The 57,200-nt window shown below is 33.7% G+C and carries 55 protein-coding genes (1 of these 55 only partly in view); 33 read left to right on the forward strand and 22 right to left on the reverse strand.

Annotated elements, in window-relative coordinates:
* From ACKI42_RS03615 to ACKI42_RS03625, 3 genes are all read left to right on the forward strand, one after another.
* Positions 1-465, forward strand: partial view of a chorismate mutase gene (locus ACKI42_RS03615; RefSeq protein ID WP_407402540.1) — the 3' end only. The gene continues 615 nt to the left of window position 1, outside the view; only the last 465 of its 1,080 coding nucleotides appear in the window; the start codon falls outside the window, past its left edge; its stop codon occupies positions 463-465.
* Positions 466-540: 75 nt separating this feature from the next.
* A complete protein-coding gene (gene rsgA, locus ACKI42_RS03620; protein ID WP_407402542.1) occupies positions 541-1,467 on the forward strand; it encodes a ribosome small subunit-dependent GTPase A in 927 nt (308 codons plus the stop codon).
* Positions 1,468-1,795: 328 nt separating this feature from the next.
* The gene (locus ACKI42_RS03625) at positions 1,796-2,212 is read left to right on the forward strand and encodes a nucleoside-diphosphate kinase (protein ID WP_102981000.1); all 417 of its coding nucleotides are present in this window, start codon (positions 1,796-1,798) and stop codon (positions 2,210-2,212) included.
* Between the two features lie 358 nt (positions 2,213-2,570).
* On the opposite strand, the gene rpe is transcribed toward ACKI42_RS03625, so the two are convergent.
* Complete coding sequence (gene rpe / locus ACKI42_RS03630; RefSeq protein ID WP_407402545.1) at positions 2,571-3,221, reverse strand: ribulose-phosphate 3-epimerase; 651 nt, start codon at positions 3,219-3,221, stop codon at positions 2,571-2,573.
* 325 nt (positions 3,222-3,546) lie between these two features.
* Positions 3,547-4,623, reverse strand: coding sequence for a M28 family peptidase (locus ACKI42_RS03635; RefSeq protein WP_407402547.1), 1,077 nt, complete (start codon positions 4,621-4,623; stop codon positions 3,547-3,549).
* Positions 4,624-4,676: 53 nt separating this feature from the next.
* Here ACKI42_RS03635 and ACKI42_RS03640 point away from each other — a divergent pair, with 53 nt between their 5' ends.
* Entirely contained in the window at positions 4,677-5,384 is a 708-nt protein-coding gene (locus ACKI42_RS03640; RefSeq protein ID WP_407402549.1) for a DUF4294 domain-containing protein, read from the forward strand.
* A gap of 20 nt (positions 5,385-5,404) precedes the next feature.
* Here the strand turns inward: ACKI42_RS03640 and ACKI42_RS03645 are convergent, their stop codons facing one another.
* Together ACKI42_RS03645 and mnmD are read right to left on the reverse strand one after the other, a co-directional pair.
* Positions 5,405-5,821, reverse strand: coding sequence for an NUDIX hydrolase (locus tag ACKI42_RS03645; protein ID WP_407402551.1), 417 nt, complete (start codon positions 5,819-5,821; stop codon positions 5,405-5,407).
* A gap of 50 nt (positions 5,822-5,871) precedes the next feature.
* Positions 5,872-6,546: a tRNA (5-methylaminomethyl-2-thiouridine)(34)-methyltransferase MnmD gene (gene mnmD / locus ACKI42_RS03650; protein WP_407402553.1), complete on the reverse strand. Its 675-nt coding sequence runs from the start codon at positions 6,544-6,546 to the stop codon at positions 5,872-5,874.
* A gap of 84 nt (positions 6,547-6,630) precedes the next feature.
* Here mnmD and ACKI42_RS03655 point away from each other — a divergent pair, with 84 nt between their 5' ends.
* The 8 genes from ACKI42_RS03655 to ACKI42_RS03690 all read left to right on the forward strand — a co-directional run bounded on the left by ACKI42_RS03655 (position 6,631) and on the right by ACKI42_RS03690 (position 16,130).
* Positions 6,631-7,695: a branched-chain amino acid aminotransferase gene (locus tag ACKI42_RS03655; protein ID WP_407402555.1), complete on the forward strand. Its 1,065-nt coding sequence runs from the start codon at positions 6,631-6,633 to the stop codon at positions 7,693-7,695.
* A 101-nt stretch (positions 7,696-7,796) separates the two neighbouring features.
* Positions 7,797-8,306: an FKBP-type peptidyl-prolyl cis-trans isomerase gene (locus ACKI42_RS03660; RefSeq protein WP_407402557.1), complete on the forward strand. Its 510-nt coding sequence runs from the start codon at positions 7,797-7,799 to the stop codon at positions 8,304-8,306.
* 82 nt (positions 8,307-8,388) lie between these two features.
* A complete protein-coding gene (locus ACKI42_RS03665) occupies positions 8,389-9,396 on the forward strand; it encodes a peptidylprolyl isomerase (protein WP_407402653.1) in 1,008 nt (335 codons plus the stop codon).
* 619 nt (positions 9,397-10,015) lie between these two features.
* Positions 10,016-10,702 carry a hypothetical protein gene (locus ACKI42_RS03670; RefSeq protein WP_407402559.1) on the forward strand — a complete coding sequence of 229 codons (687 nt, stop codon included), beginning with the start codon at positions 10,016-10,018 and terminating at the stop codon, positions 10,700-10,702.
* Between the two features lie 26 nt (positions 10,703-10,728).
* Positions 10,729-14,118, forward strand: a complete 3,390-nt coding sequence (locus ACKI42_RS03675) for a hypothetical protein (RefSeq protein WP_407402561.1) — start codon at positions 10,729-10,731, stop codon at positions 14,116-14,118.
* 122 nt (positions 14,119-14,240) lie between these two features.
* Positions 14,241-14,732 carry a tetratricopeptide repeat protein gene (locus tag ACKI42_RS03680; protein ID WP_407402563.1) on the forward strand — a complete coding sequence of 164 codons (492 nt, stop codon included), beginning with the start codon at positions 14,241-14,243 and terminating at the stop codon, positions 14,730-14,732.
* 15 nt (positions 14,733-14,747) lie between these two features.
* Positions 14,748-15,278 (forward strand): hypothetical protein, encoded by a 531-nt coding sequence (locus tag ACKI42_RS03685; RefSeq protein ID WP_407402565.1) that lies wholly within the window; start codon positions 14,748-14,750, stop codon positions 15,276-15,278.
* Between the two features lie 375 nt (positions 15,279-15,653).
* Entirely contained in the window at positions 15,654-16,130 is a 477-nt protein-coding gene (locus tag ACKI42_RS03690; RefSeq protein WP_407402567.1) for a M23 family metallopeptidase, read from the forward strand.
* Between the two features lie 48 nt (positions 16,131-16,178).
* Here ACKI42_RS03690 and ACKI42_RS03695 read toward each other — a convergent pair whose 3' ends face one another.
* The 5 genes from ACKI42_RS03695 to ACKI42_RS03715 form a co-directional block, all read right to left on the reverse strand.
* On the reverse strand, positions 16,179-17,576 hold the full coding sequence (locus tag ACKI42_RS03695) for a M28 family peptidase (RefSeq protein WP_407402569.1): 1,398 nt from the start codon (positions 17,574-17,576) through the stop codon (positions 16,179-16,181).
* A gap of 48 nt (positions 17,577-17,624) precedes the next feature.
* Positions 17,625-18,869, reverse strand: a complete 1,245-nt coding sequence (locus ACKI42_RS03700) for a DUF1015 domain-containing protein (RefSeq protein WP_407402571.1) — start codon at positions 18,867-18,869, stop codon at positions 17,625-17,627.
* Positions 18,870-18,876: 7 nt separating this feature from the next.
* A complete protein-coding gene (locus ACKI42_RS03705; RefSeq protein WP_407402573.1) occupies positions 18,877-19,836 on the reverse strand; it encodes a D-2-hydroxyacid dehydrogenase in 960 nt (319 codons plus the stop codon).
* Between the two features lie 105 nt (positions 19,837-19,941).
* Positions 19,942-21,006: a 3-phosphoserine/phosphohydroxythreonine transaminase gene (gene serC, locus ACKI42_RS03710; protein ID WP_407402575.1), complete on the reverse strand. Its 1,065-nt coding sequence runs from the start codon at positions 21,004-21,006 to the stop codon at positions 19,942-19,944.
* A gap of 110 nt (positions 21,007-21,116) precedes the next feature.
* Positions 21,117-21,467: a 4Fe-4S binding protein gene (locus ACKI42_RS03715; protein ID WP_407402577.1), complete on the reverse strand. Its 351-nt coding sequence runs from the start codon at positions 21,465-21,467 to the stop codon at positions 21,117-21,119.
* A 59-nt stretch (positions 21,468-21,526) separates the two neighbouring features.
* Between ACKI42_RS03715 and ACKI42_RS03720 the strand changes: the two genes are divergently transcribed.
* From ACKI42_RS03720 to ACKI42_RS03730, 3 genes are read left to right on the forward strand one after another with little or no spacing between them, the layout of a single operon-like run.
* Positions 21,527-22,561, forward strand: a complete 1,035-nt coding sequence (locus ACKI42_RS03720; RefSeq protein WP_407402579.1) for an acyl-CoA reductase — start codon at positions 21,527-21,529, stop codon at positions 22,559-22,561.
* 42 nt (positions 22,562-22,603) lie between these two features.
* A complete protein-coding gene (locus tag ACKI42_RS03725) occupies positions 22,604-23,047 on the forward strand; it encodes a hypothetical protein (protein ID WP_407402581.1) in 444 nt (147 codons plus the stop codon).
* Positions 23,048-23,067: 20 nt separating this feature from the next.
* Positions 23,068-23,757, forward strand: a complete 690-nt coding sequence (locus tag ACKI42_RS03730) for a Bax inhibitor-1 family protein (protein WP_407402583.1) — start codon at positions 23,068-23,070, stop codon at positions 23,755-23,757.
* An 84-nt stretch (positions 23,758-23,841) separates the two neighbouring features.
* Here ACKI42_RS03730 and ACKI42_RS03735 read toward each other — a convergent pair whose 3' ends face one another.
* The 4 genes from ACKI42_RS03735 to ACKI42_RS03750 all read right to left on the reverse strand — a co-directional run bounded on the left by ACKI42_RS03735 (position 23,842) and on the right by ACKI42_RS03750 (position 26,499).
* Positions 23,842-24,090 carry a DUF6952 family protein gene (locus ACKI42_RS03735; RefSeq protein WP_407402585.1) on the reverse strand — a complete coding sequence of 83 codons (249 nt, stop codon included), beginning with the start codon at positions 24,088-24,090 and terminating at the stop codon, positions 23,842-23,844.
* Positions 24,090-24,398 carry a thioredoxin family protein gene (locus tag ACKI42_RS03740; protein ID WP_407402587.1) on the reverse strand — a complete coding sequence of 103 codons (309 nt, stop codon included), beginning with the start codon at positions 24,396-24,398 and terminating at the stop codon, positions 24,090-24,092. Before ACKI42_RS03740 ends, ACKI42_RS03735 begins: the two co-directional genes overlap by 1 nt.
* A gap of 117 nt (positions 24,399-24,515) precedes the next feature.
* Entirely contained in the window at positions 24,516-25,148 is a 633-nt protein-coding gene (locus ACKI42_RS03745) for a peroxiredoxin (protein WP_407402589.1), read from the reverse strand.
* Positions 25,149-25,302: 154 nt separating this feature from the next.
* Positions 25,303-26,499: a pyridoxal phosphate-dependent aminotransferase gene (locus tag ACKI42_RS03750; RefSeq protein WP_407402591.1), complete on the reverse strand. Its 1,197-nt coding sequence runs from the start codon at positions 26,497-26,499 to the stop codon at positions 25,303-25,305.
* 274 nt (positions 26,500-26,773) lie between these two features.
* Between ACKI42_RS03750 and ACKI42_RS03755 the strand changes: the two genes are divergently transcribed.
* Positions 26,774-28,963: an ATP-binding protein gene (locus tag ACKI42_RS03755; protein ID WP_407402593.1), complete on the forward strand. Its 2,190-nt coding sequence runs from the start codon at positions 26,774-26,776 to the stop codon at positions 28,961-28,963.
* Between the two features lie 3 nt (positions 28,964-28,966).
* Positions 28,967-29,524: a biliverdin-producing heme oxygenase gene (locus tag ACKI42_RS03760; RefSeq protein ID WP_407402595.1), complete on the forward strand. Its 558-nt coding sequence runs from the start codon at positions 28,967-28,969 to the stop codon at positions 29,522-29,524.
* A 67-nt stretch (positions 29,525-29,591) separates the two neighbouring features.
* On the opposite strand, the gene ACKI42_RS03765 is transcribed toward ACKI42_RS03760, so the two are convergent.
* Positions 29,592-30,023 carry a hypothetical protein gene (locus tag ACKI42_RS03765; RefSeq protein WP_407402597.1) on the reverse strand — a complete coding sequence of 144 codons (432 nt, stop codon included), beginning with the start codon at positions 30,021-30,023 and terminating at the stop codon, positions 29,592-29,594.
* Positions 30,024-30,402: 379 nt separating this feature from the next.
* On the opposite strand from ACKI42_RS03765, the gene rsmG reads away from it, so the two are divergent.
* The 3 genes from rsmG (at position 30,403) to ACKI42_RS03780 (ending at position 34,323) form a co-directional block, all read left to right on the forward strand.
* Positions 30,403-31,038, forward strand: coding sequence for a 16S rRNA (guanine(527)-N(7))-methyltransferase RsmG (gene rsmG, locus ACKI42_RS03770; protein WP_407402599.1), 636 nt, complete (start codon positions 30,403-30,405; stop codon positions 31,036-31,038).
* A 59-nt stretch (positions 31,039-31,097) separates the two neighbouring features.
* The gene (locus ACKI42_RS03775) at positions 31,098-31,505 is read left to right on the forward strand and encodes a hypothetical protein (protein WP_407402601.1); all 408 of its coding nucleotides are present in this window, start codon (positions 31,098-31,100) and stop codon (positions 31,503-31,505) included.
* Between the two features lie 118 nt (positions 31,506-31,623).
* On the forward strand, positions 31,624-34,323 hold the full coding sequence (locus ACKI42_RS03780; protein ID WP_407402603.1) for a PD-(D/E)XK nuclease family protein: 2,700 nt from the start codon (positions 31,624-31,626) through the stop codon (positions 34,321-34,323).
* A gap of 568 nt (positions 34,324-34,891) precedes the next feature.
* Here the strand turns inward: ACKI42_RS03780 and ACKI42_RS03785 are convergent.
* From ACKI42_RS03785 to ACKI42_RS03795, 3 genes are all read right to left on the reverse strand, one after another.
* On the reverse strand, positions 34,892-36,070 hold the full coding sequence (locus ACKI42_RS03785; RefSeq protein ID WP_407402605.1) for an acyl-CoA dehydrogenase family protein: 1,179 nt from the start codon (positions 36,068-36,070) through the stop codon (positions 34,892-34,894).
* A 64-nt stretch (positions 36,071-36,134) separates the two neighbouring features.
* A complete protein-coding gene (locus ACKI42_RS03790; RefSeq protein ID WP_407402607.1) occupies positions 36,135-36,881 on the reverse strand; it encodes an NUDIX hydrolase in 747 nt (248 codons plus the stop codon).
* A gap of 16 nt (positions 36,882-36,897) precedes the next feature.
* Positions 36,898-38,091: an MFS transporter gene (locus ACKI42_RS03795; protein ID WP_407402609.1), complete on the reverse strand. Its 1,194-nt coding sequence runs from the start codon at positions 38,089-38,091 to the stop codon at positions 36,898-36,900.
* 167 nt (positions 38,092-38,258) lie between these two features.
* Between ACKI42_RS03795 and ACKI42_RS03800 the strand changes: the two genes are divergently transcribed.
* Genes ACKI42_RS03800 through ACKI42_RS03820 form a run of 5 tightly spaced genes read left to right on the forward strand, consistent with a single transcriptional unit; the run spans position 38,259 to position 46,537 of the window.
* A complete protein-coding gene (locus tag ACKI42_RS03800; RefSeq protein ID WP_407402611.1) occupies positions 38,259-41,159 on the forward strand; it encodes a SusC/RagA family TonB-linked outer membrane protein in 2,901 nt (966 codons plus the stop codon).
* Between the two features lie 10 nt (positions 41,160-41,169).
* Positions 41,170-42,714, forward strand: a complete 1,545-nt coding sequence (locus tag ACKI42_RS03805; RefSeq protein ID WP_407402613.1) for a RagB/SusD family nutrient uptake outer membrane protein — start codon at positions 41,170-41,172, stop codon at positions 42,712-42,714.
* A gap of 23 nt (positions 42,715-42,737) precedes the next feature.
* Entirely contained in the window at positions 42,738-43,586 is an 849-nt protein-coding gene (locus tag ACKI42_RS03810) for a hypothetical protein (RefSeq protein WP_407402615.1), read from the forward strand.
* 11 nt (positions 43,587-43,597) lie between these two features.
* Positions 43,598-45,049 carry a glycoside hydrolase family 30 protein gene (locus tag ACKI42_RS03815; RefSeq protein ID WP_407402617.1) on the forward strand — a complete coding sequence of 484 codons (1,452 nt, stop codon included), beginning with the start codon at positions 43,598-43,600 and terminating at the stop codon, positions 45,047-45,049.
* A 48-nt stretch (positions 45,050-45,097) separates the two neighbouring features.
* Positions 45,098-46,537 (forward strand): glycoside hydrolase family 30 protein, encoded by a 1,440-nt coding sequence (locus ACKI42_RS03820; RefSeq protein WP_407402619.1) that lies wholly within the window; start codon positions 45,098-45,100, stop codon positions 46,535-46,537.
* A 222-nt stretch (positions 46,538-46,759) separates the two neighbouring features.
* Here the strand turns inward: ACKI42_RS03820 and ACKI42_RS03825 are convergent, their stop codons facing one another.
* Positions 46,760-47,059 (reverse strand): hypothetical protein, encoded by a 300-nt coding sequence (locus ACKI42_RS03825; protein ID WP_407402621.1) that lies wholly within the window; start codon positions 47,057-47,059, stop codon positions 46,760-46,762.
* A gap of 126 nt (positions 47,060-47,185) precedes the next feature.
* Here ACKI42_RS03825 and ACKI42_RS03830 point away from each other — a divergent pair, with 126 nt between their 5' ends.
* Complete coding sequence (locus ACKI42_RS03830; RefSeq protein WP_407402623.1) at positions 47,186-47,752, forward strand: DNA-3-methyladenine glycosylase I; 567 nt, start codon at positions 47,186-47,188, stop codon at positions 47,750-47,752.
* A gap of 59 nt (positions 47,753-47,811) precedes the next feature.
* On the opposite strand, the gene ACKI42_RS03835 is transcribed toward ACKI42_RS03830, so the two are convergent.
* Positions 47,812-48,666: a nucleoside phosphorylase gene (locus ACKI42_RS03835; RefSeq protein WP_407402625.1), complete on the reverse strand. Its 855-nt coding sequence runs from the start codon at positions 48,664-48,666 to the stop codon at positions 47,812-47,814.
* Between the two features lie 181 nt (positions 48,667-48,847).
* Complete coding sequence (locus ACKI42_RS03840) at positions 48,848-49,171, reverse strand: translation initiation factor (protein ID WP_407402627.1); 324 nt, start codon at positions 49,169-49,171, stop codon at positions 48,848-48,850.
* A 173-nt stretch (positions 49,172-49,344) separates the two neighbouring features.
* Between ACKI42_RS03840 and gpmI the strand changes: the two genes are divergently transcribed.
* The 5 genes from gpmI (at position 49,345) to ACKI42_RS03865 (ending at position 54,254) form a co-directional block, all read left to right on the forward strand.
* A complete protein-coding gene (gene gpmI / locus ACKI42_RS03845; protein ID WP_407402629.1) occupies positions 49,345-50,886 on the forward strand; it encodes a 2,3-bisphosphoglycerate-independent phosphoglycerate mutase in 1,542 nt (513 codons plus the stop codon).
* A gap of 192 nt (positions 50,887-51,078) precedes the next feature.
* Positions 51,079-52,056: an acyl-ACP desaturase gene (locus ACKI42_RS03850; protein WP_407402631.1), complete on the forward strand. Its 978-nt coding sequence runs from the start codon at positions 51,079-51,081 to the stop codon at positions 52,054-52,056.
* Between the two features lie 98 nt (positions 52,057-52,154).
* Positions 52,155-52,586, forward strand: a complete 432-nt coding sequence (locus ACKI42_RS03855) for a BT0820 family HAD-type phosphatase (protein ID WP_407402633.1) — start codon at positions 52,155-52,157, stop codon at positions 52,584-52,586.
* Between the two features lie 84 nt (positions 52,587-52,670).
* Positions 52,671-53,480: a type I methionyl aminopeptidase gene (gene map, locus ACKI42_RS03860; RefSeq protein WP_407402635.1), complete on the forward strand. Its 810-nt coding sequence runs from the start codon at positions 52,671-52,673 to the stop codon at positions 53,478-53,480.
* A gap of 63 nt (positions 53,481-53,543) precedes the next feature.
* Positions 53,544-54,254, forward strand: coding sequence for a class I SAM-dependent methyltransferase (locus tag ACKI42_RS03865; protein ID WP_407402637.1), 711 nt, complete (start codon positions 53,544-53,546; stop codon positions 54,252-54,254).
* A 111-nt stretch (positions 54,255-54,365) separates the two neighbouring features.
* Here ACKI42_RS03865 and ACKI42_RS03870 read toward each other — a convergent pair whose 3' ends face one another.
* The gene (locus ACKI42_RS03870; RefSeq protein ID WP_407402639.1) at positions 54,366-54,692 is read right to left on the reverse strand and encodes a DMT family transporter; all 327 of its coding nucleotides are present in this window, start codon (positions 54,690-54,692) and stop codon (positions 54,366-54,368) included.
* Positions 54,693-54,776: 84 nt separating this feature from the next.
* Positions 54,777-55,340: a Crp/Fnr family transcriptional regulator gene (locus tag ACKI42_RS03875; protein WP_407402641.1), complete on the reverse strand. Its 564-nt coding sequence runs from the start codon at positions 55,338-55,340 to the stop codon at positions 54,777-54,779.
* 135 nt (positions 55,341-55,475) lie between these two features.
* On the opposite strand from ACKI42_RS03875, the gene era reads away from it, so the two are divergent.
* Entirely contained in the window at positions 55,476-56,351 is an 876-nt protein-coding gene (gene era / locus ACKI42_RS03880; protein WP_407402643.1) for a GTPase Era, read from the forward strand.
* A 67-nt stretch (positions 56,352-56,418) separates the two neighbouring features.
* Positions 56,419-56,847, forward strand: a complete 429-nt coding sequence (locus ACKI42_RS03885) for a DoxX family protein (protein ID WP_407402645.1) — start codon at positions 56,419-56,421, stop codon at positions 56,845-56,847.
* The last annotated feature ends 353 nt before the right edge of the window (positions 56,848-57,200 follow it).

Below are 57,200 nucleotides of genomic sequence, written 5' to 3' on the forward strand. Positions count from 1 at the left end.
GGCAATAGAACAGGATTGGCTTCTATTACACAAGAAGCATTGAATGTTGGATACCAAGGTGCCATCATAGAGTCGCATTGCAATCCTGACGAAGCATGGAGTGATGCATCTCAACAAATTACCCCTGAAGTTCTGGCAGAACTTATTTTCAATTTGAAGATGAGAAGTCCAGAGTTGGGAAGTTTTGATGGTGAAATGGGAAGACATAGAACGCTTATTTCTGACCTCGATTTTCAATTGATCGAACTATTATCACAAAGAATGAAAATATCCGAAAAAATTGGACAACTGAAAAAGGAAAATGATATTGCGATCTTTCAGCCAGATCGTTGGAAAATTATTTCCGAATATGCGGTGCAGAAAGCCAATGAAACAGGCATGTCTCAATCCTTTATTGAAAAGGTTTTCAAGGCAATACATGAAGAATCTATTGATGTACAAAATAATATTATGATCGACCGTTAGAATAAAATAGGATAGATTTGAAAATTGAGTAAATTCCTAAATAGCAAATCCATATCTTTGTTGCGGAAAATAAGTATGAAAGGTAAAATAATAAAATCTACAGGAAGTTGGTATCAAGTTTTGGAAGCAGAAACGAGTACCATATATGAAGCTAGAATTCGTGGTAAATTTAAATTGATTAAAACGAGGCTTACTAATCCACTTGCTGTAGGAGATTTTGTAGAATTTCAGTTGGAGCAGGATGATGTAGCATGGATCACGAAGATTGAACCAAGAAAAAATTACCTAATTAGAAAATCAGTAAATCTTTCTAAAGAAGCTCATATTATCGCTTCCAATATAGATATTGCATGTTTTATATATACTCTGAAGCATCCAGAAACTTCTCTTGGTTTTCTAGATCGATTTTTGTCTTGTTGTGAAGCCTACAATATAAGGCCTTTAATTCTCTTCAACAAAATGGATGTTCTATCCGATGAAGAGCAGGAAATTGTGAAGGATATTGAATTTATGTATCAAGAGATTGGCTATGATAGTTTAGAGATTTCATCGTATTCCAAATTGAATTTGGAAGTTTTGCAAGAATTATTGCAAAACTCAACGTCTGTCTTTTTTGGGCACTCAGGTTGTGGGAAATCTACTCTTGTTAATGCTTTGCAACCCGATTTGAATCTTAGAACATCAGAAATATCAGATTCTCACCTCAAAGGAAAACATACCACTACTTTCGCACAGATGCACTTTTGGCATTTTGGTGGTAATGTAATTGACACACCTGGTGTAAGGGAATTTGCAATGATTGATATCGAGAAAGTAGAAGTTCAACATTACTTCCCAGAGATTTTCAGAAAAAGAAAAGAGTGCAAATTCCACAATTGTATGCATATTAACGAACCTAAATGTGCGGTTTTGGATTCTGTAGAAAGTGGCGAAATACAATATTCTAGATATTCTACGTATATAAAATTAATGGAAGAAGCGGATGAAGCAATGAAAATGTAAAGTTATTTTAGTCAGAATATGCAGCAGCGATTATTTTATTTATTAGACTAATTGCTTTTCCTTTGTATTGATTGAAATTTGCCACATATTATATTATTAATTCAATAACATAATTAGGTTTTTTTTGTAAATAAAAACCCAGCCGAAGCTGGGTAAAAACTAATAACCATGAAAACTCAAATTAAACATGAGAATCGAATTATTAGAAGCAAATGCTGTGCCAAATAAACCTAAGTATTGCCTTTTTTTATTTTTCTTAATGTTTAAACATATTCGGGATATCTACCGAAATTTTTTGTAATTTTGTGGACTTAAATAATATACATATATGTCTAATATTACATTCACTATGATTAAGCCTGATGCTGTTGCGGATGGGCATATCGGTGCTATTCTAGGTAAAATCTCTGAAGGAGGATTTAAAATCAAAGCTTTAAAATTAACTCAACTTACTATTGCTGATGCTAAGAAATTCTATGAAGTACATGCTGAGAGACCTTTTTATGGAGAGCTAGTTGACTTTATGAGTTCAGGCCCAATCGTTGCAGCTGTTTTAGAAAAGGACAATGCTGTTGAAGATTTCAGAATTTTAATTGGAGCTACTAATCCAGCTGAAGCTGCTGAAGGAACTATCAGAAAGATGTTTGCTAGAAGCATCGGTGAGAATGCAGTTCACGGTTCAGACTCAAACGAGAATGCACTTATAGAAGCACAATTTCATTTTTCTGGGAGAGAGATTTTCTAGATAATTTTTTTCATGTCAAAATATAAATAAGTCCGAAATATTTTTATTTCGGACTTATTTATAAATATACTCTTCCTATTACATCCTAGTTCGACCAATATTTTTATTTATATTAAATAAAATGTATTATTGTAATAATTATAATAATGTAATATAAATCTGGTTGTCTGAATTTATAAATATTTATGTTAATTTGTAAAATTCCGTAAAATCCCTGATCCATTTTTTTTAAAAAATACTCACCTTTACACCATACAAATAATGATTAGATAGTAATTGAAGTAAAACTAATAACCAATTATATTTCTCAACTTGTATGAGATCAAAGGCAGTGTAAGCAACTGCCTTTTTTGTATGGTTACATTTTTAGCAACTCTATTGTTTTTTCTGGATTTTCGCTAGCAAATACAGCATTACCTGCAACCAATACATCAGCTCCTGCATCGAATAACTTTGATGCGTTATCTAAATTTACACCACCATCAATTTGAATGAGAGCTGTAGAGTTATTACTCATAATTAAATCTTTAGTTTGAGCAATCTTCTTGTATGTATTATCAATAAACTTTTGTCCCCCAAATCCTGGATTTACACTCATCAATAACACCAAATCTACATCGGAAATAATATCTTCTAATAAGAAAACTGGAGTAGAGGGATTGAGTACCACTCCCGCTTTTATTCCTTTGCTTTGGATATGATGTATAGTTCTATGCAGATGGGCACAGGCTTCATAATGTACAGATATTAGATCTGCACCATAAGCAATAAATTCGTCTACGTAGTTGTCTGGTTCTACAATCATTAGATGTACATCTAGAAATTTTTTAGAATTTTGCTGGACGGTTTTCATCACTGGAAACCCGAATGAAATGTTGGGTACAAATCTTCCATCCATAATATCAATGTGGAGCCAATCTGCTTGAGAATTGTTCAGCATTTCTATGTCTTTTTGAAGATTTCCAAAATCTGCAGCTAATAAAGAAGGCGCTATTAGTTTAGTTTTCATGTATACTTTTTAAAAATTTACTTTTATTTTGAAATAGGTAAGCAAACTTACAGTTATCATCAGAATGCTTCCGATCAAAACTGCTATTTCGATTGCTAACTTTATTATATGAAATTTTATATATAACTAGTTTATCAATTATAAATAATCCGAATGAACATAATTAAAATATTCAGCTTTTAAGAATATGAGTTGATTCTAAGTCAATCTATTGAGCGAACACATCTTATCATTCAATAAATATTATATGGAGATAAAATAGTTTCCAATACCTAACAAAAGGAAGGTATATCCTCAAAGAAAATATTATTTACACATTCTTAATTTAATGGTATTTAAGTTTCATTTCTGGAGTAATTTTCAAGAGTGTTTCATAGATCAATTTGATTACGTTTCCTACATCCTCTTTAGAAACCATTTCAACCGTAGTGTGCATATATCGAAGGGGCAAAGAAATCAATGCGCTTGGTACACCACCATTGGAGTGTGCAAAGGCATCTGTGTCAGTTCCTGTAGCTCTGCTAGCTGCTGCTCTTTGGTATGGAATCTTCTTTGTTTTTGCGGTATCAATAATTAATTCTCTGATGATATGGTGAACACTTGGAGCGAAAAATACAACCGGGCCATTACCACACTTTTGGTCACCCTCTTTTTTCTTTTCAATCATTGGAGTTGTGGTGTCGTGGGTAACATCAGTTACTATGGCAATATTGGGCTTTATGGTATCAGCAATCATATCTGCCCCATATAATCCAACCTCTTCTTGTACAGAATTGGTGATGTATAAACTATAGGGAAGCTTCTTTTTATTTTGTTTTAAAAGTCTAGCAACTTCAGCAATCATAAAACCACCGATTCTGTTGTCTAAAGCTCTACAAACGAAATAGCGATTATTCATTTCAAAAAACTCATCTGGATAGGTAATCATGCACCCTACAAAAATTCCCATTCCCTCAACTTCTTCTTTGGTGGTAGCACCACAATCAATGAAAATATTTTCAATTTTTGGAATTGGTTCATTAGCATTAGCGCCTCTGGTATGTATCGCTGGCCATCCAAATACTCCTTTTACGATACCTTTCTCACCGTGGATGTTCACAACTTTGGATGGGGCTATTGTTTGGTCAGATCCTCCATTTCTAATGACATAGATAAGACCATCATCTGTGATATAATTTACATACCATGAGATTTCGTCTGCATGTGCCTCTATCACTACTTTAAACTCTGCTCCTGGATTAATTATTCCATAGCAAGTACCGTAATGATCTACTTCTATTTTATCTACAAATGGAGTAATGTAATCCATCCAAACTTTCTGTCCTAGGTGTTCAAATCCTGTTGGAGATGAAGTATTTAGGTAATTCTCTAGGAATTTTAGAGAGGTATTTTCAAATTTCATATAAAAAGGGAATGATTTTTGTTATTAAATTATGTTAAATATGTGTAAAAATAATGAAATTTCATAAAATTACCCTTTTTTTTCTCTTCTTTTTTGGGTGTATCGTATTAGGTCAAACAAGAGATTCGGTGATTGCAAAACCTTTAAGCCAGTATCCTCAGCAAGAACTAAATACTGATGAGTTTGGTAATAGGTATTATTATGATGTGCGTCAGAAGGCTAGAATCTATGAGATTAATGGAGAAACTGTAGTGGTAATGGATGAGTTGGTACTTCTAAATAAGCCAAAATTCAATAACCAACTTGATAAAAATTACTACTATTTCCTTAATAAGAAGTTGTATAGAGTTTATCCACTTTTTGTAACAGCTTTACAGCAATATAAGGATATACATAATGAAATGACGGATCTCAATACTAGTGCTAAAAGGAAATATATTAAAGATAGACAAAATATATTAGCGGATCAATACGAAATGCAACTTAGAGACCTCACTACTACAGAAGGTCAAATATTTGCAAAATTAATGAATAGAGGAACAGGAAAAAATGTTTTCGAAATTATTAAAGAGTTAAGAGGAGGGTGGAGTGCATTTTGGTGGAATCTAAAAGGAAAAATGGCTGAGATTGATTTAAAAGATGAATACAATCCCTATAAAAACAGAACCGATGAATTTCTAGAATCATTATTACAATCAAACTGGAATTCTGGTTACCTCGAACCTTATCCGGGCGCAAACGATTTTAAAGCTTCAAGATAAACAAATTCCTGTAAATATTTTTACAGGAATTTTTCTTTTAATAAATTAAAAACTATTCGATCTATCGGGAGTGTAAACGGATTTTCTTTGCTTTCCAAAGAGCTCCAATCCACCTTATAGATTCCATCGTCCATAATGCAAATTTTTTCTCCCTCTACAATTTTTGCTAGATAATATATCGTAAGCAACTGCTCATTATTCTTAAATTTGGATACCAAAAAATCCTCTTGGGTATAAAAATGAGATCCAACCTCTATCTTTACATTAAGTTCTTCTAGCAACTCACGACGTAGGCAGTCTTTCAAACTTTCACCGAATTCTAGTCCGCCACCAGGAAGTTTCAGCAAAGCATTTCCTGCATAATTTTCGTACAATGTGAGCACTTTGTTATCTTGTACCACGCAGGCATATACTCTTATATTAAAGGTGTCTATCATACTTTGAATAAGATTAAAATATAAATTGTTTAAATAATAAAGAAGCGAATTTATTGTTTCACTGCGTTTATCATTTCTCGCTTCCCTGGTGGGCCGTCCACCTTTACTACATTAAATGCCAAATCGTGCAATATTCTTCTCACGCTACCTTTTGATGAATAAGTTGTGAGAAGACCTCCTATAGACATCTTATCGCAGACCATTTCAAATAAAGGGTATTCCCACAAATCAGGTTGTACTCTGGCTCCAAAACAATCGAAATAAACAAGATTTATCTTTGGGATCGTTAGATTTTTAAGCTCAAAAAAATCGCACTTGATTTTTCTTAGTGTAAATCCTGGTATTATTTCTATATCAGAATCCCACTCACATTGATGAATTTTTTGATAAATATTTTTTAAATCTTCGTTCTCAAATAGAGATTCGTATCCCAATTCTTCCATTTCAGATTCAATTATCGGATACTTTTCCAATGTGATGTAATGTACCTTTTTATTATTGTTATTTTTTAAATATTCATCAATTGTAACTAAAACATTTAAACCTGTTCCAAAACCTAGTTCTAATATATTAACATCATAATCATAAATCAAATTGTATCCATTTTTAATAAACACATGTTGTGCTTCTTGTAGGGCTCCGTGATGAGAATGATAATTTTCATTTAAATCGTTAATATATAATGTTTTACTCCCGTCTTTCGTGGTTTGTACTTCTCTTTTCACACTATTTTTTTTCAAATTTAATCTAAAATTTTTATATTTAAAAAATTATGTTAAATTTGTAGAACATCATAAAAATTTTAAGAAATGATAATTCAAAAAACTGAAAACGCAAGAATTTCTACTTTCGATCCTACTAATTTTTCTTTTGGAAATACGTTTATCGATCATATGATTATTTGTGAATATGAGGATGGTAAATGGGGAGATGTAAAGTTGGTTCCATATGGTCCTTTGTTGTTTACTCCAGCAATGATGGGAGTGAACTACGGACAAGCTTGTTTTGAAGGCATGAAAGCCTACAAAGACAAAGATGGAGAGGTTTTTCTTTTCAGGCCAGAAAAGAATTTTGAGCGTATCAATAAATCTGCGAAGCGTTTGGCAATGCCAGAAGTAACGGAGGAGATATTTTTGGATGGTCTTAAGGCTTTGGTTAATCTAGACAGAGCATGGATACCTCAAGGAGAAGGAATGTCATTATATATTAGACCTTTGATATTCGCTACTGAAGAGGCATTGAAAGCTAGAGTTTCAGAAAAATATATGTTTGCAATTGTTGCAACACCTGCTAAAAGCTACTATGCAGAGCCTGTTTCTGTGAAAATTTCAGATCATTATTCTAGATCTGCGAGTGGTGGTGTAGGATCTGCAAAAGCAGCAGGTAACTATGCGGCTTCTTTTTATCCAACTCAATTGGCAATGGATGAAGGATATGACCAGATAATATGGACAGATGATGCTACTCACGAGTATTTCGAGGAAAGTGGTACTATGAACGTGTTTGTGAGGATAAATGATACAATATACACGCCACCTACTTCTGAGAAAATTTTAGATGGTATCACAAGAGATAGTTTTATACAATTGGCTAACAAAAGAGGTTTTGATATGAGAGTAGCGCCTATCGCGGTAAAAGATGTTGTAGAAGCTCACAAAAACGGAACTTTGAAAGAAGTTTGGGGAGTTGGTACAGCTGTGGTTACCACGGTTTTCAAGGCATTGGGTCACAATGGTGAAAAATTAGCTCTTCCTGCATTAGCAGATGAAGATAGCTATGCAGTAATCCTGAAAAATGATTTGGTAAATCTTCAAAACAATCTTTCTGAAGATACATTTGGGTGGAGAGTTTTGGTGGAAAATAAAGAAATATAATGCAATTATTCCTATTCGGATTCAATAATGGTGGCCAAGATTTATTCTTGGCTTTTTTGTTTTTTTATATCCTCTGAAATGTGTATTTTCGCATAAGTTTTATGAAAAAAGTACTTTTTATATCTGCATTAGCTTTAGTGAGTTGTAATAGGAATAATCCTGTAAGACCGCCCGTGGGAGGAGTTTTGAATAAGAAAGATTTGGATGTTTCCAGAGATCGCTCGAAGAATTTGAATTTATTAGAAAGAAAACAAATTCATGATTGGATAAACAATCAGAAAATTTCTTACTATCCTACGCAGGGTAATTACTGGACTGATGTGGAAGGTTTTGACAAAAGGGAAAGAAAGCAAAATGATGAAGTAGTATCATATTCTTATGATCTATATGATTTTGATCAAACTAAAATTTACGAACAGCCCATTATTAGAGAAAATGTAAAATTTGGACATTTTGATGAAATCATTGCTGTAGAAAATGCATTGAGACTGATGAAAAGTGGGGAAGAGATTACATTGTTAGTGCCCTCGTCACTAGCATTTGGTACTTATGGTGATCAAAATAAAATTGATAATGATATTCCTTTAATTATTAAATTAAAAGTTCTGTAAAAAAATGAAATTGTTTAACAAAAATATCATCTTAGCGGCAGCAAGTGTTTCGCTGCTAAGTTGTACTCCAATTTATAAGAAAATGAACGTAGACAAAGAAACTTACGAAGGGCTTAGAGACGGACTTTATGCCAATCTTCAAACCACTAAAGGAAACATGATCGTGCAGTTTGAAGAAAAAAAATCACCGGTGACTGTGGCTAATTTTATTGGTCTTGCAGAGGGGAAAATTGATAACAAAGCGAAAGCTAAAGGAGTTCCTTACTATGATGGAACAATTTTTCATAGAGTGATAAAGGACTTTATGATCCAAGGAGGTGACCCTCAAGGTACAGGAATGGGAGATCCTGGATATAAATTTGCGGATGAGAAAAACGACCTTAAACATACAGGAAAAGGCATGTTGTCTATGGCAAACTCTGGACCTAATACCAATGGTTCTCAGTTTTTTATTACAGAGATTGCTACCCCTTGGCTAGATGGTAAACATACCATCTTTGGAAAGGTTGTAAAAGGAATTGAAGTGATAGATACGATTGCTAATGTAGAGAAAGGACCTCAAGATAAGCCAAAAACTGATATTGTATTAGAAAAAGTTTCTATTTTCAGCAAAGGTGATGAGTACAAAGGGTACGATGCTGCAAAAACCTTTACGGAGGGTAAAGCAAAAATAGAGGCAAATAATAAAGCAATGGCTGAAAAAGCTGAAGCGGCAAAAAAACAAGCTCTAGAAGATCTAAAAGCTGGAATGGAAGTTACTCCGTCTGGGTTATATTACAAAATTACAAAAGCATTACCTGCGGGAAAATCTCCTAAAGTAGGAGATGAGATTGCAGTACATTATGCTGGTAAATTGGTAGACGGAACAGAGTTTGATTCTTCATTCAAAAGAAATGAGCCTATTGAAATTCCTATCGGAATGGGTAGAGTAATCAAAGGATGGGATGAAGGAATTTTATTATTAAAAGAAGGTGAAACTGCTACTTTATTGATACCTCCAGCTATGGGTTATGGAGAAAGAGGAGCAGGAGGAGTTATACCGCCAAATGCTTGGTTAGTCTTCGATGTGGAATTGGTAAAAGTACCTTAATTGCACATTGTTATAAATTGAAAAGCCAGCTCTATTGAGCTGGCTTTTGCGTTGACTTATTATTTTTTTGGTTGTTAATATCAACAAGTAATATTAATTTAGGATACCACTATTCTTCTAATTTTGATTTTTGATTATCAAATGAGAATATTTTCCACTTAGGCCACTTGTAAACCACTTTAAATCTAAATTTAAATAAAAGAGCATTAGAACTTATATGCAAGTCTAGAGATTATTTACAATAGTAAAAAAGATTGTAATACAGGTTCTAATTGAAATCTTACACTTTATTTATTAAAATATGTTAAAAAATTAATTGAAAGATAATACCAGTAGCATTATATAATTAATATTTCTATTATCATTTATTTTTTTTGCCTTTAAAATAATATATTACAAAAATTTTTATTAAAGATTAATTTGTCATAAAATTTTGAATTTTATAATTAATCACTACTATTAGTGATATTTTAGGTAAATATATTATAATAAAACACTCTATATTTTTAAATTTTTACATTTAAAAATTATTTAATATGAAATAATATTTACTTTATATTGCCAATAGTAATTAATATAAATCATATATTTGAGTAAAATAAAATATAATTTATTTATTATGAAAAAAACTATACTAATTATATCTTTGCTTCTGTCAGGGATTAAAGTTTTTTCTCAAGTAGGGATAAATACTGAAAATCCTAAAGCAACTTTAGACATCAGAGCTAAATTATCGACATCAGGTAACGAAAATATTGCAGAAGGGCTTCTTATTCCTAGAATAGACAAAGAGAAAGCGCTAAATATGACCAATGTAGAAAATTCTACATTAATCTATGTAGATAATGTGAGCACTGGTGCAGGTACCGCTAGTAATTCTGCAGAATATATTAAATCTACAGGATTTTATATGTACGATGCTGAAAATGACAAGTGGCAGCATATCACCTATAAATCCAATTTCTTCTATTCGCCTTCTATCTTATTACCTACTAATGCTACTGACTCAAGGCTTACAATGGCTAATAGTGGTTTTACCGTAACAGTTGATGGATTGTATACAGTAGATTTATATTCCTTGTTTAGTGCACAATTTAAAACTCCAATGTACACAAGTACTGCAGGAACCAATTTAGCAGAATTTGTGAAACCAGCAACCAATTACCATTATTTTATAACCTCAGCAGATACAAATGTCTTTTCAGATATTACGCTATCCACTGATGGAAAACTGAGTTATAAAGTAATAAGCAATAGTATCATCCGTAATGGTTCTTTTATGAATATTGTTTTGAAAGAAAAATAATTCTTTTTAACATTTAAAATTACATTATGAATATACTCAACAAAAAATTGTGTAGAACTGCCTTATTGATAAGTAGCGTATTGTCTTCTCACCTTATGAATGCAGAATATTCTGCTCCTGACTACTTTAAAAAATATAATACTGAAAATAATGAAAGTAATTCCTTTTTAGGAATTCAAGCTAATGGAGATGCTTCGCTGTTTAATGCCAATGGGATGGAGTTGGATATTGTAGCAAATGACAGGATCAATGTGACAGAGCATGTGATTGTGGGAGGACCCAATGCCAACGCTACTATAGAAAAAGTGGGTGTTTGGCCTACAGGGATCTACTTGTCTCAAACCGGACAAGTGATCGTAGTGGCAGGTACAATTATGCCACGAAAACCGCTTCAGTATAGAATCAAAAATGCCATTTCTAATGAAACTTCCACGGCACAAATTATTCTATTTGATGCCTCTAATAATTTAACAAACAGTTCAAATAACGCAAGTTTTTACCTATGGAATGACGTTGATGCTGCATGTTATGAAAATAATTCTAATGAAAGAACATTTACTCTCCATATCGTAAATATAGGTTCGGTTCCACAAAATATTGTTGGAAATGATAATGCAGGATATAAGTTTAGAATTAACGCTACTTCTGTAAACTATTTATCTGATAATGACCCAAACTGGTCATATACAGGAGGTTTAACTCAATATTATAAAAGTTTAATTGCTAGTACCGAAATTGTACCTTTTGGAGAAATTACTTTTTCATATAAAAAATCTTCATCTACTGGTTCTAATACTTCTGTTGGATTAACATCTATCAGATATGGTAATATGAGCGCTAATGAAACAAGTGCCACGCCAGGAAACGTTATTACTTTTACTAATTTAGACGAAATAAAAGTTGATAAAATACCAGCACCAGGAAACAAAAGTAAAGAAGCCTATATAGGACATAATTGGACTGCACAAAGCGTATCTGGGATTACGGATACCAATATTTCGAAGTATAAGTTTTATAAACTAGAAAATTCTATTTATACAGAAATTTTACCCAATACACCATTTCCGAACGCAAGTACTGGTAGTACTACTTATCACTATTCTCAGATTAGCTCTCGAGGATGTGAAGGTCCAAAGTCTTCCCTCACCGTAATAGTAAATTCAACTACAGTAAAAGGGGGTACTGTATCTGCAACAAGCAACAATATCTTTTGCCCGGGCGCCAATATTTTACAGATTAATAATGTAATTCATGGTGATGCAGATAATGTGACCAATTTAGACCTTGTAAGTTATTCGTGGGAAATATCTACAGATAATGGTATTAATTGGCAACCCTTGAATGATAGTTCAACTGACGCTACTTATTCGTATTTGGGGACAGCTCCGTTAAGAGAAGGAATTATTATTAATAATATTACCAATAGTATCTTAATAAGAAGGAAAACTACTAGTTATTATTCTGGTACAAATAATCAATATGCCTATTCTAATATCATCAATGCGCATGTTCAAATTAACTCAATAAGCTTTTCGAATAACGTAAAAAGCTTTTCTGCAAGTAAAGGCTCAACGTTCACTTTACCCACAGTTACGACGACAGTACCTAATTCTACAATAGAATATTACGATCACTTAGGAGCTGTGATTACAGGTACTACAGAAGTATTGAATACAAAAGGCAGTTTCGATTACACTGTAAAAGCTATTTCTCCACTTGGATGCGAAGTCACAGAAAACTTTCAAGTGAATGTGTATGATGTTGCAGATTGCACCTCTACTAAAGTAAGAACCTACGCCAATAAGGCTATCACATGGACTTCTGGGGCTAGTAAAACCTTCTACGGAGATCATGCAGTAAATAATAATAATGCTGGATATGCAACTTTATCTGGAGGCGTTGTATTATTAGGAATAGGAACTGTTGGTATTGATTTATATTTTGTAAAGCCTGATGGTGTTACATTATACACTCCGGCAGAATTAGCAGGAAAGAGGGTTACCTTAAAACTTGGTGAGCAATATTCTGGATTAAAGCTAGCGGGTGGTATATCCGTCATCGCAAGAAGTACAACGGCTACTAATAGTAATAATATTTCAATACTCAATTCTAGTAACAAAGGTAAAACCTATGGTGTAAAAGGAGGTGTATTGGATCTATTGAAAGGGGATAATACATTTATGTATTCATTCATTCCAAAAAAGTTAAATGGAGAGAATGCAGAGTTTAATGGAGTTAGAATTCAGTTAGGTTCATTATTAGGAGTAGCAGATTTAGGAAGTGTATTTTACGCTTACATTGAGGAAGAAGCAACTGCAGTGATAGGAAGTTGTTCTCAGCCAAATAAAACCGTAACGCCATTATTATACAGCATCACTAATGATACTGCAAATAGCACCTTACTATATCCAACATCACAAAAGGATATTAATGGAAATGTTAACACGGTGGTGAATGAAAATATTACACTCAATAATTTTACTGAAGATGTAACTTGGGGAAATAGATCTGAGGTACTTAACGTAGCTTCTGCACTTTCATCTATTGTATATCCTTATTACGCTGTAGATAACGATTATAATAGTTATGCGTTATTTAATTCTACAGTGGGCGTACTGAATCAGCAATTCCTGCAAGTACAGTTGAAACAAAAAGCTCAACCTGGTGATCAAATAAGATTGGTACTTAACTATCCTAATATAAACCTAATCAATCTTAGCCTTCTTCAATTGGGGAACTTTAAACTAGTGTATTACTTGGGTGATGCACAAGTTGGAGAAGACAATCTAGAGCAATTTAGAGTGATGGATATTGGATTATTTAATTTTGGAAACAATAAAAAAGCGGTTCTTACAAAACCCATTACAGTTCCTTTTGACAGAGTTGAACTAAGACAATTTCAGACGATCAATGTGAATATTGGTGATGGATTAAGAATCTATGATATCAGAATTCAGCCACAGATGATGTTTGATGGTCAGTCTGACCCGAAACAAGTAACAAAGATTTGCGCTGCTGAACCTATTGGAGTACAGAAACCAGATTACTGTACAACGTATGTGGTATCATTAGCGAAAGTGCTTACATGGGGAGACGATTTAACGGATGAAAGCGGGATGCCACTTTATGAAATTGGCACTACAACGCCAATTAAAAGTATCTTGGCAGCTGCAGATATCCCCAATTCTACATTGGTATTATCCAGTCATCACGCAAATCCCAATCAAACTTTTACAGATTATTACGATTTCTCGAGATTATATACAAGTGACGAGAAGGATGGTATTCTTCTGCTTAAAATACAATCTATTAGACAAGGATGTAATTATGGTGAACCAGAATATCTTAGAATTAGATTGCAAAATTGTAGCGATGGAATAATAAATCCTAGTATATCAGTTTCTGGAGCAAAATAATTAATATGATCAAATTATTATTTCTCGGACAATCACTGCAAAGTGGTTGTCCTTTTTTTTTTTTGATTATAATTATTGCTAGATTTGGTTTTTATAGTATATTGGCTCACAAAACTAAACCTATGAAAAAAATCTCATTAGCCCTTATCTTTATATCTACACTATCGTTTGCTCAAGATAAAAAAAAAGCCTACGAAAAGGTAGAGGAAGGGATTACTCTGCATGACGCTGGCAACTATACAGAGGCAATTGCTAAATATGATGAAGCATTATCGTTGGATAGAAATAACCTATTGGCACTGACCGAAAAAGCACTCACTTTGGAGGCTTCAAAAAAATACAATGAGGCAATAGAAATTTGTGAAATCATACTCAAACATTTTCAGGATAAGGATTCCAAATCCATCTATGTAACGTATGGAAATTGTCTAGATCATCTCGGTAAAATAGATAAAGCAATAAAAATATACGAGGAAGGAATTAAATTATATCCTACTTATTACCAATTGTATTACAATATGGCAATTGCATTATACAACGCCAAAGAATATGATAAAGCCAACAAGGCATTTCAAAATTCAATTAAGCTCAATCCAAATCATACCAGTTCTTAAAACGCTTTAGCGATAATGGAAAAACCCAATCGCATCGCTTCAATTTTGTTATCGAGTAGGTATCTTTCTATTGATAACAAATCTGCTAGAGCCAAGAGTAATTTAGATTCAGTTTTGACTTTGATGATGCAAGGCGTAAACAAAAATAGCGATCAATCTATCAATATAGGGATTGATATGCCTGATGAGAATAAAAGCAAAAAAGGGGTTGAAAACGATTTTGCTACTGCCAATTTGGTGCTTTCTATGTCTGCAGCATTAGATTTTGATGAAAAGAATAAAAATAAAACGGATGTTGAAAAATTTACAGAAAAATTTACAACAATGGTTAGCGCCCTCAAAGAAAGTAGAAAAAATCAAAAAGGATATTATTGGGAAAATATAGTTCCTTATTTCATAGAGATGAAAGATAAGAATATGATTGAACCTTATGCTAACTCTATTTTCTTATCTCAGAAAGACGAAAATGCAACTCTCTTTACAGAGAAAAACAAAGATAAAATGGCAGAATTCTACGATTGGTCTAAAAATTTTAAACTAAAATAATTGCGAATAATTATGCTAAATGATGTAGTAAAACATCACAAAAGAAAATTCATATATAGATTAAAAAATTGTTTAATCGTTGTCCTATCGTATTTTTTATGCAGTTGTAAAACCAAACAGGAGGTAAGAAATTCAGCAAAAATTCAAGGAAATTTTATCTTAGAAAATGGAAATCTGAATTTTGCATTTAAAAATACCTTACAATGTCCCATTTGGATTACTCTTAAATCTGAAGACAATGATTTGGTTAGGAAATTTGATACCTTAACATTACAACCTTTACAAGATTCTCTTTTCAGCTTTACACCAATTAAAGAAAAACAACCTTCCATAAAATTTGTAATAAATTATGGTGATTTTAACCGAAAAATTAAAATGTATAATCTCGTATTACCTTTCAAAAAAGAATATACAGTGATGCAAGGTTTTGATGGTGATTTTTCACATTCTACAATTGATAGTAGATATGCGATAGATTTTAATTTAAAGAAAAATGATACAGTCTATAGTGCAGATGATGGTTTTGTAGTAGGAATCATAGATCATAACACCAAATTTGGAGAAGATAAATCTTATACTCCGTTTTCAAATTTTATCACAACTTATAATCCAGATTCAGGGCTTTTTTGTGAATATGTACATCTTAAAAAAAATGGTTCGCTCGTAAAAATAGGCGATCGAGTAAATAGAGGACAAGTGATAGCTCAAACCGGAATGTCAGGTTATATGGATGGTGAGCACCTTCATTTTAATTGTAAGATACCCACTAACAAAGGACTCGTTTCTACTCCAATACAGTTTGAAAATTATGAAGCTTCAACTCTTAAAAAAGGCGACAAAGTAAAACCTTAATTTTTAGTAAAAACAATAAAACCTTCCAAATTCGGAAGGTTTTATTGTTTACCAATTTTTATCTATCATAAAAATCATTTGTGTCATCACAGCTGCTCCTAGGTGAAGTTCTCTTTTATTCACTTTATCAAAGGTGTCTTCGGTAGAATGATGATAATCGAAATAACGGTGCGTATCTACTACCAATTCCATTAGCGGAATATCTAGCTTTTTCAGCGGTGCAATATCTTGTATGGCGGTAGTTTGTTCGAAATCATAAACTCCATAAGGTAGAAAATAGCTTTTCCAAGGATTGAAAAGTTGTCTTCGTTGAGGCGACATATCTAGAGAAAAACCTTTTGGCGTATAGCCACCAGAGTCTGTGCCGAATGCCAGGAGATGCTTTTCTTCTTTCTTTTTTACATACGCTGCGTATGCTTCTCTTCCTTGTCCACCATTTTCGCTATTGGCATACAATACAACTCTTATGGTATGATTGTTTTCTATCCCTAATGCCTTAAACGCTCGGAGGACTTCAATGCATTGTACAACACCCGAGCCATCGTCATTAGCTCCTTCTGCAAAATCCCAAGAATCCAATTGTGCTCCCAAAACAATCACTTTTGCATCTTTTTTTCCAGGAATTTCTCCGATAACATTATGATTAATAGTTTCACCTTTCGATTCGGCGGTCATATTAATTTTAGCCTTTACCGTTTGTTTTTTAAGCAAATTTTCAAGCTCATTGGCAGATTTTACACCAATTGTCATTGCTGGTATCCTTACTTTATCATCTGGTTCATAATATACCTGCTTGGCATGAGGAACGTCATCATGCGAGGTAGTAAGAGATCTAATGATTAATGCTTTGGCGCCTTTTTTGCCAATTACAGAGGCAGAAAGTAGTTTGGATTTTGCAGCAATGAGATAAGCATCTACTGTATTTATGATTTTAGGATCGATAGGATAATTAACAAATATTATTTTGTCTTTTACTTGTGCATTGGTCAGGTTTACCAATTCTTGTACGTCATTTACCAAAAGAATGTCGCCAACAAGATCTTTACCTTTTGTTCCTTCAGAATTACCAAAAGAAAGCATTCTAATATTTTTCCAATCTCCATTATCTGTCTTTATTTGTAGAGATTCTCTACCACGCATCCAAATTGGGACTTTCACTTCTTGCTTCCAAATATTTTCTGCACCAGCCTCTTTCAGCTTTTTTTCTGCCCACTCCGTAGCCTTAGCGTAGCCAGAAGTCCCACTAAATCTTATCCCGACCCCTTTAGTCAGTTCACCAAGATTATTGTAAGCTACGCCATTGACGAGAATTTCATCTGATATTTTTTTAAATTCTTCTATATAATTAAATTTCGCAATTGGTTTTGGTTTTTTAATAGGCTTTTTTTGAGAAAATAAAAATCCACTCATGAAGAGTGGAAGTAGGATGTATACTAGTTTTTTCATTGTCAAACCATTTCTTTTTGGGTGTTAAAAATAATGAAAAAACATGAATTATTGTTTCATATCGTAGATTAATAATGCGGTTACCAATTTAGGCTCTATAAAGGTACACTTTGGTGGCATCCTAAGCTTTAGATCAGATATTTTTATCATATCATTAAAGCTCACTGGATAAATACTGAATCCTACTTTGCCTTCCCCTTTGTCTACTTTCTCTTTCAAAAGTTTTACGCCTTCAATATTAGATGTGCCTTTAATATAAGAGATTTTGTCGGAGCTATCAGAATTTTCAATCTTCAAAATATCTTTTATAATATACTTATCAAAAAGATGATGATCTAGGTTATCTAATGACATTTCTGGAGATCTTAGATCATGTTTCATGTGAAGAGAATAAAATTTGTTATCCAAATACATTGAAATATGAAATTTTTGAGAAGGATAATAAGGAGTTTCTTCTTTTTTATGAATTAAGAAATACTTTTCTAATTTTTGCAAAAATTCTTCTGTCGATAGATTTCCTATGTTATCTACTATTCTATTATAATCGTGTATCTTGATAGATTGGTTGGATACTATGAAGCTGTATACAAAATTGTAAGCTTCTGTACCATTGTGTTTTTTATTTTTTTCTTTCTGTCGTGCCGCATGCATTGCAGTAGAACCTATCCTATGGTGTCCATCTGCTATATAAAAAGATTCTATTTGGTCTATTACCTCCTTAAACTGTTGAAGCTTCAGACGATTATCTATTCTCCAAATTTTATGTCTAATGCCTTTGGTGTCTACATGGTTGAAAATGGGTACGTTTTTCTCCTCATGATTCATCAACAGTTCTATTTTAGAATTGGACGGATAAGTTAACAAAACAGGTTCTGCCTGTATATTTACTTTTTCAAGATAATGGGCAAGCTTCTCTTTCTTTTGCGGAATTGTACTTTCGTGCCTTTTTATTTTACCATTTACGAAATCTTCAATGCTTGCTAGACCAAGCAATCCTCTGAAGATTTGTTTATTAGGGTATATTTGCTCGTATAGGTAATAAGATGAATTATCTTGTACCAAAGTATTTTCCTTTACAAGCTCCTCAAAAGTAGATCTTATTTTTCTTAAATTCCTATCTACATCTTTAGATTTACTTACTACGTAAGGTTTTATCATGTTGATGTACGTTTTCTCAACCTGAGCCTTTTCGGTAATTTCGGCTTGTGTAAAATTGTCTAGGGGATGTGTAGGAAAGGTTGCTTCATATTCTTTATGAGGCCTAATTCCGCGAAATGGTTTAAAAACAGGCATAGGTAATTTATAATTTCTTTTTAATCTCAATAATTTGTTGTGCGAGCTCTAGTCCTATTTTTTCTTGTGCATCTATGGTATTGCCACCAAGGTGTGGAGTAAGAGAAAGGGAAGGATTCATAAGTAATATCAATTCTGGAGTTGGCTCTGTCTCGAAAACATCTAATGCTGCACCTGCTACTTTTCCAGATTCAATAAAATCTAGCAAGGTAACTTCATTGATCACGCCACCTCTTGCAGTATTTACAATATAAACACCATCTTTCATTTTTTCAAACTCACAAGTGTCTATAATATATTTTTCGGTTTTGGGAGTGTTTATACTAATGAATTCGGTGTCTTTCAAGAAAGCATCCATATCATTTGTAGAAGTAATTTCGAAATGTACAGTTTGTCCGTCAAAAAAATCCAAACTTATGGTTTCGGTTTTGGGATTTCTGGTAAGAACTTTTATTTTCATACCTAAAGAAATTCCCATTTTAACTACTTCTTTTCCTATTCCGCCAAAGCCAATTACTCCAAGAGTTTTACCTGAAAGTTCATAAGCATTGCTAAAGGATTTTTTCATTGCGTTGAACTGTGTTTCTCCTTCCAAAGGCATTAGTCTGTTAGATTCGTGTAAGAATCTCGCTAATGAAAAAAAGTGAGCAAATACCAATTCGGCTACTGATCTAGATGATGCATTGGGTGTATTGATGACGTATAGGCCATTATCTATGGCATATTCAACATCGATATTATCCATTCCAATTCCGCCTCGTCCCACTATCTTTAGACTGGGACAAGCATCGATAAGCTCTTGGCGTATTTTGGTTGCACTTCTTACTAATAGTACATCTACTTTATTATCATTAATAAAATCGATGAGATGATTTTGGGCAATTCTGTTATCCAAAACTTCAATACCATCCTTCTTTAGTGCAAGTTCACCGGCCTTGGAAATACCATCGTTTGCTAAAACTTTCATAGGTGTGTTTTTTTAATTTAGAAATCAGATTGCGGGTTGATCAATATAAAATAACCACAATCTGTTATCATCAATTTTAATATTTTTTCAGGTGTTTAAATTAAGCTATTTTATTGACTTCATTACATCCACCAAAACTTGTACACTTTCTAAAGGCAAAGCATTGTAAATACTCGCTCGGTATCCACCTAGACTTCTATGTCCGTTTAGTCCATTAATTCCAGCAGCCTTCCAAGCAGCGTCGAATTCTTCTTGTTTGCTATCATCTGTTAGTTTAAAGGAAACATTCATTACAGAACGATCTTCTCTAACACAAAAAGTTTCGAATAAAGGATTACTATCAATCTCCTCATACAAAAGATTAGCTTTAGCTTCATTTCTTGATTCTGCTGCTGCAATACCTCCATTTTTTTCTAAATGTTGTAGAGTAAGCAAACTAGCATACACCGGAAATACAGGTGGAGTATTGTACATAGACTCTTTGTCAATATGCAAAGAATAATCAAAATAAGAAGGCATATTTTCTCTTCCTGTTTTTCCTAGGATTGATTTTTTCACTACCACCAAAGTCACTCCTGCAGGTCCCATATTTTTCTGAGCTCCAGCATAGATTAGATCAAATTTAGAAAAATCCAACTGTCTCGAGAAAATATCAGAACTCATATCACAAACCAATAACGTATCCACTTTTGGGAAACTCTTCATTTGAGTTCCAAAAATCGTGTTATTAGAAGTACAGTGGAAATAATCATACTCCGAACCAATGGTGAAATCTTTCGGGATAAAAGAATAATTATCATCTTTAGATGATCCTACAACATCTACGTTTCCAACTTTCTTTGCTTCTTTTATAGCACCCGCTGCCCAAGTTCCTGTATTGGTATAAGCTGCTGTTCCACCTACTTTTAAAAGATTATAAGGCACCATTGCAAATTGCAAACTCGCTCCGCCACCTAGATATAAGACTTCATAGTCGTCGCCTAGATTCATCAGTCTTTTTACAATCGCTCTGGCTTCATCCATCACGGCAACAAAATCCTTACTTCTATGTGAGATTTCTAAGATAGACAAACCGCTGCCATTAAAATCTAAAATTGCCTCTGCCGATTTTTGAAAAACCTCTTGTGGTAGAATACAAGGTCCAGCGCTAAAGTTGTGCTTTTTGATCATAATTAATACATTTTGTTTTGTGCAAGATCCTATGAGCCTGCTTTCTATTAGATTTATTTATATAGCAAATATAAAAAAAACCGTTCCATAATTAATGAAACGGCATTTTTTTATTCGCCATGTAAGAATGCTTTCTTTTCTAGTAATATTTCTTCCGATTCTACATGATCATCATCTGGTACACAACAATCTACTGGGCAAACCGCAGCACATTGTGGTTCTTCATGAAAGCCTTTACATTCTGTACACTTATCGGTAACGATGAAATATACATCGTCACTTACCGGTTCTTGGGGCGCATCTGCATCTACAGTAAGACCTGATGTTAAGGTGACAGTTCCTTTCAATTCAGTTCCTTCGGACGCTTTCCAGTCTACTGCGCCTTCATATATTGCATTATTAGGACACTCGGGTTCGCAAGCTCCACAATTAATACATTCATCAGTTATTTTAATAGCCATCGCTAATTTTTTTTAAATTTGCACAAAATTACAAAATATTCCTTAATTTAAAAGTAATTATGAGTAGAGAAAAGCAAGTATTGGGACTTATTAAGTTAAGCGATTATATAAAAGCATATTTGGCAAAAGAAATTTTGCCTTTCGGAGAAGAAAATTCTGAGTTGGGGTTGATTATTAAAAAATCTGAAATAGAGAATCCTTGGTTCACGATAGAAAACCAAAGATATGCATTACAACAATGGGCGGAATTACTAACCAAAGAAAATTTAGATCAATGGTTATCGAATTATCAAGTATCTAAAACTTCGAAAAGAGTAGGATTGATCTTGGCTGGAAATATCCCATTGGTAAGTTTGCATGATGTGATATCTGTAGTTCTTAGCAACCATATTCCTGTAATCAAAATGTCGTCTAAAGACAAATCGATGTTGCCGTTTTTACTAAAAAAATGGAAAGAATTTTCAGAAGACGCTATAGAGTTTGATTTTGTAGAAAGATTGGTAGATTTTGATGCTGTAATTGCTACGGGTAGCAATAATACGGCAAGATACCTTGAATTTTATTTTAAAAATCATTTAAGCATAATTAGAAAAAATAGAACTTCTGTTGCTGTGTTGAAAGGGGACGAAACGGAAGCTGAACTCAAATTATTGGCGAATGATATTTTTAGATATTTCGGTTTGGGATGTAGAAATGTAACTAGAGTTTTTATCCCTGAAGATTATGTAATTGATAGGTTATTCGAAAGTTTTATAGATTTCCAAGAGATTATTAATCATAATAAATATGCAAATAATTACGATTACAATAGAGCTGTATTTTTATTAAACCAAGATCAATTTTGGGATAATAATTTTGTGATGCTTAAGGAAGATCAACAATTATTCAGTCCATTATCTGTAATTAATTTTAGTAGATATTCGTCTATTGATGAAGCTGAAAATTTCTTGGCTGAAAACGAAAAAGATATTCAGTGCGTAGTATCTAACAATGACTTTGTAAAAGGCTCTGTAGCATTCGGAGAGGCACAAAATCCAAGCTTATCTACCTATGCAGACAATGTAGATACAATGAAATTTTTGGAAATCATCTAATTATTATTTACCTTAGATGCTATTATACACCAAATCACAATAATGAAAAAAATAGCATTTTTAGGAATATTCTTAGCTACACAGGCGGTTTTTGCGCAAAATATATCTAATGTTAGAGTAATAAAACCAAAGCAAAGCACTGAGAATTTTGAGTTTTCTAGTAAGCAAAAAAAACTCTTTGATAAGCAGTTTTTTACTTTTTTAGAAGCTTTAAAACAGAATGATATAGAGACAATGAATCAATTGCTATCACAAAAAGTAAAAGGACTTTTAAGTGATGAGATGATCGCGAGATTGAAGGCACAAATAGATACCTCAAAGAAGTTACAGTCCTACAAAACAAGAAAAGAAACCTTGATAGACCAAGAATCTTATCCTGTGATAGAATATAAATATGCAGACGATAAAAGTGACAACCCTAAGAAATCTATTTCTGTATTTTTCGAAAAAGAGGGTCAGATTATGGGAATAAAACCAAGTAAATAATTAATATAAATTTGAAAATTATGAATTCTAATGTTTTAGTCGCGCACTCTACAGACGTAGAGAAAGCCGAATTTTACAAAAAAACATACTTACATGTAGCCATATCTCTACTTGCTTTCATTGGCGTAGAAACGGTGTTGCTTAACGTAGTTCCACCAGAAATAATAGGCTTGATGTTTGCCCAAAAATACACTTGGTTGCTTGTAATCGGAGTATTTTGGTTGGCATCTTTTCTTGCTCAAAAATGGTCATTATCACAAAGTAAAGCTGCACAATATATGGGCTTAGGTTTTTATATTTTGCTAGAGGCGATCATCTTTTTACCACTGATTTATATAGCGGTTGCACAAACTGGTGGTGGAGATGTAATTTTTCAAGCTGCCACTCTTACCATTGCTATGTTTGCTGGTATTTCTGCTGTAGCATTTACCTCAAAAAGAGATTTTTCTTTCCTTAGAAGTATTATTGTAATGGGAGGGTTTATCGCGCTAGGACTTATTGTCGCGGGTATGATCTTCGGGATTAACCTTGGACTTTGGTTTTCTGTTGGGATGGTACTATTGGCATCTATTACGATACTATATCAAACAAGTAAACTGAAGGATTCTTACGCAACAGACCAATATGTTGGCGCTGCTTTGCAATTATTTTCTTCTATTATGTTGCTATTCTGGTATATACTAAGAATATTGATGAGCAGAAGAAGCTAATCATCTGCCAATAAAACAAAAAAATCCTGATAATATTTCTTATCGGGATTTTTTTTGGCGTAAAAATTAATTATTACTAACTCTTTATCTATCAATAGATCCTAATACTTTTTGTGCAAAAGAATTTAGGGCATCTTTTTCGCTCATTCCGTTTTGTACATTAGCATGTACCTCCAAAGCACCACAGATATTGGTAATCAATTCTCCAGCAACATTAAGATCTTCTTCACTTGTTCCTCTAAACTCGCTGAAACTCTCTAAAACTTCTAAAGTTTTTTCTAAGTTTTCTGGCGTTTGGTTTTGGTAAAATTGTCTTATTACAGGTAGTTTCATTATGCTAATTCGTTAAAAAGGTTAATTAAACTTTCCGCTTGGTTAGATTGAACTTGGTTTACCAATTCTCCATTTTTGAAAATTGCAAATGTAGGCAAGTTGTCTACTTTAGCCAATTTTCTACTTTCTGGTAATTTTTCAGCATCTACATACAAGAAAGGAATTTCTGCATTTTCTGAAGCCAATTTTTTGAACTTAGGTTTCATTATTCTACAGTTACCACACCATGTAGCACCATATTGTACAACTACTTTTTCATTTTCGCTAACTATATTTTGAAGCGTATCTTCTGATAATTCTGTAAACATAATTTTTTTTAATTTGAAAATTAGTTAATTAGTTAATTTGAAAATGTGGATTTTTTCTATAATGTAGCCTTTGAAGTTCATTCTCAAATTACCACATTTTCAAATTAGCAAACTATATTAGTTTTTTGCTAAGTATTCAGCTGTAGAATTTCTATCTGCTTTCATAGCATCTTTTCCTTCTTCCCAGTTTGCAGGACAAACTTCTCCGTGCTTTTGTACGTGAGTATAAGCATCTATTAATCTTAAATATTCTTTCACATTTCTTCCTAATGGCATATCGTTTACAGATTCGTGGAAGATTTTTCCTGTCTCATCAATAAGGTAAGTAGCTCTATAAGTAACATTAGATCCAGTGAAAATTTCGTTTCCTTCGTCATCAAATTCGAAATCTTGGTCTACAATACCTAGCATATTAGCCAATTGTCTGTGAGTATCTGCTAAAATTGGGTAAGTTACCCCTTCGATACCACCATTGTCTTTTGGAGTGTTCAACCAAGCGAAATGTACTTCGTTAGTGTCACAAGAAGCTCCTATTACTCTAGTGTTTCTTTTTTCGAATTCTCCTAAAGCTTCCTGAAAAGCGTGAAGTTCTGTAGGACATACAAAAGTGAAATCTTTTGGATACCAAAATAATACGACTTTTTGTTGGTTGTTTGTAGTTTCTTCAAAGATGTTGATTCTAAGATCATCTCCCATTTCAGACATGGCATCGATCGCTACGTTTGGGAATTTTTTTCCTACTAATGACATAATTTTTTCTGTTTATTAAATTTTCTCCTGCAAATATAAAAACATTATATCTATCAAACAATCATATTTGATAAATAAAATCTATCGATACTTTAAAGTATATCCATAAAAAAGGTTCTAAGGATAGAACATTTCACTGTATTGATCAATAAAATCAATGATTGTACTTTTCTAATGTTTCTTTGATACGTTTCATCGCTTCTTTTAGCTCATCTTCAGACGCTGCATATGAAAAACGGATACACTCGGGACTGCCAAAAGACAAGCCACCTACACAACCTACATGTGCATTTTCTAATATAAACATGGCAAATTCATCAGCATTGGCGATCAATTTACCATTAAGAGTTTTTCCGATATAATATGAAATATCTGGAAAGAAATAGAAAGCTGCTTTTGGCAATAGTACTTTGAATCCGGGGATAGTACTCATCAGTTCGTACACAAGATCTCTTCTTTTCTCAAAGGCATCTATCATATATCTGAATTCTGATGGATCAGTTTTTAATGCTGTTATAGAAGCCCTTTGAGCCACTGTATTAGGCCCACTCGTCATCTGTCCTTGTATTTTCTCACATGCTTTTGCCAGCCATTCTGGACAAGCCGAATATCCGATTCTCCAACCTGTCATCGCAAATGCCTTAGACATCCCATTGATGACGGCTGTTTGCTCATAAATCTCAGCAAACTGCGCTATAGAAGTTGTTTTCGTTTCATAATTGATATACTCATATATCTCATCAGAAATCACAGTCAATTGAGGATATTTGGCAATTACTTTTGCTAAAGATTTTAACTCATCGTAAGTATAATAACCACCAGACGGGTTACAAGGCGAACTAAACAATATTGCTTTCGTTCTTTCAGTGATGGCGCTTTCCAATTGCTCAGCAGTAATTTTGAAATCAGTAACATATGATGTTGGCAACATAACCGAAGTTCCGCCCATCATTTTCACCATTTCATCGTAGCTTACCCAATAAGGTGCAGGTAACAAAACTTCATCTCCATCATCAATAATGGCTGCCAATACGTTAATGATAGATTGTTTCGCGCCATTAGATACACAAATCTGTGTAGGTTTGTAATCTAGATTATTATCTCGTTTTAGTTTGTGTGCAATAGCTTCTCTCAGTTCCAAAAATCCCGGAACAGGAGAGTAGTGGCTATAATTTTCTGTAATCGCATCGAAAGCAGCTTTTTTGATAGTATCAGGAACGTCAAAATCGGGTTCTCCGAGGGTAAGACTTATTACATCTATTCCGTTAGCCTTCATTTCTCTTACCTTGTTCGACATTACAAAAGTTTGAGAGAAACCTAATCGTTTTACTCGTGCTGATAGTTTATCCATAGTATATAAATTGACTTTTAACAAATATATTAAAAAGTTAATTCGAATAAAATAGTATTTAATGATTTATATTCACTTGAAATTACTATTGAAAATAAACTACACTAGACGATTAATACCCAATTAAAAATAATTACAAAATTTGGATGATTTCAAGCATTTACATTAGTTCCAAGCATTTTTTACACTTCAAAATTAAATGAGCTTAAAGTATTATTGAAATATTCTTCATTATTTATTGATTAGTATTTTATAAATTGTTTATTTTTAAATCATGAAATTAGTACGCTGTGAGGATGAAGCAATCCGCATTCCTGGAAAAATACAATCTTTTGGTTATCTAATAGGACTAGATAAGGGGCTAAACATTACCTTTTACAGTGAAAATATAGAACGATTATTTGGAATTTCTAGATCAATTATGGGTATTTCTTTGGCTAAAGTCGATGAAATTAATCACTATTTAAAGGAATACACGATTGATTTTAACGAGCTTAAGAATCAATCTTCTACCCATATCTTCAATAAAATTTGTAAAATTGGTGATAAAAAGTATTATTTTACCATCCATTTTAGAGAAACCAGCTATTATTTGGAATGGGAAGAAGTATTAATTAATTACGATACTTCAATGCTAGGAAGGTTTGATTATTCTAGCTACGAGAATTTAAAAGATACATCAGAAATCTGGGAAAAACTCACGCAGGATATCAGAAAATATACCAACTACGATAGAGTAATGATTTACCAATTTTTGGAGGATGAAACTGGTAAGGTAATCGCTGAAAGCAAATTGGAAATGATAGAAAGCTATTTGCATTTGCATTATCCGGAAAGCGACATCCCAAAGCAAGCCAGAGAACTTTATCTAACCCAGAAAAGGAGAATCTATAGCGATATAAATGCCTCGGATATACCTATCTATTCCTCTATAGGAAATATTGATCTTAGTTTTTGCGAGATGAGAACGATGTCACCTATACACGGGCAATATCTTAGAAATGCAGGTGTACATTCTAGTTTCAGTGTTTCTATCATCATAGAAGACAAACTTTGGGGATTGGTAACCTGCCAAAATATTGACGCTAAACATATTGATCTACATAGCCGTATAAATGCTGAATCTTGCACCGCGTGGGCAGCCAAAATTTACACCAATATACGCTCTAGAGAAATTGTTCGTTTTAGTCAACATTTAGATCAAACAATTTTTAGTTTAAAACATAAGATTTCAAAATACGATACGCTTACAGATGGAATTGTAGATAATTTTAGTTTTTTTGCAGATATTGTAGAAACAGATGGTGTTGCTTTGGTAATTGAAAACGAAATTTATACTTATAAAAATACACCTTCCGAGCATACAATTTTAAATATTATCAAATGGTATAATCAGGAATATGGGGATCAGAAAGCTTTGGTTATAGATCATGCATTTGCGAAAAACCATCCTGAACTAATGGAATATGAAAACCAATTTGCAGGTTTAGTGGTAACAAAAATAAGCGCTGAGAGATCCAAGTTTTTCTTTTGGTTCCGTAAAGAATATAACGAACATATAAAATGGGCAGGAAAACCAACCAAAGGAATTACCATTATCAAAAATGAAGAGGGTAGGGAATATGGTATTTCGCCTAGAAAATCTTTTGATCTGTTTGAAGAAGAGATAAAAGGAAAATCTAAAATTTGGACTACCGAAAATAGGCTTTCCATTGAGAAACTTTTAACTTTAATATTCGAAATTTCTTATGAATATTTTTCGAAGATCCAAATTTTAAATAACGACCTGCAAGAGATTAACGAAGAGCTAGATAGTTTTTCTTATACTATTTCTCACGATTTAGGTACGCCACTTACGGTGATGAAGTTAAATATTCAGCTTTTGGCAAAGAAACTAAATCTTTTAGAAAACAATTCTGCCCATCTTGTAGATAGTGTAATAGAACAGATTGATAATATGGAAATTCTAATGAGAGATGTATTGCAACTGAGTCGTGCAAAAAGTGCAGATTTAGATTTGCAACAAGTAACGATGCCATCGCTTATTTCCACAGTTGTAGAGCAGGCAAAAATTGTCTACGGTAAGCCAAACGTAGAGGTAGAAGTTTTAGATTGTCCAGATATAACCTCGGATAAAACACTAACGTATCAGATATTTTTAAATATTATTTCCAATGCAATAAAATATTCTTCGAAACAAGAGCATCCAAAAGTTGTGATAAAAGGGGAGAAGCTTGTCGAAAAAACCATCTATAGTATTTCAGATAATGGTATAGGTATTCCTGAAGATGAGCAGCAAAATATGTTTAAAATCTTCAAAAGAATGCCCAATGCAAAAAGTTTTCAAGGAAATGGAGTTGGTTTGTCTATCGTATATCGAATCATGCAGCGTCTAAATGGCGAAATTACCTTTAAGAGTAAAGAAAATGACGGAACAGAATTTATTATTACATTCAAAAATTGATTAATGTTATCAGATTATTTAAAACAAAATTCTAAAGAACAACATGCCTCTTTGGAAGAAAAATATAAATCAAACCATATTTTCGATAAAACGTATCGCTTACAAGATTATAAAAAGTTTATATATGCCAATTATGCTTTACATCATTCGTTTGAAGTACCTTTAGAACAAGCACTTTCTGAAGAGTTCAAATCATCAATACAGTATAAAGAAAGGAAAAAACTAGTGACTATTGAGAACGAGATATCCGCTTTGGGCTTGCCTTTACGTGGAAGTTCAGAATTGTATAGACTAGAAAGTGAAGCTCAAGCAATTGGAATATTATATGTGATGGAAGGCTCAACTTTGGGTGGAAATATTATCAAAAAACAACTTTCCAAAAATGAAGAATTTGCCAATATGGAATTCAACTTTTTAGGAATTTACGGCGCTGAAGTAGGAAACTATTGGAAAAACTTCATATCTCAAATCAATGATAAATTCCAAGAAGAGTCATATCCAAATGTACTTACAGGAACAATGATAGCTTACACTTTTTTACAAAATTTTAAGGGGTATTAGTTTTATCAATTAGTAATATGAAATTCAAACTCCTGGTTTAGTAAAATTATTAAATCTTTAAGGTTAATTATTTTAGAAGCATCCAAACGCCAACGCCAATACCTGTGTAGGTAAGTATTGTAATAATATCAGAGATAGGTTTATTAAAGCGTCGTTCTGTAATATCTTCTGCCTGAATATTGTTTTTGTGAAACTTTATTATTTCACTAGGTTTTTTTACAGAATGCGCGACCAAACTGTCGCCTTCCCATCTATCTACAATAACTTTGTATGATTTTCCGTTTGAATTTATTTTGTAATTTTTGCTTGGCTGAAGCTCATTTTGAATATTAATTGGCACAATAACTTGCGTATTTACTGCTTGCACAGTACCATCTGCAGATTTTTTTATATTATTTTGTGAGTTTTCGGGCGCTGTAGCTACTTGCGGCTTACGCTGATACGTATAGCAACTGGTAAATAAAAACGCTAACATGGGCAGATAAATATATTTTTGCATTAGTCAAATTTAATAATTAATCGGATAATTTCATGTTTTCTTTTAAAGGTTTTTCTTATTTTTGGATAAAATGATTTTTATGATGAATTATTAGAAAAGTTTTTAAATACTTTTTCTGACATAAATTTCAGAAATCTGTATACTTTAATTACCATCAATAGTTCAAAATAGGATTTAAGTTAGTTGTTTTAATATTTATAATAAATCTTTATAAATATTAAATTATTTGATATTACCCTTTTAATAATAATCTATTAATACAGAATTGTAAAAAGCTAATTTTAATTTTTCACATTTCAAACATATACTTAAAACTTCTTATTACCCAAGAAGTTTTTTATATATTTTAAACTTATTTTTGCATAATATAATTATTTTCATGTCTATAGCTATAATCCAGAAATATTTTCCAAATCTTACGGAAAAACAAATTGAACAGTTTACAAAATTGGAAAGCCTTTATGGCGAATGGAACGAAAAAATAAACGTGATCTCTAGAAAAGATATGGATTCTCTATATGAAAAACATATTCTTCACTCACTAGGTATTGCCAAAATAATGGACTTTTCTGCAGGAACTAAAGTTTTGGATATTGGTACGGGTGGTGGTTTCCCTGGGATACCTTTGGCTATATTGTATCCAGAAACGAAATTTACTCTAATAGATTCTATCGGTAAAAAAATCACGGTAGTAAATGCTGTTGCTGTAGGAATTGGCTTAGAAAACCTTACAGGAATCCACGGAAGAGCAGAAAAAGTGAAAGAAAAATTTCATTTTGTTGTAAGTAGAGCGGTGACTCAGATGCCAGAATTCTTGAGATGGCTAAGAGGAAAATTTGAGAAAGAGCAATTCAACCCAAAGCATAATGGTGTACTTTATCTAAAAGGAGGAGATTTGGCTGAGGAATTAGCTGGTTTGAGATGCGAAATATTCAATCTAAAAAACTATTTCGAGGAGGAGTTTTTCGAAACCAAAAAAGTAGTTTATTTATCAAAAGGTAATTTTAATTCTTAATAGTGGTGCAATAATCCCATTTTTTTGATAATTTAGAGTTTAGAAAAAAAGGGCTTCCTATGAAATTACTACTAAAAATAAATTTGGGACTTATCCTTTCTGGTGGTGCCCTTATTTCTTGTACAGAACATGAAGATTACGATACCATTACTTCTACTGATAAAGTGAATATAGACAGCGTGAAAATACAAAGTGACACTATGTCTATTTTTGCCATACAAAGTATTACCACTTATTCTACCTATACCTCAAAATGTGCAGGGTTTTATGGTTATGATTATGTACATGCGAACAATTCAACCAGAGAAGTAACTGCCTATCAGTATCATACCAATAAAGATTGTTCTAACGAGAAATACGTAGCACAAAATCAGATTAACTTTAGTCCACAAACACCTGGTACGTATACTTTCAAATTTTGGTCTGCCCATAACAATTGGATTACAAAAACCATAGTTGTAGAATAATTTAGGACCACAAAGTAGATCGGATTATATTTATTTTCTATTTTAAATTTAATAAAGCAATCCACATTTTTACTCTAGTCAAAATTATCATATCCTTAAAATACACAAAAAAACTACCTTGAAATTTTTAAATAAAATCGTTAACGAACTGTTGTCCCAAAATGCAGATTTGTCGCAGTTCAATATCGTCTTACCCGGAAAAAGACCTATTGTTTTTATTAAACAAATTTTAGAAGATCATCATTATTCTGGCTTTTTACCCAATTTCTTTACAATAGAAGAATTAATTATAGAAATCGTAGATCAACAGCCAATTCAGGGTATTGCATTGTGGCTTTTTTCATTTGAGGTTTACAAAAAATTAAACCTCATTCCTAACGATGATTTTGCTGATTTCCTAAAGTGGTTTCCCACTTTGCAAAAAGATTGGGACGACATGCTTAAGTTTTCTGAGAGTGACGACGCAGTTTTGCAATATATGTTTGACGAAGAAAGGATAAAAGAATGGGCGCAAGATTTGGGAGACCAAACGGATGGTCCGAGAAAAAAATTTTTGAACTTTTGGAGAAATATGACAATATTTCTTCCTGAGCTGAAAAGAAAACTAAAAGATAAAAACTGGGCAACGCCAGGGATGATACATGAAGGTGCCAAAGCCAAAATTGCAGATTATGTAAAAAATAAAGATCAGCATTTTGTATTTTGTGGGTTTAATGCTTTTACGCCTGTAGAAGAATTATTGGTAAGAACAATGCTGCAATGGAACAAGGCTCAATGTTTTTTTCAGGGAGACCGTTATTATTTTGATGACGAAAGGCAAGAAGCGGGCAAGTTTCTAAGAAATCATTTTACATGGAAAGAGTTTACCGATACCCGACATTTTCAATGGATAAAAGACGATTTTTCGAAACCCAAAAACATTAAAGTCTACGAGGTGTCTGGTAATGTAACGCAGACCAAAGTATTGCCAGATATTTTTAAAGATATCAATAATAAAACCTTTACCAATACGGCGGTGGTTTTACTTGATGAAAATCTACTACCTGCAAGTTTAGACGTCATGCATCAAGTAGAAAACCTAAATATTACCATGGGTTTTCCTTTGAAAAACCTATCTTTTTCCAATGCCATCAAGCAACTATTTTACTTGCAAAAGCAACTCGAACAGAACAAATCTACCTATTATTACAAAGATCTATTTCCAATATTGGAAGAGCTTCCGAAGGCGGAAGGCGATCATGATATTATCTCTATTTTTAAAACTAATATAGAAGAAAGAAATATTGTTTACATCTCTAGAAAGTTGGTGAAAGAGCTGTTAGAAGAACTTTCTTACTTTGATCTATTACAAAAAGCAAAATCGGGTCAGCAATTTCTGGATTTACTAATTACGTATTGTCAAAAAATAAAATGGTTAGAGCTAGATGACATTCAGTATGAGAATGTTTCGCATTTTGAAAATTCATTTAAAATCATAAAAAATCAGATTTCTCCTTACGATTTCTTAATTAAAATGGATACATTGGAAGTTCTTATCAACCAACATGTGAATACAGAAAGTATCGATTTTCAGGGAGAACCTCTGAAGGGTTTACAAGTTATGGGATTGTTGGAAACCCGACTTTTAAATTTCGAAAACGTGATTCTACTATCGGTAAATGAAGGTAAATTGCCATTAGGGAACTCGCAAAACACCTATATTCCTTTTGATATTAGAAAGCATTTCGAGATGCATACGTATCTAGAAAACGATAGTATCTATGCGTATCACTTTTACAGATTGATCCAAGATGCAGAAAATGTACATTTGCTTTTCAATGCACTGAGTTCTGGAGTAAATACGGGGGAAAAGAGTAGATTTATTACTCAAATCATGATGGAAAGTAAACATAAAATTGAAAATATTATTGTCGAAAATTCATCAGAACCAATATCCAGTCAGGCAATTGAAATAGAAAAAACGCCAACGGTAATGCAGCAATTGGAACTTTGGAAAGAAAAGGTTTCAGCCTCACACCTTACGAGTTATCTGTATAATCCTATTGATTTTTATTTGTCTAAAATTCTTAAAACTTCAGAATCCGACGAGATTGAAGAAGAGCTATCCATCAGGAATTATGGAAACTTGGTGCATTATACGCTTCAAGAGATCTATGATCTGTTTAAAGGTAAAAAATTAATGGAAGCAGATTTGCAAAATGCCATTAAAAATATTGATTACTACGTAAATTCTGCCATCGAAAAACTAAAGCATCAGCCCGAATTTTATGAACGTGGAATGAATTATATCCATAAATCAATTGCTAGACGCGTGATTGAAGATATCTTGAAACACGATTTAAACCTCATTAAAACAGGAAATACGCTTGAAATTATAGATATCGAAAGAAGATTTGAAAAGATAGATTTGTATTTGGATAATACAAAAACTGACAAGGTTTCGCTTCTTGGTTTTATTGATAGAATTGACAGGCTGAATGGCACCGTAAGAATTATAGACTATAAAACGGCAAAAATAAAGAATTTGATCATAAAAATAAATGAAGAGAATGCTGATGATTACTTCCAAAGTAGCGATAGAAAACAAGCATTACAATTGTGCATTTATGAATATGTGATACAAAAACTACCCGAATTCTCTGGGCAGCCTATTTCTACTGGAATTTGGAGTTTTGCGGATGCTAAAAGTGGCGTAGCTTCTCTATCATTTGCTGAAGGGAACCTAAATGATGCCATGAAATCGGTAAGAAATATTATTTTAGAAATCCTGAATCCCGATATCAGCTTTGTGGAAAATACAAAGTCTTATACTTATTAAGTAATTTTGAGTGAAATATTGCTTGTTATAAACATATTAAAGACCTATTTCTACACATAAAGTAAAACAAAACAAGAGCAGAATTTTCTGCTCTTGTTTTGTATGTGGTATTCGGTAATAGACGGCATTATACATGTCCAGGGGGGGACTTCGGAAGGGGGGTAAGGGTACTTCGGAAGTCCCCACAGCCACTTCGGAAGTCCCCTTTGGGTAGTTCTGAAGCACCTTCATCCCCCTACATTAGTGGGTATACCCACTTCATAAGTCCCTACATCCACTTCGGAAGTCCCCTTCGGGTAGTCCTGAAGTGCCATAACCCCCTTACAGTAGTGGGTGTAACCACTTCAAAAGTCTCTACAACCTTTATTCTAATCCTATGTACCAAAATCAGAAAAGGGTTTACGGCTCATTAAAACAGTTAAAATAATTGGTATCAATTCATTAAGCCAATTAACTTCTAATTGTAGAGCTTTTTCTAAATATTTTGCCTAAAAATTAAAAAGGATGTTGGTCTTTATTGACTGATTATCATTTAAAATATGTAGCAGTAGGTGGGCTTTAAGTTTAATTAAAATGCATTAAACCCAGTAATATCCAATCCTGTAATCAATAAATGGACATCATGTGTCCCTTCATACGTAATAACAGACTCTAGATTGGCTGCGTGTCTCATCATCGGAAATTCCCCCATGATTCCCATTCCGCCTAGTATTTGCCTAGATTCTCTTGCTATTTCTATTGCCATATGTACGTTGTTTCTCTTTGCCATAGAGATTTGCGCTGGCGTTGCAGTGTGGTCATTCTTTAGATTTCCTAGTTGTAGGCAAAGTAATTGCGCTTTGGTAATCTCTGTAAGAAATTCTGCCAATTTCTTTTGCTGTAGCTGAAATGCACCAATAGGCTTACCGAATTGTTTTCTCTCTTTAGAATATTGTACAGCTGTACAATAGCAATCTATAGCTGCACCTATTACACCCCAAGAGATACCGTATCGAGCAGAGTTCAGACAAGATAAAGGTCCTTTTAGTCCGGTAACGCCTGGTAAAAGATTCTCTTTCGGAATTTTCACATCATTAAAGACCAATTCGCCTGTTTTAGAAGCTCTTAAACTCCATTTGTTATGCGTTTCTGGCGTAGTAAAGCCTTCCATACCTCTTTCTACGATTAAGCCTTGTACTTTTCCATCTTCGTTTTTTGCCCAGACGATGGCAATATCACAAAGTGGAGCATTGGTAATCCACATTTTGGCACCATTCAGAAGATAATAATCTCCCATATCTTTGAAGTGAGTCTCCATAGAACTTGGGTCAGAACCATGGTTGGGTTCTGTAAGCCCGAAAGAACCTATCATTTCACCTGCAGCCAATTGTGGCAAATATTTTTTCTTTTGCTCTTCGGACCCAAATTCGTTGATAGGAAACATCACCAATGAGCTTTGCACAGATGCTGCTGATCTTACTGCAGAATCTCCTCTTTCTAGCTCTTGCATAATGATACCGTAAGAAATCTGATCCAAGCCAGAACCACCATATTCTACGGGAATATAAGGCCCTAAAGCTCCTATTTTCCCAAGTTCTTTCATTAGATTCGGCATATCTGTATGGTTTTGTGCCGCTTCATCTATTTTTGGCATTACAAAACTTTCTACCCAATCTCTCACGGATTGACGTATTAGTTTGTGTTCTTCTGTAAGGAAAGCATCTATTCCGTAATAATCTGGTATACTGGTAAGAGGATAATATGACATGTAATTTAATTTTTCTAAAAATAGTACTTTTCAGGTGTTGGAGAAAATTTTTTTGGATATAATGTTATTTCTCTTCGTTTTTGAATTTATAAAGGTAAGGAGCTTTATTGGCTGAGCCATCGTACAGTTTTTCTAATCTTTCTAAACTATCTGAGCTTAGTATCTTTCTTTGGAAATTATTTCTTCTAAATTTTTCTCCCAATATCGTTTCATATACAGATTGTAGATCTTTCATGGTGAACTTTTCTGGCAAAAGATTATTAGCAGCAACCTGAGTATCAATGTTTTTTCTCAGGTATATCAATCCATCTGCGATGATTCTATCGTGGTCGAATGCCATCTTGGGCAGCTTGTTTACTTCAAACCATTCACAAGTTTCATTAAACGCGTCTGGGAAAGTATTTGCCTGTGAAAAATCAATTAGACTACAATATCCCACTGTAATAAATCTCTGAAAAATCCAGTGGTTTTCGTCAATATCTATACCTTTATTATCTAGTAGCTGTCGGTGCACATTATTTACTGTTCTACCAGCTCTACCAAAAGTATGAAACTGCTCTAGAAACAAATCTTTCAGGTGGGTTCTCTCAAATAAAACCCTGCGGGCTGCATCTCTCAAATCTTCATTTTTGAAAACAAAACCGCCAGGTAACGACCACAAATCTAAATCATGGTATTTTAGCAGCAATACTTTAAGAATATTTTGATGAAAGCCAAATATGGTACAATCTACAGAAATATTGGGTATGAAATCATTTTCTTCAATGAGTTGTTGTAAGGTTTCTATGGATTTTAGAGGGTTTGAATTCATGTTTTAAAAATAAAAATTATTTTTTTATTTCTCGCCTATATAATTTAAAAAATAATAAACTTATTATAAGTAGAAGAATTAAAATAAGGATAATGTAGATGGAGTAATAGTGTAAGAGTTGATTTTGGAACAGACTTGCCATAGCAATAGAGCTTATAGAGCTTCCAAAAGAGGAGAATATAATAATAAGAGAGGTGAACGTATTTATTTTTTCAGCAGGTATATGAGAAATCATACTGGCATTCAATACAGGGTATAATGGAGCTAAGAATAGACCAATAAGTGGAAATAGATAGGTTAATGTGATAAAATCTTTTCCAAATACTGATTGTCGACTAAAAATCAAAATCAAAATCCCTATGCAAATCAGAATGCAGCTCGTAAAATAAGTGGAAAGCGAGAATCTTCCTGATATTTTGGAGGCTATTACTCTCCCCAAATAAGAACATAGTGCCAACATGGAAGTTGCTTGTATGGCAAAAAAAGAATCTACATTAAGGTGTTTTTTGTAAAACGATGGCAACCAAGAATTAAATGTTTGTTCTATAAAGACGATAAAAAAAACAATGCCGAAAAATAGCAAGATAGAAATTTGTTTAAAAGAGTAAAAATCGCTTACAATACTTGTTTTAGAATCTAAGGCAGTATCTTTAATCTTTTGGTTAGATAAAAGGGCTATCGTAACTATGCAGACCAATGAGATTAGCATAAAACCAAATTTCCAATAGGCAGAATATTCACTAGAAATCAACCACCCGAATACGACATTTACCAAGAAGATACCAATCATAAATGAGGCTTCCACGGTATTCATCGTTTTGGAAAGGGTAGATTCTTCGGAGTAATTGTTTCTAATAATACTATAAACGCAGATTTTCGTTACGGAAAAACAAACTCCGATAATGGCAAACCAAAGCTTGTAAAACCAAAATACCTCAACAAGGGGCATGATAAAAGTGCAAACTGCCACCACAGTAAGGGAAGTAATAATGGCACTTTTTGAACCTATTTTATTAATAAAATTTACGGCAAATAGAGATATAAAGGCTATTGGAAGATCTTTGAAAGCTTCTAGAAATCCAAGCTTATTATATTCTACTTCATTAGTAGATAATTGCAAAATAATAATACCCATACAATTGAGCACCATTGAAAAAATAAGGAAGGTGAGTTTTAGCGAAAGGGTTAGATGACGTGAATTATTGTTCATATTAAGTAGTCAGAAAAGTATAGTTTTTTAAATTTTTAACATGGTAGGCATAGTTGAAGTGCCCAAAAATAGTGGAAATATTAAAAAAAACATTAAAAATTTGATAATTAAACAAAAAATAATATACTTTTATTGTCTCAAAATGAGATTTAAAAAACTATTAGTATATGAATATAAAACTGACTAAAAGTATGGGTGTAGTGGCAGTAATGTATTTTACAGCCAACTTTAGTGCACAAAGCAAAGTGAATGATACCATTCCTAAGGAGCAAAAAATTGAGGAAGTAGTAATGATTGGCTACGGTACTCAGAAAAAAAGTAATATAACAGGTGCAATATCGAGTATAAAGGCTTCAGATTTAGAAAATATGCCTTCTGGAAAACCAGAGCAAGCTTTACAAGGGAGAGCAGCCGGGGTGAATGTAATTACTAATTCTGGTCAGCCCGGTTCTTCGGCAACTATCCGTGTAAGAGGAATTACGAGCTACTCCTCCAACAATGATCCTCTTTGGGTGGTAGACGGTATCGTGGTAGACGGAATTGGATGGCTAAACCAAAGTGATATTGAAAGCATGGAGATCCTAAAAGATGGGGCTTCTTCTGCTATCTACGGAGTATCTGCTGCAAGAGGAGTTATCCTTGTAACGACTAAGAAAGGAAAAAAAGGCAAACTAAATCTTAGCTATAACGGTTTTTATGGAATAAGTAATGCTGCCAGAAAATTGGATTTGCTAGATGCAAGACAGTATGCTTCCATCATTAACGAAGGTTTCTCCAATGATGGTGCTGCTATTCGTTTTCAAAATCCAGAATTGTTTGGTAAGGGTACAGATTGGCAAGATGAAGTTTTTGGTACTGGAGAAAGACAAAGTCATGACATCAGCATACAAGCAGGAAGTGATAAATCTACCTTCTTTGGATCATTTGGATACTACGGACAATCTGGAATTGTAATGTCTGATATATCAAACTACAAAAGACAGACTGCAAGATTAAACTCTACTCACAAAGTCACAGATTGGTTGACTCTAGGGCAAACCTTAGCATACACCCATCAAAGTGATCAAGGCATTAATGCCAACAACGAGTTTGGAGGCCCCCTCAGTTCGGCAGTGAACCTAGATCCCATTACCCAAGCAGTGGTTACAGATATGTCTACCATAAATCCTACCAACTATAGCAATCCTTACATAGTGAGAGACGCCAATGGTAATCCATACGGTATATCACCATACGTTAATCAGGAGATGTCTAACCCTAATGCCTTTAGATATACGCAGTTGGGAAACAAAAATTGGTCTGATAATATCATAGGAAACGTGTTTGCAGAAGTCAAATTTCTTAAAAATCTTACTTTTAAATCTTCCCTAAATGGAAAAAAAGCCTATTGGGGATCCCAAAGTTATACACCTTTATTTTATCTGAGTCCTACCTCAAGCAATACCATCCAAAATAGCTTAAGCCGTGCAACGCAAAATAAATTTGAGTGGAGTATGGAAAATACATTGAACTACCAAGATAAATTTGGCGAACATAGTTTGAATGTATTAGTAGGAACAGGTTATTATGATTATAATATTGGGAATGGGCAGTCGGTAACGCACACAAATTTACCTATCGTGAGCTATCTAGATGCTTCATTCAATTTCGAATTGCCAACAGAAAATCGTACATCAAGTGCATGGGATAATGTTGAATGGAATAAAGCCTCCTATTTTGCTAGAGCAATCTATGATTATAAAAATAAGTACCTATTCACCGGTACACTACGTTATGATGGTTCGTCGTTATTTGGACCCAATCATCACTGGGGATTATTCCCTTCATTCTCTTTGGGTTGGAATGTAAATAATGAAAGTTTCTGGCCAGAAAATAACGTGATCAATACGCTAAAGATTCGTGGTGGATATGGAACATTGGGTAATGACGGAATTGGTACTTATAAGTTTGCTAGTTTTTATGTTTCGGGTGCCAATTACACCAATGGGAATAATACGGTGAATATCGGCTATCTCCCAAATACCTTAGCCAACCCGGATTTGAAATGGGAGACTACTAACCAAACCAATATTGCCGCAGACTTTAAATTTTTTAATGCGATCAATTTTACGGTTGATTTTTATAAAAAAACAACACATGACATCCTAAGACCTATCCAGATTCCTGGATATGTAGGTGTTACCAATGCACCTGTGGCTAATGTAGGCGATATGGAAAACAAAGGAGTAGAGCTAGAATTGGGTTACAAAAAAAATTGGAACGATTTTTCTCTTTCAATTAATACCAATTTTGCTTATAATGAAAATAAAGTACTATCTCTGGAAAGCGGTAGAGAGTATTTAGATGGAGATTCTTTCCAATCTATGGGTGTTATACAAAGAACCACTATAGGTAATCCTTACAAATCCTTCTACGGATTTCAAACTTTAGGCGTATTCCAAAATCAAGCGCAGATCAATAGCCACGTTAATGCAAACGGGCAGCTCCTACAATCTGATGCCAAACCGGGAGATTTTATCTGGGCTGACATCAATGGTGATGGAGATATTACTGACCTAGATAAGGTAAACCTGGGAAGTTCTATCCCGAAATATAACTTTGGAGCTACAGTAAATCTTAACTATAAAAACTGGGATCTAATGGTTTTTGGACAAGGTGCAGCAGGTCATAAGATTTTTCAAGGTCTAAGAAGACTAGATATATTAGATGCGAATTATCAGACTAAAATACTAGACCGATGGACAGGAGAAGGATCTACTAATGAAAACCCAAGAATTACTCGCGATGATCCCAACAAAAACTATTCTAGGCTTTCCAACTGGTACTTACAAAAAGGAGATTATTTCAGAATAAAACTTGTACAAGTAGGATATACGCTTCCATCTGAAACTACACAGTCTTTTGGTGTTAATAAATTACGATTCTACATAACTGCAGAAAACCTATTTACCTTCACAAAATATACAGGATATGATCCTGAAATTGCTGGTGGTGATTCTTTTGGAATTGATAGAGCTTACTATCCTCAAGCTAAAACTTTCTTACTGGGTGCCAACATAACTTTCTAATACAATAATAATGAAAAATAAAATTTTAAAAATATCAATTGCTGCCACATTCTTAGTGGGGATGAGCACGATGTCTGTTTCATGTAACGATGCAACATTAGAAGAGAAGGAATATATTGGTGCATTCGAAGGTGAGAATTTTTTTAGAAATGAACAAGAATGTTTTTTTGCTCTCACAGGAGTATATGATCCAATGAGGAAATATGCAGGTGGTTTTGAAAATTTAGTCACTTTCTATAATGCGGCGTCAGATGACTTCTATGCTGGTGGCGGAAGTGCAACAGATGCAGTAGGAATACAAGGAGCATCAAATTTCCAAATAAATCCTACAACCATGCCTGCTAGTTATTGGCAAGATTATTATCAAGGCATTGCCAGAGCCAATACGCTTATTTTAAGAGCTCCACAAGCTGATATGGATAATAATATCAAAAATAGATTTATTTCTGAGGCTAAAGTTTTAAGAGGATTATATTACTTCGATTTAGTACGAGTATTCGGCAATATCCCTTTGATCACCTTACCATTCACAGCAGCTGACGACTTTTATAATGTACCACAAGTAGACAAAACTACAGTGTATGCTCAGATTGAAAATGATTTGAAAGAGGCAATTCCATATCTTCCAATGACGGTGAGTGGTGCAGATAGAGGAAGAATGACACAAGGTACTGCCAAAGCACTTTTGGGTAAGGTATATCTTTATCAGCACAAAAATGCAGACGCTGCGGCACAATTTGCTGACGTTAACGGTACTCCTGGAGGAACTAGCATGTACGGATATAAACTTGTTACTAACTTTGGAGATTTGTTCAATTCTTCACCGACTACAATGCCTGATGATATTTATAAATTTAGTTCAGAATCTATCATTGAAGTGATGCATACTAATAAAGCAAATTCAGATTGGGGAATATGGGGGCAAGGTAAGGATGAAGGAAATTCAATTTGTATTATGACTGCTCCTAGATCCTACACTCGTAAAAACCCAGCTGCTCCTGATATTTTCTCTGGATGGGCATTTAATCCAATTTCAGAAGATTTATTCAATTTTATGAGTAATGATCCTCGTGTTGATGCAACTGTACTAAACCTTAAAAGTCTAAAGCAACAGAATTATGCTGACTATTCGCCAGCTTATAAAGATACTGGATATTTCTTGAACAAATTTATGCCTACAAAGGACATGGTTACAAACTTGCCTGGCTCACAAGAACTTAATTTTAGACAAAATTATATATTATTAAGACTTGCAGATACATATCTTATGGAAGCTGAAGCTCTGAATGGATCTGGTAGTAGGGCACAAGCACTATTAGATGCTGTAAGATCTAGAGTAGGGTTACCATCTATTCCGGTAAGTATGCAAGCTATAAAAGATGAACGAAGAAGAGAACTTGCAGGAGAAGGACACCGTTTTTTTGATCTTGTGAGATGGGGAGATGCACCAACAAAATTAGCTTTCAAAGGTTTTGTTTCAGGTAAAAATGAAATTATGCCTATTCCTTATACAGAAATATCAGGCACTATACTTAAACAAAATCCAGGGTATTAATATTAAAAACTAAAAAATATAAAATGATTTTAAAAAATATCGTAAAATTAACAATGTCCGTTGCGTTGTTTACTACAGCCAGTTGTGTACCCGAGACAGTAGATGGCGATGGGCGCGGGATTGATGATAAAAATATTGATCCCTCATTCACAGTAACAAAGACTGCTGAAAATAAGTATTCTTTAAAAAGAAATCTTAATAATTATATCGCCTCAAAATGGAATATCGATGAAGATGGTTATTATGTAGGTAAGGCTGAGGAAAATTTGTTTCTTCCCGATGCAGGAACATTTGTTGTAGAACATCAGGCTATCGGTATGGGAGGAGAATCCAAAATTGCTACTCAAACTCTTGTGGTTCCTACTTCTGATCCTAATGCCGGGAATATGGTGAAAGGAGGTAGATTAGATACTCCTGAAGAAGTTGCAAAATGGACAATCCATAAGATAAGTCCTTCTGGTGCTCAATGGGTTTTCGCAAATAAAAAAGCGACCTTAGTAGCACAAGATGGAAACCAGCAAGGTTTTTATCAAGCCATAGATGTCGTAGCTGGACAAAAATACAGTATAGACTTAGTAGCGTCTTCAGAAACTCCTTTAGTAAATACATGGTTTGAGGTATATGTACTAGATCATGCTCCGGTAGATGGGCAAGACGTGAATGGGCAGGTTTACAGAAATATTAATACTTGGGCAGGTTGCGGGTTAGCAAAGTTCTCTGGTAAGGTATCTACCATAGGATGTGATGATGCTAAAAATTCAGGAAAATATACAGCAACAAAAACTGGTACCGTGTATTTGGAAGTAAAATGTGGTGGTAGTAAGATTAATGCTCTCAGTGTTGATAAAATAGAATTCCGTAAAACAACGTAAATCAAAATAAGATGAAAATTACTAATCAATATACATATTTTTCTAGAGCTGCTGCAATATGCAGTGTAGCACTCTTACCATTTTTAGGATGCAGCAGTGCTTCCACGGATATCACAAATTCGGATACTCCCGGTACTGCAAATGGTAATCCTATTGAAGTTTGGTTAACAAAAGCTGACCAATCGGTAAAACTAGAAAAACAACCTACTGCCTATTTTACGAATGTTACAAGTGGCAGCACTAACATTTTAATAGACCCATCTAAGGTATTTCAAACGATTGATGGTTTTGGATATACACTTACAGGTGGCAGCGTAGAAGTTATTAATCAGCTCTCAGCTGCTAAAAAACAAGAACTATTAAATGATTTATTTAGTTCTAATGGTATTGGAGTGAGTTATATAAGAATCAGTGTTGGAGCATCGGATCTCAACAGCGAAGTTTTCTCTTACAATGATATCCCAGCAGGGCAGACTGATCTTACGTTGAGCCAATTTTCTATGGCTAAAGATCAACCTGTAATACAAATGCTAAAGGAAATTTTGCTTATCAATCCAAACATCAAAATTATGGCATCACCATGGTCACCACCAGTTTGGATGAAGGATAACCAGAGTACCAAAGGAGGTAGTTTGAAGCCAGAATATTATGATGTTTATTCTAAATATCTAATTAAATTTATTCAGACCATGCATCAAAATGGGATCAAAATTGACGCCATTACGCCACAGAACGAACCCCTGAATCCAGATAATAATCCAAGTCTATACATGAGTGCGCAACAACAGACAAATTTTATTAAAAATAATCTAGGTCCAAATTTCCAAGCTGCGGGCATTACAACTAAAATTATTGGGTACGATCACAATTGTGATGATCCTACATACCCACTAACTATCCTTAATGATCCTTCTGCCAATCAGTATGTAGATGGTTCAGCTTTTCATCTTTACAATGGTGATATATCAGCCCTAAGTACTGTACATGATCTTTTCCCTAACAAAAATGTATATTTTACAGAACAATGGACAAGCTCTACTGGAACATTTGCTGTAGATTTCAGCTGGCACATAAAGAATATTATTATTGGCTCTATGAGAAATTGGAGTAAAACTGCCTTGGAATGGAATGTTGCAAATAACGCAAATTTTCAACCCTATACTCCAGGAGGATGCTACCAATGTAAAGGTGCCATCACAGTAAACAACTCGAATAATTATGAAAAGAATGTAGCCTACTACATTATTGCGCAGGCATCCAAATTTGTACCGGCAAATTCACAAAGAATTGCTTCTACACAGCAAGATAATCTTTCTACTGTAGCTTTTAAAACACCAGTGGGCAAGTATGTTCTGATTGTACAAAATGAAAACCCTATAGAAAAATCTTTTAATATAAAAATAGAAAACAAAGTAGCTCCTGTATCATTAGCCGCAAACTCAGTAGCTACATATACATTCTAAAAAAGAAATATAAATAAGAGCTTATGCTCAAAAAAGTAAATTTTAATTATGAAAAAACTCATTGTAAGTTGTTTGATAGCCGGAGTATTTACTAATGTTTATTCTCAAAACTACTGGAAGAATAATAACAATAGAAAGGCGAAAATTGTTCTTACCAACTCTAAAACCCAAGAAAAAATGGTGAATAAAGGTTCTGTAGAATTTGTAAAATTTGGACAGCCAAAAGAGACTGATGCGTGTATTTTTGTAGATCCGGATTTTAAATATCAAAAACTGATTGGTATTGGAGGTGCTATTACCGATGCTTCTGCAGAAACATTCTACAAATTACCTAAAAACAAACAAAAAGAAATCTTAGAGGCGTACTATGGAAAAGATGGAATTGGCTATACGGTGGTAAGAACTAATATGAATTCATGTGACTTTTCTTCAGATTCTTACACTTATGTAAAAGATAATGATTCCTCATTGAAGTCTTTCGATATTTCTCATGACGAAAAATACAAGATTCCAATGATAAAAGAGGCGAAGAAAATAATTGGTAAAGATTTTACCTTTTATTTTTCGCCATGGAGCCCACCAGCATGGATGAAATCTAATAATAGTATGCTTAAAGGGGGGAGATTAGAGAATAAGTATTATCAGACTTGGGCAGATTATTATATAAAATTTATTAATGAATACGAAAAAAGAGGAATTAATATTTGGGGACTAACTATACAAAATGAGCCGATGGCAGTTCAAACTTGGGAATCTTGTATTTATTCTGCCGAGGAAGAAGGCGATTTTCTTAAGAATAATCTTGGACCAACACTTTGGAAAAATGGCTTCAAAGATAAAAAAGTGATAATTTGGGATCACAATAGAGATCTTATTTACCAAAGAGCAACCACTACATTGGCAGATCCAGAAACTGCGAAATATGCTCATGGTATTGGGTACCATTGGTATGAAACATGGAATAATAAAACGCAGCTTTTCGATAATCTTACAGAGACACAGCGCGCATTTCCAGACAAATTTTTGGCATTTACCGAAGGTTGTAAGGAGCAATTTGATCTTACTAAAATTTATGATGTGAGTTTGGGTGAATTGTACGGAAGAAATATTATTAATGATTTCAATAAAGGAACAGCATTATGGACAGATTGGAATATTTTGTTGGACGAAACTGGAGGTCCAAACCATGTAGGTAATTTTTGTTTTGCTCCAATTATTGCAGATACAAGAACCGGTGAAGTTCATTATACTTACGAATATTATTATGTAGGGCACCTTTCCAAGTATATCAAACCTAATGCACAGAGAATTGGGAGTTCTTCTAATAGAGCCGCACTGATCTCTACAACATTCATGAACACCAATGGACAATTGGTAACTGTAATTATGAATGAATCTGAAGATGATATCGAAACCAACTTGTGGATAGAAGGCATGGCAGCAAAAATTTATGCTCCAGCACATTCTATTCAGACAGTTATATTATAGTGCTGGCCTATTATTTTTAATAATATTTTGCGGTAGATTTCGGTACCTTAGGTACCGAAATTTTTGTTTTTGTAGTGTCAGATTAGATATCTAAAGTCAAAGTGAATACTAATCATATTAACTATAATGAGTTCTTTAAAATTGGTCTAATAATCAAAAAAACAGAGCCCTTATAATAAAGGCTCCGTCTTATTGAATAATATATATCTGACTAAACAAATTCTAATTGGTCTTCTTGTTGATTTCTGCTTTCACATCTTCAGCAGCATCCTTTGTTTTTTCCCACGCTTCATTTGCGCTATCCTTGATGTCATCCCATGTATCAGCTGCAGATTCTTTCATTCTGTCCAACCAATCTTGCTGGTTTGCTTCTTGGTTGTTATCTTTTTTTTCTTTTATAAAATCTCTTGCTTTATCTGCAAGATTGTTGATTCCGCCTTTAGCATTGTCTGCTGCGTTCTTCAATGTGTTTTCAGTTTTGTCAACTGCATTTTCTGCTTTGTTGTAATCTTGATTTTCCATAATATATTTTTAAATATTTGTATTTAATATTCAGCAATAATTATTCCTAAAAAGCACAATAGGTGTTAAAATTATCACAAATATTATGATAAAATTTAAATGATATTGATAACTTTAAATAAAAATATGAATTCCAAAGAAATTATACGTTGCAGTTGGTGTGAAAAAGATGATTTGTATAGAAACTATCATGATCTAGAGTGGGGGAAACCCGTATATGATGATGAAACATTGTTTGAATTTCTTATTTTAGAGACTTTTCAAGCAGGATTAAGTTGGTATACAATTCTCAGCAAAAGAAATACCTTCAGAGAAGCTTTTGATCATTTTGAATTTCGTAAAATTGCTTTGTATGAGGAAGAAAAAGTAGAGGAGTTATTGCTAAATCGTGGTATCATTAGAAATAGGCTGAAAATTTTATCAACAATTACCAATGCACAGAATTTCATTAAAATTCAAAATGAATTCGGGAGTTTTTCCAAGTATATTTGGGACTTTGTAGACGGTAATCCAATAGATAATTGTCCATCATCCATTAAGGAAATTCCTGCAACATCAGCTCTTTCAGATGAAATTTCTAAAGAACTTAAAAAAAGAGGTTTTAAATTCGTGGGTTCTACAGTAATATATGCCTATTTACAAGCCATAGGCATTATTAATGATCATATTGCTAGTTGCAGCTTTAGAACATAAAAAAGGTTGAATTTTCGTACGAAAATTCAACCTTTTACAGAAAGTATAATGATTAATTTTTACTTGATAATTCTATCTAAAACCCATTCTATAAGGTTTTTCTCAGATGCATGATGATCGGCAGAAAATTCTCCGCGTCTTCTATTGGCAATCACATTGTTTACGGTAATAGCCTTATGTCCTAGCATTTTGGATAACGCATAGATTGCAGAAGTTTCCATCTCAAAATTGGTTACTCCCAAATCATTCAACGTTTCCAAGAATTGATCATCTAACGCCTTTAGACGCAATTGTCTTCCCTGTGGTGCATAGAAACCTGGGAATGTAGCTGTATTTCCGTGGTATTTTGCATCTTTATACAATTCGCCCAAATCTTCAGCCCAATCTGCAAAATAAAGCATTGGTTTTATTTTAGCATACGGAAATTTCTCTAAAAAGTTTTTTGAAAACTCATTTTCGAATTCATAATCTTGGTAAAAATGCATCAAACCATCTAGCCCAACTACATTTTGAGTAACCAGCATATTATCTACCTGTACTTCTGGGTTTACACTTCCGCAGGTTCCCATTCTAAATAATTCTAACGCTTTATGCTCTGTCTTAAATTCTTTGTTTTGCAAATCGATATTAACCAATGCATCCAACTCATTCATTACGATATCAATATTTTCTGTACCAATACCTGTAGACATTACAGAAATTCTTTCTCCACGCAACATCCCTGTATGGGTATAGAATTCTCTCTTATTTTTCCTAACTTCGATAGTATCAAAATATTTAGAAACTTTTGGTACTCTATCTGGGTCACCTACCAAAATCACTTTGTCAGCAATATCTTCAGGCAATAAGTTTAAGTGATATACACTTCCATCTTCATTCAGAACCAACTCTGATGCGGCAAGTTTATTTAGCATAAAATGTTTGTATTAAATTTTCGATCTCAGAAAATAAAAGATCAATTTGTTTCTTAGGAAAGTAAAAATACTAAAAATGTGTGGATAGGAATCTTAATGTAAATATAATTCTGTGTTAAATTATATTAAAATTGTTGAAAATATCAATAATTGCTCCCCATGAACTCCTTTACTGTCTAACTTATCCACCCACTCTTTTTGTTTTATAGCCTAAATCTTTCAAAATCACCATAATTTTATCTCTATTATCGCCTTGTATAATGATGGTTCCATCCTTTTCTGATCCACCAATTCCTAAAGTTGTTTTTATTTTTTTAGAAATCTTTTTCAGGTCTTCATCAGAACCTTCCCAACCTTCCACAATAGTTACTGGCTTACCATGTCTGCCTTTTTTTTCAAATTTGCAGACAAGGGGTTCTTTTTGTTTAAATTCTTCTTGAGGCATCTCAAATTCCTGTTCTTCATGCTCAGGAAATAGTCCTTTTAATTGATCTCTTAAGTCCATAAAGCAAAATTATAAATAAAAATGAAATCGAGAACATGTTTTCTACGCAATACATTAGTTTTTTGAACTAAATACTTTCGAATGCATTATCATTAAAGTGAAAAATATAAAAAATTCAGGCTTCTCTTTCAATCAAAAAAAGTAAATTTGTTATTATTAAATCTTACACTAAAATGTCAAAAAAAGCAATATTAGCCATCCTTGACGGTTGGGGTCTTGGGAGTAATCCTGAGGTTTCTGCCTTAGCTCAAGCCCACACACCATTCATCGATAATTGTCTAGCTAATTTTCCTAATACCACACTAGAGGCAAGCGGCTTAGCTGTAGGTTTACCTTTAGGACAGATGGGAAATTCTGAGGTAGGACACATGAACCTTGGTGCTGGTAGAGTAGTTTATCAAAATTTGGTAAAACTCAATATGGCTGTGGAAAATGGATCATTGGGACAAGAACTCGCCATCCAAGAAGCATTTGCTTATGCCAAAAGAGAAAGTAAAAATGTTCACTTCATAGGTCTAGTTTCTAATGGAGGCGTGCATTCACATATCAATCATCTGCAAGGTTTACTGACTGCCGCAAAGGAATATGGTTTGAACGAAAATGTATATGTTCATGCTTTTACTGATGGTAGAGATTGTGATCCTTTGTCTGGTCTAGGTTTTATAGAAGAATTACAAAATTACATGAGCGTCACTACGGGTCAATTAGCCTCTGTTATTGGTAGATATTATGCAATGGATAGAGATAAGCGTTGGGAACGTGTAAAATTGGCTTATGACGCAATGACTTCTGGGATAGGATTTCAAACCTATAATGCTTTAGAAGCCATAAAGAATTCATATGATCAGAATATCACCGACGAATTCATTAAACCTATTATTATGATGAAGGAATCGCAAAATGGAGCTATAGTTCCTGTTGCCAAAATCGTTGATAATGACGTTGTGATTTGCTTTAATTTCCGTACGGATAGAGGGAGAGAAATCACTGAAGTCTTATGCCAGCACGATATGCCAGATTATTTTATGAGAAAGTTACCGTTGTACTATGTGACGCTTACTAATTATGATAAAACATATGAAAATGTACATGTCGTTTTTGATGAAGCTGTCCTTAGGGAAACGATGGGAGAAATACTAGAACGCAACGGAAAATCTCAGATAAGAATTGCTGAAACAGAGAAATATCCACATGTTACTTTCTTCTTTTCTGGAGGTAGAGAAGAGCAGTTCGAGGGAGAAAAAAGACTATTATGTCCAAGTCCCAAAGACGTACCTACGTATGACTTAAAGCCAGAAATGTCTGCATACGAAATTACAAATACTATTATACCAGAAATTCAAAATCAAACTGCAGATTTTATATGTTTAAATTTTGCAAATACTGATATGGTAGGCCATACAGGAGTATTCGAGGCAGCTGTGAAAGCGGCAGAGACGGTAGATCAATGCATAGAAAAAGTGGCGACAGCTGCTTACGAGAATGGATATGCAGTTTTTATACTTGCAGACCATGGTAATTCTGATGTTATGATAAATTCTGATGGAACTCCCAATACACAACATTCAACCAATTTGGTTCCATTTATTGTAATGGACAAAGACCATACATGGAAATTACAACCAGGGAAACTAGGTGATGTAGCTCCTACAATACTGAGTGTAATGGGGGTAGAGATTCCGGCGGTAATGACAGGGGAAATCTTAGCGATTTAAAAATGAAGAATTATTGATATTATAAAATAAAGTACTATATCCTTTATTATTTCGCAATCTTTATTTAATTATTAGTAAAAATTATTTACAACTGTTCGTTAATTATGACATTTGTCATAATTAATAATCAATCTAGATTACATGGACTTAGTTATAAATAAAATCATATATTTGTAAATTAATTGAAGTAAAATGTATCAGAAGCTTGTAAGAAAAGAAGTAATGGGGATTCTCGAGAAAGAGGTAGGTTCTTTTCTAGAAAAATTTTTAACCCCAATAGAAAAAATTTGGCAACCGTCAGATTATCTTCCAGATCCGTCAAGTGCTGAATTTAAATATGAATTAGAAGAAATTCAAACTTTTGCGCAAGAGATGCCCTACGATTTATTTGTAACATTGATTGGTGACTGTATCACTGAAGAGGCTTTACCTTCTTACGAATCTTGGCTATTAGGTATTGATGGTATCAACCAGGAAGAAAAAGTAGGATGGGCAAGTTGGATAAGAGCTTGGACAGGTGAAGAAAACAGACATGGTGACTTGCTCAACAAATATCTATATCTATGTGGAAGAGTGAATATGAGAGAGGTTGAAATTACAACTCAATATTTAATAAGTGATGGTTTCGATTTGGGTACAAGTATGGATCCATATAGAAACTTCATCTACACAAGTTTCCAAGAAACGGCTACTAATATTTCTCATAGAAGAGTAGGAACTTTAGCTAAACAATCTGGTAACGGAAAATTGGCAAAAATGTGTGGTGTAATTGCAGCAGATGAAGCAAGACATGCAAAAGCTTACAAGCATTTCGTATCCAAAATTATAGAGCTAGACCCATCAGAAATGATCATTGCATTTGAAGATATGATGCGCAAAAAAATAGTGATGCCTGCTCACCTTATGAGACAATCTGGGCAGAAAGCTGGTGAACTATGGGGGCACTTCTCGGATGCAGCACAAAGATGCATGGTGTATACTGGAAACGACTATATCAATATCCTAAAGGATCTTTTAGATGAGTGGAAAATTGAGCACGTTACAGGCTTAAACGAGCAAGCTGAAAAAGCTCAGGAATATCTAATGAAATTGCCTGCTAGATTGCAGAAAATTACGGATAGAATTTCTACTCCAGATCAAGAATTTAAATTCAGTTGGGTTAAAAGTTAAAATTTAACTAAACTTTAAAGCAATATTAAGTTACTAAGAGTGTCGGATGTTTTTCCGACACTTTTTTATTTGTTATCTTTGCATAGAAAAAAAACAGAATGCTTCAAAATAAAAAAATCGCCGTAGATTTTGACGGTACCATCGTAGATGACGCTTATCCGGAAGTAGGAAAAGCTAAAATTTTTGCGTTTGATACGCTAAAGAAATTACAAGCTCAAGGATATAGATTGATCCTTTGGACGTATAGACATGGTAAAACATTAGATGATGCAGTAGAATTTTGTAGAAAAAATGGTATCGAATTTTATGCTGTTAATTCTAGTTTTGAAGGAGAAGTTTTTGATGGAAATACACAATCTAGAAAGCTAGATGCCGATCTTTTTATCGACGATAGAAACTTAGGTGGCTTCCCAGGATGGGGCGAAATTTATAATATCATCAACGAGAGAATAGAATTTCGCGTCGAAGGTAAAGAGGTTTTGGCATATTCTAAACTGAAAAAAGAAAAGAAAAAAGGATTATTCTGGTAAAAGAATACTTCTGACAGTCTAGCAAAGTAGCAATTTATTTATAAATCTTACTCTGCTAGATTTTTAATTGTTACATTATATTACATGATTCAACTAAAAACGATAGACGAACTTCGTCTAATGAAAGAGAGCGCACAACTCGTGTCTAGAACACTAGGGATGTTGGCAAAAGAAATCAAACCAGGTATTACTACTTTATATTTAGATAAACTCGCTCATGACTTCATCAAAGATCATGGTGCAGAGCCTGCATTTTTGGGCTATGGAGGTTTTCCAAACTCTCTCTGTATATCACCTAATGATCAAGTAGTACACGGGTTTCCAAATAATGATATTGTAAAAGAAGGAGATGTACTTTCTGTAGATTGTGGTGCTATCCTGAATGGATATGTAGGAGATCATGCCTACACCTTCGAGATTGGAGAAGTGAAACCTGAGGTTAAAAAAATGCTTCAGACTACCAAAGAATCTCTTTATAAAGGAATTGCACAATGTGTACGTGGTAAGAGAATTGGAGATATCTCTCATGCAATACAAGCACATTGCGAAAAAGAAGGCTATGGTGTTGTAAGAGAGTTGGTAGGACATGGTTTGGGTAAGAAAATGCATGAAGATCCTCAAGTACCTAACTATGGTAGACAAGGTAGCGGAAAAACGATAAAAGATGGTTTGGCTATTGCGATAGAACCTATGGTGAACTTGGGTACAGAGAAAGTGAAATTTCACGCAGATGGTTGGACAGTGACTACATTAGACAATCTTCCTTCTGCTCACTTCGAACATGATGTTGCAGTAATTAATGGGAAACCTGTATTGCTTTCTACTTTCCAATATATCTATGATGCATTAGGAATTGTAAGTGATGAAGAAAAGCAATTTCAATTAGATTTTTAATATAAAAACATCCAATTGATCAAATTTTTATTAAACAAACTTCCCCGTCCTTTTCTTATTAAAATGAGTATCTGGGCACGTCCACTTATTTACCAGTTTTTTAAGGGAGATAATTTCTATGATCCTATTGATGGCAAATCATACAGGAAATTTCTCCCGTACGGATATGGTAAACAAAGACAGAATGCGCTTTCTCCTGGTACTCTAAGCTTAGAAAGACACCGCCAAATGTGGCTTTACCTTCAAAATGAAACCGAGTTTTTCATAAAGAAATATAAAGTTTTGCATATTGCTCCCGAGCAAGAATTTCTTAGAAAATTCAAGCAGATGAGCAATTTAGATTATATCTCTGCTGATTTGTATTCCCCTATTGTGGATGTAAAAGCAGATATTCTAGACTTACCATTCGCTACTGAAAGTTTTGATATTATTTTCTGTAACCATGTATTGGAGCATATTGAAGATGATGCAAAGGCAATGAGTGAGCTTTATAGAGTTCTGAAACCTGGTGGTTGGGGTATCCTTCAGGTACCCATGAGAAGCACATTGGAGAAAACGTATGAGGATTTTACCATAAAAGATCCAGAGGAACGTCAGAAGCATTTTGGGCAATACGACCATGTACGTTGGTATGGAATGGATTATTTTGATAGATTAAGAAAAGCTGGATTCGAAACAGAACCTAATTTTTATTCCAAGCAATTTACGCCAGAAGACATCAAAAGATTTGGTCTATTGGCCAACGAAATCTTACCAATTGTATATAAAAAATAAAACAAAATCGAGCTTAACGCAGTTAAGCTCGATTCTTATCTTAGGCTCTTAATTCTAAATTAGAAAAATCCTTTGTCCCTCTTTGGTTTGAAAATATTTAGATTAAAAATTTTAGTGAGATACCGCTTTTAAACCAATCACAGAACCAATAAGTGTACAGATAAAGAAAATTCTCCAAAAACTTGCCGGATCCTTAAATATAAAAATTCCTACAAGTGCGGTCCCTACTGCACCGATTCCTGTCCATACGGCATAGGCTGTACCGATAGGTAGTGTTTCTGTAGCTTTAATGAGCAAAAGCATACTGATTGTTAGGCAAAGCAGGAAACCAGCAAACCACGCATACATTATATTCCCAGACGTTTCCTTCACTTTTCCTAGACAGGAGGCAAATCCCACTTCAAACAAACCTGCAATAATCAATATAATCCAATTCATAACTGATAATTTTAAGTTGCAAATATGAGCAATAGGATTGACATTGGTTTTTACAAATGTTAAAAAATACTGACAAAGACTTGATTATTTTATTTCAGCACGTATTCTGCTAAGGCTCACTTGGGTGATCCCGAGATATGATGCAATGTGACCCAGTTGTACTCTTTGGAGTAGATAGGGTTTTTCTTTTAAGAGATCCTTATAGCGTTCCGTTGCTGTTTTATACTGTCGGGAAATAATCAGCTCTTCGGTTTTTATCAATTCGCGTTCGGCAAATTTTCTACCCCAATTGGCAATAGAGAGTTCAGTTTCAAAGAGGTTGTTCAACGTAGATATTTCCAAACAATAGAGTTGGCTATCCTCTAGTAGCTCTATACTTTCATACCCCGGTTTGTTCTCTACATAGCTTTTCATAGAAACTACAGGTTCACCTTCAGTTCCAAACCAAAAAGTAATATCGTTATACTCCGAACTTGCATACGCTCTTACAATTCCTTTTTTAATAAAATAAATAAAAGGAACTACCTTATCCGCTTGCATTAGAATATGACCCTTTGGAAATGATAGCTCTGTGATAGAATTTTTTAATTTTTCTTTAGATTCTTCGGGCAGCGGGTGGATGGCAGCAAGGATTTCGTCGATATTCATGGGAAAGTAAAGAAATAGAATTTATTTTCATTCAAAAATAGACATTTTTTGTCATCTAATTTTGTTAATATTCTAAAGACCGATTTTGTTTTAGTAACTTTGCAGATCGTAATATAAGCGACTTAATTTTTTTATATGCATAAAGCAGGATTTGTAAATATCGTTGGTAAACCAAACGCTGGAAAATCTACCCTTCTGAATGAATTGATGGGAGAGAAATTGGCCATCGTGACTCAAAAAGCACAAACAACTAGACATAGAATTTTCGGAATTTATAATGAAGAAGACTTACAAATTGTATTTTCTGACACTCCAGGAGTGCTAGATCCTAAGTACGGTTTGCAAGAAAAAATGATGGATTTTGTAAAAGACTCTTTACAAGATGCAGATGTTTTCTTATTCATTGTGGATGCTACAGATAAATCTGAGCCTTCAGAATTTTTGATTGATAAACTAAACAAAATACCAGTTCCGGTATTATTGTTACTGAATAAAGTAGACCAAACCAACCAAGAAGGCTTAGAAAAATTGGTAGAAGAATGGCACGAGAGAATCCCAAAAGCTGAGATTCTTCCTATTTCTGCCCTGAATGCATTCAATACCGATATTATATTGCCAAAATTAAAATCGATGTTACCAGAAAGCCCTGCGTACTACGATAAGGAAATGTATACGGATAAGCCTGAGCGTTTCTTCGTGAACGAGGCAATACGTGAGAAAATACTTTTGAACTATGAGAAAGAAATTCCATATTCTGTGGAAGTTGTGACAGAGATGTTCAAGGAGAAAGAGGGGATTATTTTTATCGATTCTATTATCTACGTAGAAAGAGATACCCAGAAGGGAATTATCATTGGGCACAAAGGAGAGGCGATTAAAAAAGTAGGAACTCAGGCAAGGATAGATTTAGAGAAATTTTTTAGCAAAAAAATTCACCTTAATCTTTTTGTAAAAGTGAAAAAAGATTGGAGAAAGAACGATAGAGATCTAAAGAATTTCGGGTATAGATAGACTAAAAAGTCAATATACATCGCTGTATTAAAAGATTTTCATTATCTTTAAATAAAATTTTTAATCAATGAACTATATTAGCTCAAAGACCCATCTCGTAATCCATGATATCGTATTATTAGTGGTAAGGTTGTTTGTGGGTTTTGCCATGTTGTCTCATGGTTTTCCAAAACTACAGCTACTTTTGGAGGGTGGAGATCCCAAGTTTTTCAATTTTTTGGGTATGGGGCCACATATCTCTCTATTACTTGTGGTTTTTGCAGAATTTGTATGTTCTATTCTGCTTATTCTAGGCTTCTTCACTAGGATTATAGTGGGAATCTTAATGTTTACCATGGCAATGGCAGCATTTGTGATCCATGCAGGAGATCCATTTGATAAGCGAGAACTTAGTTTATTATACCTTGCCATCTATGCGATTTTATTAACATTCGGGGCGGGTAGATTTTCTATAGATGGAATGATAGAAAAGAGAAGGAGAGCTACCGAGTGGTAAACCCAATTTTGTACAACATATAAAAGCAGTAATTTTCATTACTGCTTTTTTTGGCTTTTATATTGGCTAAAAAAAATGATCCCTATATATTTAGGAATCATAATCATTTGTGGTTTTCACGGGCATTAGTTGGGCAAATATACTATTAAATTTAAGTAAACATTTACGGGAAACCATACTATGATTGGATTTGTTCTAAAATAATTATGAATCACCGATACGGCTTTTCACAGTAGGATAAAATATTAAATATTTTTCCAGTTTCTCTCTATTTAAACTAAAACCTTTGAGCATACCATTGATAAAGGGTTCATGAGTTTTATTAAAATCCGGATATGCCCTACAGAGATTCT

Origin of the sequence: Chryseobacterium sp., assembly GCF_045629545.1 — a bacterium.
Classification (GTDB): domain Bacteria; phylum Bacteroidota; class Bacteroidia; order Flavobacteriales; family Weeksellaceae; genus Chryseobacterium.

Excerpts from the sequence above, each read along its gene's own strand:
- rsgA (WP_407402542.1), top strand. The coding sequence starts at position 541 with ATGAAAGGTAAAATAATAAAATCTACAGGAAGTTGGTATCAAGTTTTG.
- ACKI42_RS03625 (WP_102981000.1), top strand. The coding sequence starts at position 1,796 with ATGTCTAATATTACATTCACTATGATTAAGCCTGATGCTGTTGCGGAT.
- rpe (WP_407402545.1), bottom strand. The coding sequence starts at position 3,221 with ATGAAAACTAAACTAATAGCGCCTTCTTTATTAGCTGCAGATTTTGGA.
- ACKI42_RS03635 (WP_407402547.1), bottom strand. The coding sequence starts at position 4,623 with ATGAAATTTGAAAATACCTCTCTAAAATTCCTAGAGAATTACCTAAAT.
- ACKI42_RS03640 (WP_407402549.1), top strand. The coding sequence starts at position 4,677 with ATGAAATTTCATAAAATTACCCTTTTTTTTCTCTTCTTTTTTGGGTGT.
- ACKI42_RS03645 (WP_407402551.1), bottom strand. The coding sequence starts at position 5,821 with ATGATAGACACCTTTAATATAAGAGTATATGCCTGCGTGGTACAAGAT.
- ACKI42_RS03655 (WP_407402555.1), top strand. The coding sequence starts at position 6,631 with ATGATAATTCAAAAAACTGAAAACGCAAGAATTTCTACTTTCGATCCT.
- ACKI42_RS03660 (WP_407402557.1), top strand. The coding sequence starts at position 7,797 with ATGAAAAAAGTACTTTTTATATCTGCATTAGCTTTAGTGAGTTGTAAT.
- ACKI42_RS03665 (WP_407402653.1), top strand. The coding sequence starts at position 8,389 with ATGAACGTAGACAAAGAAACTTACGAAGGGCTTAGAGACGGACTTTAT.
- ACKI42_RS03670 (WP_407402559.1), top strand. The coding sequence starts at position 10,016 with ATGAAAAAAACTATACTAATTATATCTTTGCTTCTGTCAGGGATTAAA.
- ACKI42_RS03675 (WP_407402561.1), top strand. The coding sequence starts at position 10,729 with ATGAATATACTCAACAAAAAATTGTGTAGAACTGCCTTATTGATAAGT.
- ACKI42_RS03680 (WP_407402563.1), top strand. The coding sequence starts at position 14,241 with ATGAAAAAAATCTCATTAGCCCTTATCTTTATATCTACACTATCGTTT.
- ACKI42_RS03685 (WP_407402565.1), top strand. The coding sequence starts at position 14,748 with ATGGAAAAACCCAATCGCATCGCTTCAATTTTGTTATCGAGTAGGTAT.
- ACKI42_RS03690 (WP_407402567.1), top strand. The coding sequence starts at position 15,654 with ATGTATAATCTCGTATTACCTTTCAAAAAAGAATATACAGTGATGCAA.
- ACKI42_RS03695 (WP_407402569.1), bottom strand. The coding sequence starts at position 17,576 with ATGAAAAAACTAGTATACATCCTACTTCCACTCTTCATGAGTGGATTT.
- ACKI42_RS03700 (WP_407402571.1), bottom strand. The coding sequence starts at position 18,869 with ATGCCTGTTTTTAAACCATTTCGCGGAATTAGGCCTCATAAAGAATAT.
- ACKI42_RS03705 (WP_407402573.1), bottom strand. The coding sequence starts at position 19,836 with ATGAAAGTTTTAGCAAACGATGGTATTTCCAAGGCCGGTGAACTTGCA.
- serC (WP_407402575.1), bottom strand. The coding sequence starts at position 21,006 with ATGATCAAAAAGCACAACTTTAGCGCTGGACCTTGTATTCTACCACAA.
- ACKI42_RS03715 (WP_407402577.1), bottom strand. The coding sequence starts at position 21,467 with ATGGCTATTAAAATAACTGATGAATGTATTAATTGTGGAGCTTGCGAA.
- ACKI42_RS03720 (WP_407402579.1), top strand. The coding sequence starts at position 21,527 with ATGAGTAGAGAAAAGCAAGTATTGGGACTTATTAAGTTAAGCGATTAT.
- ACKI42_RS03725 (WP_407402581.1), top strand. The coding sequence starts at position 22,604 with ATGAAAAAAATAGCATTTTTAGGAATATTCTTAGCTACACAGGCGGTT.
- ACKI42_RS03730 (WP_407402583.1), top strand. The coding sequence starts at position 23,068 with ATGAATTCTAATGTTTTAGTCGCGCACTCTACAGACGTAGAGAAAGCC.
- ACKI42_RS03735 (WP_407402585.1), bottom strand. The coding sequence starts at position 24,090 with ATGAAACTACCTGTAATAAGACAATTTTACCAAAACCAAACGCCAGAA.
- ACKI42_RS03740 (WP_407402587.1), bottom strand. The coding sequence starts at position 24,398 with ATGTTTACAGAATTATCAGAAGATACGCTTCAAAATATAGTTAGCGAA.
- ACKI42_RS03745 (WP_407402589.1), bottom strand. The coding sequence starts at position 25,148 with ATGTCATTAGTAGGAAAAAAATTCCCAAACGTAGCGATCGATGCCATG.
- ACKI42_RS03750 (WP_407402591.1), bottom strand. The coding sequence starts at position 26,499 with ATGGATAAACTATCAGCACGAGTAAAACGATTAGGTTTCTCTCAAACT.
- ACKI42_RS03755 (WP_407402593.1), top strand. The coding sequence starts at position 26,774 with ATGAAATTAGTACGCTGTGAGGATGAAGCAATCCGCATTCCTGGAAAA.
- ACKI42_RS03760 (WP_407402595.1), top strand. The coding sequence starts at position 28,967 with ATGTTATCAGATTATTTAAAACAAAATTCTAAAGAACAACATGCCTCT.
- ACKI42_RS03765 (WP_407402597.1), bottom strand. The coding sequence starts at position 30,023 with ATGCAAAAATATATTTATCTGCCCATGTTAGCGTTTTTATTTACCAGT.
- rsmG (WP_407402599.1), top strand. The coding sequence starts at position 30,403 with ATGTCTATAGCTATAATCCAGAAATATTTTCCAAATCTTACGGAAAAA.
- ACKI42_RS03775 (WP_407402601.1), top strand. The coding sequence starts at position 31,098 with ATGAAATTACTACTAAAAATAAATTTGGGACTTATCCTTTCTGGTGGT.
- ACKI42_RS03785 (WP_407402605.1), bottom strand. The coding sequence starts at position 36,070 with ATGTCATATTATCCTCTTACCAGTATACCAGATTATTACGGAATAGAT.
- ACKI42_RS03790 (WP_407402607.1), bottom strand. The coding sequence starts at position 36,881 with ATGAATTCAAACCCTCTAAAATCCATAGAAACCTTACAACAACTCATT.
- ACKI42_RS03795 (WP_407402609.1), bottom strand. The coding sequence starts at position 38,091 with ATGAACAATAATTCACGTCATCTAACCCTTTCGCTAAAACTCACCTTC.
- ACKI42_RS03800 (WP_407402611.1), top strand. The coding sequence starts at position 38,259 with ATGAATATAAAACTGACTAAAAGTATGGGTGTAGTGGCAGTAATGTAT.
- ACKI42_RS03805 (WP_407402613.1), top strand. The coding sequence starts at position 41,170 with ATGAAAAATAAAATTTTAAAAATATCAATTGCTGCCACATTCTTAGTG.
- ACKI42_RS03810 (WP_407402615.1), top strand. The coding sequence starts at position 42,738 with ATGATTTTAAAAAATATCGTAAAATTAACAATGTCCGTTGCGTTGTTT.
- ACKI42_RS03815 (WP_407402617.1), top strand. The coding sequence starts at position 43,598 with ATGAAAATTACTAATCAATATACATATTTTTCTAGAGCTGCTGCAATA.
- ACKI42_RS03820 (WP_407402619.1), top strand. The coding sequence starts at position 45,098 with ATGAAAAAACTCATTGTAAGTTGTTTGATAGCCGGAGTATTTACTAAT.
- ACKI42_RS03825 (WP_407402621.1), bottom strand. The coding sequence starts at position 47,059 with ATGGAAAATCAAGATTACAACAAAGCAGAAAATGCAGTTGACAAAACT.
- ACKI42_RS03830 (WP_407402623.1), top strand. The coding sequence starts at position 47,186 with ATGAATTCCAAAGAAATTATACGTTGCAGTTGGTGTGAAAAAGATGAT.
- ACKI42_RS03835 (WP_407402625.1), bottom strand. The coding sequence starts at position 48,666 with ATGCTAAATAAACTTGCCGCATCAGAGTTGGTTCTGAATGAAGATGGA.
- ACKI42_RS03840 (WP_407402627.1), bottom strand. The coding sequence starts at position 49,171 with ATGGACTTAAGAGATCAATTAAAAGGACTATTTCCTGAGCATGAAGAA.
- gpmI (WP_407402629.1), top strand. The coding sequence starts at position 49,345 with ATGTCAAAAAAAGCAATATTAGCCATCCTTGACGGTTGGGGTCTTGGG.
- ACKI42_RS03850 (WP_407402631.1), top strand. The coding sequence starts at position 51,079 with ATGTATCAGAAGCTTGTAAGAAAAGAAGTAATGGGGATTCTCGAGAAA.
- ACKI42_RS03855 (WP_407402633.1), top strand. The coding sequence starts at position 52,155 with ATGCTTCAAAATAAAAAAATCGCCGTAGATTTTGACGGTACCATCGTA.
- map (WP_407402635.1), top strand. The coding sequence starts at position 52,671 with ATGATTCAACTAAAAACGATAGACGAACTTCGTCTAATGAAAGAGAGC.
- ACKI42_RS03865 (WP_407402637.1), top strand. The coding sequence starts at position 53,544 with ATGAGTATCTGGGCACGTCCACTTATTTACCAGTTTTTTAAGGGAGAT.
- ACKI42_RS03870 (WP_407402639.1), bottom strand. The coding sequence starts at position 54,692 with ATGAATTGGATTATATTGATTATTGCAGGTTTGTTTGAAGTGGGATTT.
- ACKI42_RS03875 (WP_407402641.1), bottom strand. The coding sequence starts at position 55,340 with ATGAATATCGACGAAATCCTTGCTGCCATCCACCCGCTGCCCGAAGAA.
- era (WP_407402643.1), top strand. The coding sequence starts at position 55,476 with ATGCATAAAGCAGGATTTGTAAATATCGTTGGTAAACCAAACGCTGGA.
- ACKI42_RS03885 (WP_407402645.1), top strand. The coding sequence starts at position 56,419 with ATGAACTATATTAGCTCAAAGACCCATCTCGTAATCCATGATATCGTA.